The organism is Mycolicibacterium pallens, assembly GCF_019456675.1.
In the GTDB taxonomy this organism is placed as follows: Bacteria; Actinomycetota; Actinomycetes; order Mycobacteriales; family Mycobacteriaceae; genus Mycobacterium; species Mycobacterium crocinum.
This window is the reverse complement of the sequence record NZ_CP080333.1, coordinates 5695972-5753642: the sequence shown is the minus strand read 5'-3', so window position 1 is coordinate 5753642 and position 57671 is coordinate 5695972. Positions and strand designations below refer to the sequence as shown.

General features: G+C 66.6%; 51 protein-coding genes and 3 tRNA genes (2 of these 54 only partly in view). 21 read left to right on the top strand and 33 right to left on the bottom strand.

Annotated features, from left to right (window positions below; genetic code table 11):
- From fadD32 to K0O64_RS28130, 6 genes are all read left to right on the top strand, one after another.
- Nucleotides 1-76: the 3' end of a long-chain-fatty-acid--AMP ligase FadD32 gene (gene fadD32, locus K0O64_RS28155; RefSeq protein WP_096312534.1), read on the top strand. It extends 1817 nt beyond the left edge of the window; 76 of the gene's 1893 nt are visible here — the last part of the coding sequence; its start codon lies beyond the left edge, outside the window; its stop codon occupies nucleotides 74-76.
- A 27-nt stretch (nucleotides 77-103) separates the two neighbouring features.
- Nucleotides 104-5440 carry a polyketide synthase Pks13 gene (pks13, locus tag K0O64_RS28150; RefSeq protein WP_071948620.1) on the top strand — a complete coding sequence of 1779 codons (5337 nt, stop codon included), beginning with the start codon at nucleotides 104-106 and terminating at the stop codon, nucleotides 5438-5440.
- A 29-nt stretch (nucleotides 5441-5469) separates the two neighbouring features.
- Nucleotides 5470-7011, top strand: coding sequence for an acyl-CoA carboxylase subunit beta (locus tag K0O64_RS28145; RefSeq protein ID WP_174714219.1), 1542 nt, complete (start codon nucleotides 5470-5472; stop codon nucleotides 7009-7011).
- A 65-nt stretch (nucleotides 7012-7076) separates the two neighbouring features.
- Entirely contained in the window at nucleotides 7077-9380 is a 2304-nt protein-coding gene (locus K0O64_RS28140; RefSeq protein ID WP_425574782.1) for a molybdopterin-dependent oxidoreductase, read from the top strand.
- On the top strand, nucleotides 9377-10144 hold the full coding sequence (locus tag K0O64_RS28135) for an SCO6745 family protein (RefSeq protein WP_071948622.1): 768 nt from the start codon (nucleotides 9377-9379) through the stop codon (nucleotides 10142-10144). Before K0O64_RS28140 ends, K0O64_RS28135 begins: the two co-directional genes overlap by 4 nt.
- Nucleotides 10145-10204: 60 nt before the next feature.
- Complete coding sequence (locus K0O64_RS28130) at nucleotides 10205-11467, top strand: serine/threonine-protein kinase (protein WP_071948623.1); 1263 nt, start codon at nucleotides 10205-10207, stop codon at nucleotides 11465-11467.
- Between the two features lie 33 nt (nucleotides 11468-11500).
- On the opposite strand, the gene K0O64_RS28125 is transcribed toward K0O64_RS28130, so the two are convergent.
- Complete coding sequence (locus K0O64_RS28125; protein ID WP_071950236.1) at nucleotides 11501-11845, bottom strand: hypothetical protein; 345 nt, start codon at nucleotides 11843-11845, stop codon at nucleotides 11501-11503.
- A gap of 242 nt (nucleotides 11846-12087) precedes the next feature.
- Here K0O64_RS28125 and K0O64_RS28120 point away from each other — a divergent pair, with 242 nt between their 5' ends.
- A complete protein-coding gene (locus tag K0O64_RS28120; protein ID WP_125477514.1) occupies nucleotides 12088-12486 on the top strand; it encodes a hypothetical protein in 399 nt (132 codons plus the stop codon).
- On the opposite strand, the gene K0O64_RS28115 is transcribed toward K0O64_RS28120, so the two are convergent.
- From K0O64_RS28115 to K0O64_RS28075, 9 genes are all read right to left on the bottom strand, one after another.
- A complete protein-coding gene (locus K0O64_RS28115) occupies nucleotides 12483-13982 on the bottom strand; it encodes an APC family permease (protein ID WP_071948625.1) in 1500 nt (499 codons plus the stop codon). The two genes, K0O64_RS28120 and K0O64_RS28115, sit on opposite strands and share 4 nt — an antisense overlap.
- Nucleotides 13983-14036: 54 nt before the next feature.
- The gene (locus K0O64_RS28110) at nucleotides 14037-14723 is read right to left on the bottom strand and encodes a hypothetical protein (protein WP_071948626.1); all 687 of its coding nucleotides are present in this window, start codon (nucleotides 14721-14723) and stop codon (nucleotides 14037-14039) included.
- A 70-nt stretch (nucleotides 14724-14793) separates the two neighbouring features.
- Nucleotides 14794-18006 carry an arabinosyltransferase domain-containing protein gene (locus K0O64_RS28105; protein WP_071948627.1) on the bottom strand — a complete coding sequence of 1071 codons (3213 nt, stop codon included), beginning with the start codon at nucleotides 18004-18006 and terminating at the stop codon, nucleotides 14794-14796.
- Nucleotides 18003-21272: an arabinosyltransferase domain-containing protein gene (locus K0O64_RS28100; RefSeq protein ID WP_071948628.1), complete on the bottom strand. Its 3270-nt coding sequence runs from the start codon at nucleotides 21270-21272 to the stop codon at nucleotides 18003-18005. Before K0O64_RS28100 ends, K0O64_RS28105 begins: the two co-directional genes overlap by 4 nt.
- Nucleotides 21273-21348: 76 nt before the next feature.
- Nucleotides 21349-24588: an arabinosyltransferase domain-containing protein gene (locus K0O64_RS28095; protein WP_071948629.1), complete on the bottom strand. Its 3240-nt coding sequence runs from the start codon at nucleotides 24586-24588 to the stop codon at nucleotides 21349-21351.
- A 2-nt stretch (nucleotides 24589-24590) separates the two neighbouring features.
- Nucleotides 24591-26402 carry a galactan 5-O-arabinofuranosyltransferase gene (locus K0O64_RS28090; protein ID WP_071950237.1) on the bottom strand — a complete coding sequence of 604 codons (1812 nt, stop codon included), beginning with the start codon at nucleotides 26400-26402 and terminating at the stop codon, nucleotides 24591-24593.
- 44 nt (nucleotides 26403-26446) lie between these two features.
- A complete protein-coding gene (gene dprE2 / locus K0O64_RS28085; protein ID WP_071948630.1) occupies nucleotides 26447-27226 on the bottom strand; it encodes a decaprenylphospho-beta-D-erythro-pentofuranosid-2-ulose 2-reductase in 780 nt (259 codons plus the stop codon).
- An 18-nt stretch (nucleotides 27227-27244) separates the two neighbouring features.
- Entirely contained in the window at nucleotides 27245-28645 is a 1401-nt protein-coding gene (gene dprE1 / locus K0O64_RS28080; protein WP_071948631.1) for a decaprenylphosphoryl-beta-D-ribose oxidase, read from the bottom strand.
- A 27-nt stretch (nucleotides 28646-28672) separates the two neighbouring features.
- Nucleotides 28673-29083 carry a GtrA family protein gene (locus K0O64_RS28075; RefSeq protein WP_071948632.1) on the bottom strand — a complete coding sequence of 137 codons (411 nt, stop codon included), beginning with the start codon at nucleotides 29081-29083 and terminating at the stop codon, nucleotides 28673-28675.
- A gap of 61 nt (nucleotides 29084-29144) precedes the next feature.
- Between K0O64_RS28075 and K0O64_RS28070 the strand changes: the two genes are divergently transcribed.
- Nucleotides 29145-29768 (top strand): HD domain-containing protein, encoded by a 624-nt coding sequence (locus K0O64_RS28070; protein ID WP_071948633.1) that lies wholly within the window; start codon nucleotides 29145-29147, stop codon nucleotides 29766-29768.
- A 5-nt stretch (nucleotides 29769-29773) separates the two neighbouring features.
- Here the strand turns inward: K0O64_RS28070 and K0O64_RS28065 are convergent, their stop codons facing one another.
- Nucleotides 29774-30607 (bottom strand): class I SAM-dependent methyltransferase, encoded by an 834-nt coding sequence (locus tag K0O64_RS28065; RefSeq protein WP_220045879.1) that lies wholly within the window; start codon nucleotides 30605-30607, stop codon nucleotides 29774-29776.
- A gap of 87 nt (nucleotides 30608-30694) precedes the next feature.
- Here K0O64_RS28065 and K0O64_RS28060 point away from each other — a divergent pair, with 87 nt between their 5' ends.
- A complete protein-coding gene (locus tag K0O64_RS28060; protein ID WP_071948635.1) occupies nucleotides 30695-31384 on the top strand; it encodes a GAF and ANTAR domain-containing protein in 690 nt (229 codons plus the stop codon).
- 60 nt (nucleotides 31385-31444) lie between these two features.
- Complete coding sequence (locus K0O64_RS28055; RefSeq protein ID WP_071948636.1) at nucleotides 31445-31879, top strand: pyridoxamine 5'-phosphate oxidase family protein; 435 nt, start codon at nucleotides 31445-31447, stop codon at nucleotides 31877-31879.
- 69 nt (nucleotides 31880-31948) lie between these two features.
- Here K0O64_RS28055 and wzm read toward each other — a convergent pair whose 3' ends face one another.
- From wzm to K0O64_RS28030, 5 genes are read right to left on the bottom strand one after another with little or no spacing between them, the layout of a single operon-like run.
- Nucleotides 31949-32779: a galactan export ABC transporter permease subunit Wzm/RfbD gene (wzm, locus tag K0O64_RS28050; protein ID WP_071948637.1), complete on the bottom strand. Its 831-nt coding sequence runs from the start codon at nucleotides 32777-32779 to the stop codon at nucleotides 31949-31951.
- Nucleotides 32776-33690 carry a galactofuranosyltransferase GlfT1 gene (gene glfT1 / locus K0O64_RS28045; RefSeq protein WP_096312530.1) on the bottom strand — a complete coding sequence of 305 codons (915 nt, stop codon included), beginning with the start codon at nucleotides 33688-33690 and terminating at the stop codon, nucleotides 32776-32778. Before glfT1 ends, wzm begins: the two co-directional genes overlap by 4 nt.
- Nucleotides 33687-34511: a galactan export ABC transporter ATP-binding subunit Wzt/RfbE gene (gene wzt, locus K0O64_RS28040; RefSeq protein WP_071948639.1), complete on the bottom strand. Its 825-nt coding sequence runs from the start codon at nucleotides 34509-34511 to the stop codon at nucleotides 33687-33689. The genes glfT1 and wzt overlap by 4 nt, the downstream gene beginning before the upstream one ends.
- Before the next feature lie 8 nt (nucleotides 34512-34519).
- Nucleotides 34520-35023 (bottom strand): bacterial proteasome activator family protein, encoded by a 504-nt coding sequence (locus K0O64_RS28035; RefSeq protein ID WP_096312529.1) that lies wholly within the window; start codon nucleotides 35021-35023, stop codon nucleotides 34520-34522.
- A gap of 28 nt (nucleotides 35024-35051) precedes the next feature.
- Entirely contained in the window at nucleotides 35052-37031 is a 1980-nt protein-coding gene (locus tag K0O64_RS28030; protein ID WP_220045878.1) for a DUF6541 family protein, read from the bottom strand.
- Between the two features lie 109 nt (nucleotides 37032-37140).
- Here K0O64_RS28030 and K0O64_RS28025 point away from each other — a divergent pair, with 109 nt between their 5' ends.
- Nucleotides 37141-38337 (top strand): cysteine desulfurase-like protein, encoded by a 1197-nt coding sequence (locus tag K0O64_RS28025; RefSeq protein WP_071948642.1) that lies wholly within the window; start codon nucleotides 37141-37143, stop codon nucleotides 38335-38337.
- A 12-nt stretch (nucleotides 38338-38349) separates the two neighbouring features.
- Here the strand turns inward: K0O64_RS28025 and K0O64_RS28020 are convergent, their stop codons facing one another.
- The gene (locus K0O64_RS28020; RefSeq protein WP_096312527.1) at nucleotides 38350-39333 is read right to left on the bottom strand and encodes an NAD(P)H-quinone oxidoreductase; all 984 of its coding nucleotides are present in this window, start codon (nucleotides 39331-39333) and stop codon (nucleotides 38350-38352) included.
- A gap of 63 nt (nucleotides 39334-39396) precedes the next feature.
- Here K0O64_RS28020 and K0O64_RS28015 point away from each other — a divergent pair, with 63 nt between their 5' ends.
- The 3 genes from K0O64_RS28015 to K0O64_RS28005 all read left to right on the top strand — a co-directional run bounded on the left by K0O64_RS28015 (nucleotide 39397) and on the right by K0O64_RS28005 (nucleotide 40634).
- Nucleotides 39397-39909 (top strand): MarR family winged helix-turn-helix transcriptional regulator, encoded by a 513-nt coding sequence (locus K0O64_RS28015; protein ID WP_071948644.1) that lies wholly within the window; start codon nucleotides 39397-39399, stop codon nucleotides 39907-39909.
- Between the two features lie 17 nt (nucleotides 39910-39926).
- Nucleotides 39927-40013, top strand: a tRNA-Ser gene (locus K0O64_RS28010).
- A gap of 372 nt (nucleotides 40014-40385) precedes the next feature.
- Nucleotides 40386-40634 (top strand): hypothetical protein, encoded by a 249-nt coding sequence (locus tag K0O64_RS28005; protein WP_096312526.1) that lies wholly within the window; start codon nucleotides 40386-40388, stop codon nucleotides 40632-40634.
- 3 nt (nucleotides 40635-40637) lie between these two features.
- Here K0O64_RS28005 and K0O64_RS28000 read toward each other — a convergent pair whose 3' ends face one another.
- From K0O64_RS28000 to cysK, 4 genes are all read right to left on the bottom strand, one after another.
- A complete protein-coding gene (locus tag K0O64_RS28000) occupies nucleotides 40638-41462 on the bottom strand; it encodes a crotonase/enoyl-CoA hydratase family protein (protein WP_071948646.1) in 825 nt (274 codons plus the stop codon).
- 34 nt (nucleotides 41463-41496) lie between these two features.
- Entirely contained in the window at nucleotides 41497-42951 is a 1455-nt protein-coding gene (locus K0O64_RS27995) for an APC family permease (protein WP_220045877.1), read from the bottom strand.
- Nucleotides 42952-43039: 88 nt separating this feature from the next.
- Nucleotides 43040-43624 (bottom strand): serine O-acetyltransferase EpsC, encoded by a 585-nt coding sequence (gene epsC / locus K0O64_RS27990; protein WP_071948647.1) that lies wholly within the window; start codon nucleotides 43622-43624, stop codon nucleotides 43040-43042.
- Nucleotides 43625-43628: 4 nt separating this feature from the next.
- Nucleotides 43629-44564, bottom strand: coding sequence for a cysteine synthase A (gene cysK, locus K0O64_RS27985; protein ID WP_071948648.1), 936 nt, complete (start codon nucleotides 44562-44564; stop codon nucleotides 43629-43631).
- Nucleotides 44565-44633: 69 nt separating this feature from the next.
- On the opposite strand from cysK, the gene K0O64_RS27980 reads away from it, so the two are divergent.
- Complete coding sequence (locus K0O64_RS27980) at nucleotides 44634-45221, top strand: TIGR03086 family metal-binding protein (RefSeq protein WP_096312524.1); 588 nt, start codon at nucleotides 44634-44636, stop codon at nucleotides 45219-45221.
- Here the strand turns inward: K0O64_RS27980 and hisC are convergent.
- Complete coding sequence (gene hisC, locus K0O64_RS27975) at nucleotides 45211-46269, bottom strand: histidinol-phosphate transaminase (protein ID WP_071948650.1); 1059 nt, start codon at nucleotides 46267-46269, stop codon at nucleotides 45211-45213. The two genes, K0O64_RS27980 and hisC, sit on opposite strands and share 11 nt — an antisense overlap.
- Before the next feature lie 84 nt (nucleotides 46270-46353).
- On the opposite strand from hisC, the gene K0O64_RS27970 reads away from it, so the two are divergent.
- Together K0O64_RS27970 and K0O64_RS27965 are read left to right on the top strand one after the other, a co-directional pair.
- Nucleotides 46354-46442 (top strand) — tRNA-Ser (locus K0O64_RS27970).
- Between the two features lie 41 nt (nucleotides 46443-46483).
- Nucleotides 46484-46556: transfer RNA gene (locus K0O64_RS27965), tRNA-Arg, on the top strand.
- A gap of 87 nt (nucleotides 46557-46643) precedes the next feature.
- Here the strand turns inward: K0O64_RS27965 and K0O64_RS27960 are convergent.
- The 3 genes from K0O64_RS27960 to K0O64_RS27950 all read right to left on the bottom strand — a co-directional run bounded on the left by K0O64_RS27960 (nucleotide 46644) and on the right by K0O64_RS27950 (nucleotide 49108).
- A complete protein-coding gene (locus tag K0O64_RS27960; RefSeq protein ID WP_071948671.1) occupies nucleotides 46644-46889 on the bottom strand; it encodes a hypothetical protein in 246 nt (81 codons plus the stop codon).
- Nucleotides 46890-47219: 330 nt separating this feature from the next.
- Nucleotides 47220-48704: an FAD-dependent oxidoreductase gene (locus K0O64_RS27955; protein WP_096312523.1), complete on the bottom strand. Its 1485-nt coding sequence runs from the start codon at nucleotides 48702-48704 to the stop codon at nucleotides 47220-47222.
- The gene (locus tag K0O64_RS27950; RefSeq protein WP_096313050.1) at nucleotides 48701-49108 is read right to left on the bottom strand and encodes a hypothetical protein; all 408 of its coding nucleotides are present in this window, start codon (nucleotides 49106-49108) and stop codon (nucleotides 48701-48703) included. Before K0O64_RS27950 ends, K0O64_RS27955 begins: the two co-directional genes overlap by 4 nt.
- An 86-nt stretch (nucleotides 49109-49194) precedes the next feature.
- Here K0O64_RS27950 and K0O64_RS27945 point away from each other — a divergent pair, with 86 nt between their 5' ends.
- Together K0O64_RS27945 and K0O64_RS27940 are read left to right on the top strand one after the other, a co-directional pair.
- Nucleotides 49195-49749 (top strand): TetR/AcrR family transcriptional regulator, encoded by a 555-nt coding sequence (locus K0O64_RS27945; RefSeq protein WP_071948672.1) that lies wholly within the window; start codon nucleotides 49195-49197, stop codon nucleotides 49747-49749.
- Nucleotides 49750-49817: 68 nt separating this feature from the next.
- The gene (locus K0O64_RS27940; RefSeq protein WP_071948673.1) at nucleotides 49818-50015 is read left to right on the top strand and encodes a three-helix bundle dimerization domain-containing protein; all 198 of its coding nucleotides are present in this window, start codon (nucleotides 49818-49820) and stop codon (nucleotides 50013-50015) included.
- 10 nt (nucleotides 50016-50025) lie between these two features.
- Here K0O64_RS27940 and K0O64_RS27935 read toward each other — a convergent pair whose 3' ends face one another.
- The 8 genes from K0O64_RS27935 to K0O64_RS27900 all read right to left on the bottom strand — a co-directional run bounded on the left by K0O64_RS27935 (nucleotide 50026) and on the right by K0O64_RS27900 (nucleotide 55932).
- A complete protein-coding gene (locus K0O64_RS27935) occupies nucleotides 50026-50325 on the bottom strand; it encodes a hypothetical protein (RefSeq protein WP_125477511.1) in 300 nt (99 codons plus the stop codon).
- A 77-nt stretch (nucleotides 50326-50402) separates the two neighbouring features.
- Nucleotides 50403-50672 carry a hypothetical protein gene (locus K0O64_RS27930; RefSeq protein WP_071948675.1) on the bottom strand — a complete coding sequence of 90 codons (270 nt, stop codon included), beginning with the start codon at nucleotides 50670-50672 and terminating at the stop codon, nucleotides 50403-50405.
- 90 nt (nucleotides 50673-50762) lie between these two features.
- Nucleotides 50763-51524, bottom strand: a complete 762-nt coding sequence (locus K0O64_RS27925; RefSeq protein WP_071948676.1) for an SDR family NAD(P)-dependent oxidoreductase — start codon at nucleotides 51522-51524, stop codon at nucleotides 50763-50765.
- Nucleotides 51521-52699, bottom strand: a complete 1179-nt coding sequence (locus tag K0O64_RS27920; RefSeq protein ID WP_096312522.1) for an acyl-CoA dehydrogenase family protein — start codon at nucleotides 52697-52699, stop codon at nucleotides 51521-51523. The genes K0O64_RS27925 and K0O64_RS27920 overlap by 4 nt, the downstream gene beginning before the upstream one ends.
- On the bottom strand, nucleotides 52696-53694 hold the full coding sequence (locus K0O64_RS27915; protein ID WP_096313049.1) for a phosphotransferase family protein: 999 nt from the start codon (nucleotides 53692-53694) through the stop codon (nucleotides 52696-52698). The genes K0O64_RS27920 and K0O64_RS27915 overlap by 4 nt, the downstream gene beginning before the upstream one ends.
- Nucleotides 53695-53734: 40 nt before the next feature.
- Entirely contained in the window at nucleotides 53735-55051 is a 1317-nt protein-coding gene (locus K0O64_RS27910) for a threonine/serine exporter family protein (protein ID WP_096312521.1), read from the bottom strand.
- A gap of 7 nt (nucleotides 55052-55058) precedes the next feature.
- The gene (locus K0O64_RS27905) at nucleotides 55059-55451 is read right to left on the bottom strand and encodes a DUF1622 domain-containing protein (protein WP_096312520.1); all 393 of its coding nucleotides are present in this window, start codon (nucleotides 55449-55451) and stop codon (nucleotides 55059-55061) included.
- A gap of 7 nt (nucleotides 55452-55458) precedes the next feature.
- Complete coding sequence (locus K0O64_RS27900; protein ID WP_125477510.1) at nucleotides 55459-55932, bottom strand: hypothetical protein; 474 nt, start codon at nucleotides 55930-55932, stop codon at nucleotides 55459-55461.
- Between the two features lie 160 nt (nucleotides 55933-56092).
- Here K0O64_RS27900 and K0O64_RS27895 point away from each other — a divergent pair, with 160 nt between their 5' ends.
- The gene (locus K0O64_RS27895) at nucleotides 56093-56797 is read left to right on the top strand and encodes a response regulator transcription factor (RefSeq protein ID WP_164520251.1); all 705 of its coding nucleotides are present in this window, start codon (nucleotides 56093-56095) and stop codon (nucleotides 56795-56797) included.
- Nucleotides 56775-57671: the 5' portion of a sensor histidine kinase gene (locus tag K0O64_RS27890; RefSeq protein ID WP_096312518.1), read on the top strand. 606 nt of this gene lie beyond the right edge of the window; the window shows 897 of its 1503 coding nt (coding positions 1-897); the start codon lies at nucleotides 56775-56777; its stop codon lies off the right edge, out of view. Before K0O64_RS27895 ends, K0O64_RS27890 begins: the two co-directional genes overlap by 23 nt.

The window sequence follows — 57671 nt, the reverse complement described above, 5'->3', positions numbered from 1 at the left end:
CTGCCGCTCGGCCTACCTCGACGGCACCCTGCGCAGCGGGAAGGTGGCCAATGCCTTCCCCGACGACGAGGAATGACGACCCTAGGAAGTACTCAGAGGCCTCATGTCTGAATCAGAAACGCCTGAAACGCCCGATAGTCCCGACGAGATCACCCTGGCTCCCGAGAAGGAGTTGACTCCCGCGCGCACCGACATGACCGTGCCGGAAATGCGGGAGTGGCTGCGCAACTGGGTGGCCAACGCCACCGGGCAGGCTCCCGACGCGGTCGACGAGTCCACCCCGATGGTGGAGCTGGGTCTGTCGTCGCGCGACGCGGTCGCCATGGCCAGCGATATCGAGGACCTCACCGGTGTCACGCTGACCGCGACGGTCGCCTTCCGCCACCCGACCATCGAGTCGCTGGCCACCGTGATCATCGAGGGCGAGCCGGAGATCGAGTTCGACGACGACGGCGAGGACTGGTCACGCGCCGCGGATGTCGAGGACATCGCGATCATCGGTGTGGCCACCCGGTTCCCCGGCGATATGAACACTCCCGGTGAGATGTGGCAGGCACTGCTCGAGGGCCGCGACGCGATCACCGACCTGCCTGAAGGTCGCTGGTCGGAGTTCCTCGCCGAGCCGCGCATCGCCGAGCGGGTCGCCAAGGCCGCCACCCGCGGTGGCTATCTCTCTGACATCAAGGGTTTCGACGCCGAGTTCTTCGCACTGTCGAAGATGGAAGCCGACAACATCGATCCGCAGCAGCGGATGGCGCTCGAACTCACCTGGGAAGCATTGGAGAACGCCCGCATTCCGGCGTCGAGCCTGCGCGGTACCAACGTCGGTGTGTACATCGGCGCGTCGAACAATGACTACCAGTTCCTGGCGGTGGCCGATCCGACGACCGCGCACCCGTACGCCATCACCGGCACCACGAGCTCGATCATCGCCAACCGCGTCTCGTACTTCTACGACTTCCGTGGTCCCTCAATGGCTTTGGACACCGCATGTTCCAGCTCGCTGGTCGCCGCCCACCAGGGTGTGCAGGCGCTGCGGTCGGGCGAGGCCGACGTTGCCGTGATCGGTGGCGTCAACGCGATGATCACCCCGTTGGTGACGATCGGCTTCGACGAAGTCGGTGGGGTGCTCGCACCCGACGGCCGGATCAAGTCGTTCTCCTCTGATGCCAATGGCTATTCGCGCTCCGAGGGCGGCGGCATGCTGGTGCTCAAGCGGCTGAGCGATGCGCGGCGCGACGGTGACGACATCCTCGCGGTCATCGCCGGCAGCGCGATCAACCATGACGGCCGCTCCAACGGCATGCTCGCTCCCAACCCCGACGCGCAGGCCGACGTGCTGCGCAAGGCGTACAAGGACGCCGGGATCAATCCGCGCAGCGTCGATTACATCGAGGCGCACGGCACCGGCACCATCCTCGGCGATCCGATGGAAGCCGACGCGCTGGGCCGCGTCGTCGGCCGGGGCCGGTCGGCGGATCAGCCCGCGCTGCTGGGTGCGGTGAAGTCCAACCTCGGTCACCTGGAGTCGGCGGCCGGTGCGGCCAGCCTGGCCAAGGTGGCATTGTCGTTGAGCCACAACAAGGTTCCGCCGTCGATCAACTACGCCGGACCCAACCCTTACATCGATTTCGACGCAGTCCGGCTGCGGGTCGTCGACAAGGTCACCGACTGGCCGCGTTACAGCGGTCACGCCATCGCCGGTGTGTCCGGGTTCGGCTTCGGTGGCGCCAACGCCCACCTGGTGCTGCGCGAGGTGCTGCCGACGGATTTGGCCCCGCCGCAGGCGGAGTCCGCGCCGACCGAGGAGAAGGCGGCGTCGGACGCCAATGCCGTCTACGTCGGCGGGGTCCGGATGGACGAGTACGGCGAATTCGTCGACGAGGACGAGGTGGCCGAGGAGTACGCGTCGGCCGTCGCGTATGACGACGAGCCGGAGCTGCCCGGTCTGACCGACGAGGCGCTGGAGCTGATCGAAGCCGCCCGTGCCGAGTGGGAAGCCTCGGAGAAGGCTGCTCCCGTTGTGCCGCTGGCTGTTTCGGGATTCCTGACCTCGCGCAAGCGTGCGACCGCGGCCGAGCTGGCGGACTGGATCGACAGCCCGGCAGGCCGGGCGGCGTCGCTGGAGGCGATCGGGCGCTCGCTGTCGCGGCGCAATCACGGCCGCTCGCGCGCTGTGGTGATGGCGCACGACCACGACGAGGCGGTCAAGGGCCTGCGGGCGATCGCCGACGGCAAGCAGAGCCCGCTGGTGTACAGCGCCGACGGGCCGGTGACCAACGGGCCGGTGTGGGTGCTCGCCGGATTCGGCGCCCAGCACCGCAAAATGGGCAAGAGCCTGTACATCCGCGAGCCGGTGTTCGCCGAGTGGATCAACAAGGTGGACGCGCTCATTCAGGACGAGCGCGGCTATTCGGTCGTCGAGCTGATCCTCGACGATGCGATCGACTACACCAACGAAACGTGCGAATACCCCATCGAAGTGGTCCAGACGGTGATCTTCGCCATCCAGATCGCGCTCGGTGAATTCCTCAAGCACCACGGCGCCCATCCAGGTGCGGTGGTAGGCCAGTCGCTCGGTGAGGCGGCCGCTGCGTACTTCTCCGGTGGCCTGTCGCTGGCCGACGCCACCCGCACCATCTGCTCGCGCGCACACCTCATGGGTGAGGGCGAGGCAATGCTGTTCGGCGAGTACATCCGGCTGATGGCACTGGTTGAGTACTCGGCCGACGAGATCAAGACCGTCTTTTCCGACTACCCGGGCCTGGAGGTGTGCGTCTACGCCGCCCCCACCCAGACCGTCATCGGCGGTCCGCCGGAGCAGATCGACGCGATCATCGCCCGCGCCGAATCCGAAGGCAAGTTCGCGCGCAAGCTACAGACCAAGGGCGCCAGCCACACTCAGCAGATGGACCCGCTGCTGGGTGAGTTGTCGGCGGAGATCCAGGGCATCGAGCCGCATCCGCTGCACACCGGCTACTTCTCCACCGTGCACGAGGGCAGCTACATCCGCCCGGGTGGCGAGCCGATCCACGATGTGGAGTACTGGAAGAAGGGCCTGCGGCACAGCGTCTACTTCACCCACGGCATCCGCAATGCCGTCGACAACGGGCACACCACCTTCCTCGAGCTGGCGCCGAATCCGGTGGCGCTCATGCAGGTTGGGCTGACCACCGCGGCTGCCGGGTTGCACGACGGGCAGCTGATCGCCACCCTTGCCCGCAAGCAGGACGAGGTCGAGTCGATGGTTGCCGCGATGGCGCAGCTTTACGTCTACGGCCACGATCTGGATTTCCGGACTCTCTTCGAGGCCGGCGAGTACGCCGAGATTCCGCCGACCCGGTTCAAGCGCAAGCCGCACTGGCTGGACGCCCAGTTCACCGGCGACAGCTCGGTGATGATGCCGGGCAACCATGTGGCCACCCCTGACGGCCGCCATGTGTGGGAGTACTCGCCGAAGGGGCAGGCCGACCTGGCCGCTCTGGTGAAATCTGCTGCGGCACAGGTACTTCCGGATGCCAAGCTCACCGCGTCCGAACAGCGCGCAGTGCCGGGCGACGGTGCCCGGCTGGTCACCACCCTGACCCGCCATCCCGGTGGTGCCTCGGTGCAGGTGCACGCCCGGATCGACGAGTCCTTCACGCTGGTCTACGACGCCGTCGTCACCCGCGGCGGCGCGGTCTCGGCATTGCCGTCCGCGGTCGCCACCGGTGTCGCGGTCACCACCCCGGCCGCGGAAGCCCCCGCCGACGAGCCGGACGATGACGCCGAAATCCTGCAGGACAACCTGACTGCGGGCGCCGGCCTGGCCGCCGGTTTCGCCAAATGGTCGCCGGATTCCGGTGAGACGGTGCATGACCGGCTCGCCGCGATCGTCGGCGGCGCCATGGGGTACGAGCCCGAGGACCTGCCGTGGGAGGTCCCGCTGATCGAGCTCGGCTTGGATTCCCTGATGGCGGTGCGGATCAAGAACCGCGTCGAGTACGACTTCGACCTGCCGCCGATCCAGCTGACCGCGGTGCGCGACGCCAACCTCTATGCCGTCGAGAAGCTGATCGAATACGCGATCGAGCACCGCGACGAGGTCGAAGATCTCGCCGAAGCGCAGAAGGGCAAGACGGCCGAGGAGATCGCCGCCGAGCAGGCCGAATTGATGGGCGGCGCCAGCACGGTCGCCGAACTCGAGGCCAAGCTCGCCGAGGCGGGTCACCCGATCGCGACCGAGGCCGAGGCCGAGCCGAAGCCGGAGCCGAATATGCCTCCGCCGCCGACTGATCCGGCCGGGCCGGGTAAGTCGACCGCTGCCGCAGCGGCGGCCAAGGTGCTGACTCAGGAGGCCGTCACCGAGGCGCTCGGTGCCGACGTCCCACCCCGTGACGCCGCAGAACGCGTGACGTTCGCGACGTGGGCGATTGTCACCGGCAAGTCGCCCGGTGGCATCTTCAACGAGCTGCCCGCCATCAGCGACGAGATCGCGACCAAGCTGTCCGAGCGGCTCACCGAGCGTGCCGAAGGCCCGATCAGCGTCGATGAGGTGAAGTCCGCCAAGACAATCGAGGCGCTGTCCACCATCGTCCGAGCCCAGCTCGAGGAAGGTGTGGTCGACGGGTTCGTCCGCACCCTGCGCGCGCCCGTGGAGGGGACCAAGCACACTCCGGTGTTCGTCTTCCACCCGGCAGGCGGGTCGACGGTGGTCTACGAGCCGCTGATGAAGCGGCTGCCGCCGCAGACCCCGATCTACGGTCTGGAGCGGGTCGAGGGCTCCATCGAGGAGCGCGCGGCCGAGTACGTGCCGAAGCTGATGGAGATCGGCGGCAAGGGGCCCTACATCCTCACCGGCTGGTCGCTGGGCGGGGCGTTGGCCTACGCCTGCGCGGTCGGGCTCAAGCGCAACGGTTGTGACGTCCGGTTCGTCGGCCTGATCGATACCGTCCGCGCCGGTGAAGAGGTGCCGCAGACCAAGGAGGAGATCCGCGCCCGCTGGGACCGCTACAAGGTCTTCGCCGAGCGGACCTTCAACGTCGAGATCCCCGAGATCCCTTACGAGCAGCTCGAACAACTCGACGACGAAGGTCAGGTCCGGTTCGTCCTCGACGCCGTCAAGGAAAGCGGGGTCGACATCCCGGGCGGCATCATCGAGCACCAGCGGACGTCGTATCTGGACAACCGCGCCCTGGACACCGCGAATATCGAGCCTTACGACGGGCACGTCGCGCTGTACATGGCCGATCGCTATCACGACGATGCGATCATGTTCGAACCGCGCTACGCCGTCCGTCAGCCTGACGGTGGCTGGGGCGAATTCGTCGCAGATCTGGAAATCGTGCCCATCGGGGGCGAGCACATCCAGGCGATCGATGAGCCGTACATTGCGAAGGTCGGGGCCCACATGAGCGAAGCGATCAACCGTATCGACGCCGAGGAGAACGAGGCCAAGTGACTGCTGAGAGCGCTCCCGCCCACCACCCGGTGACCACCGCCGAAAAGCTCGCCGAACTCCGCGAAAAGCTGGAGCTTGCCAAGGAACCGGGCGGTGAGGCGGTCGCGGCGAAGCGCGACAAACGCGGAATCCCCAGTCCTCGCGCGCGGATTCAGGCGTTGCTGGACCCGGGCAGCTTCTTGGAGATCGGCGCCCTGGCCCGCACACCGGGTGATCCCAATGCGTTGTACGGCGACGGTGTGGTCACCGGGCACGGCACCATCAACGGCCGTCCCGTCGGTGTGTTCAGCCACGACTACACCGTGTTCGGCGGTTCGGTCGGAGAGATGTTCGGCCGCAAGGTCTCTCGCTTGATGGAGTGGGTGGCGATGGTCGGCTGCCCGATCATCGGCATCAACGACTCCGGTGGCGCCCGCATCCAGGACCTCGCGACCTCGCTGGCGTGGTACGCCGAGCTTGGCCGCCGCCACGAGCTGCTGTCCGGTCTGGTGCCGCAGATCTCGATCATCCTGGGCAAGTGCGCCGGTGGCGCCGTCTACTCGCCGATCCAGACCGACCTCATCGTGGCCGTGCGCGACCAGGGGTACATGTTCGTCACGGGGCCCGACGTCATCAAGGACGTCACCGGTGAGGACGTCACGCTCGACGAGCTCGGCGGTGCGGACGCCCAGGCGAAGTACGGCAACATCCACCAGGTCGTCGATTCGGAGAAGGAGGCCTTCTCCTACGTTCGTGATTATCTGGACTTCTTGCCCTCCAATACCTTTGACGACGCTCCCGTCATCAACCCGGGTCTGGAGCCGGAGATCACCCCGCACGACCTGGAACTCGACAGCCTGGTTCCGGATGCCGACAACACCGCCTACGACATGCACGAGATCCTGTTGCGGATCTTCGACGACGGCGATTTCCTCGAGGTTGCCTCGCAGGCCGGCCAGGCCATTATCACCGGCTTCGCCCGGGTCGACGGTCGCCCGGTCGGGGTGATCGCCAACCAGCCGATGCACATGTCGGGCGCGATCGACAACGAGGCCTCGGACAAGGCCGCTCGGTTCGTGCGGTTCTGTGACTCCTTCAACACCCCGTTGGTGTTCGTCGTGGACACGCCGGGCTTCTTGCCCGGCGTCGAGCAGGAGAAGAACGGCATCATCAAGCGCGGTGGCCGCTTCCTCTACTCCGTCGTCGAGGCCGACGTGCCGAAGGTGACGATCACCATTCGCAAGTCCTACGGCGGCGCCTACGCGGTGATGGGGTCCAAGCAGCTGACCGCAGACTTCAACTTCCTGTGGCCGACCGCCCGGATCGCGGTCATCGGAGCCGAGGGCGCGGCACAGCTGATCGTCAAGCGGTTCCCCGACCCCAAGGCGCCCGAGGTCCAGGAGATCAGGCGTCAGTTCATCGAGGGCTACAACCGCGATATGGCCACGCCCTATGTGGCGGCCGAGCGCGGTTACGTCGACGCGGTGATCGAGCCGCACAAGACCCGACTGCAGCTGCGCGGTGCGATGCGAATCCTGCAGGACAAGCAGATTCTGCGGGTGCAGCGCAAGCATGGGCTGATCCCGATCTAGACCGCAGGCGGTTATCCCCAGGAGTTACTCACACCTGTGTAATTCGCGTCCGCGGCGCGGCCCGGATGTCAAAGTTGACGAAACTCCGGTGGCCGAGCGCTCGGCGGATTTACCGTGGGTCGGTGACCCCCATCGAGCTGGCCGGCATCGGCCAAGACGGCCGCCACCTCTACACCTGCCCGCTGTGTGAGGCCATGTGCGGCTTGGAGATTCAGGTCTCCGACGGCCGCGTCGAGAGCATCCGCGGTAACCAGGACGACGTCTGGAGCCGAGGGCACCTGTGCCCGAAGGGCGCGTCGCTGGGCGCCATTCACGAAGACCCCGACCGGATCCGCACGCCGATGATCAAGGTCGACGGGCAGTGGCAGGAGGTCAGCTGGGACGCCGCGTTCCGGCGTTGCACCGAACTGCTGGCTCCGGTGATCGCCCAGCACGGCATCGGCGCCGTCACCTGCTACACCGGCAACCCGCTGGCGCACTCCTTCTCCCTCGGCCGCTATACCGGTGTGCTGCTGGGCATGTCCGGCATCCCGGTCAGTTACTCGCCCGGGACCATCGACCAGTGGCCCAAGAATCTGTCGTCGCATCTGATGTACGGAAACTGGTGGGGTTTCCCGGTACCGGACATCGAACGCACCGATCTGCTGGTGGTGATGGGCGCGAACCCGGCGGCGTCGCAGGGGTCGCTGCTGGCCGCGCCCGACGTGATGGGCATCCTCGCCGACATCGACACCGTCATCGTGATCGACCCGGTGCGTACCGCGACCGCGGCGAAGGCCGACGAATGGCTGCCGATCACCCCGGGCACCGATGCCGCGCTGCTGCTCGCCATTGTCCACACGTTGTTCGACGAGAACCTCGTCAACCTGGGTGGCCTCGCCGACCACATCGACGGTGTCGAAACCCTGCGCGCGGCCGCGGTGGACTGGACTCCGGAGCGGGTCGCCCCGGTGACGGGCATCGACGCGGAGCGCATCAAACAACTCGCCCGGCAGTTGGCCGGCACGCAGCGAGCGGTGGTATATGGCCGAATCGGGTTGTGCAATCAGGAGTTCGGCAGCCTGGCCAGCTGGTTGGTCGACGTGGTCAACATCCTCACCGGCCACTTCGACACCCCAGGCGGTGCGATGTTCCCCCGTCCGGCGGTGTGGACCGTGACCGCCCAACCGCAACCCGGCCTGGAGGGTGGGCTGCCGGAGTTCGGTCGCTGGCAGACCCGGGTGCGCGGCGCCAAAGAGGTGCTCGGCCAGGTGCCGGTGTCCTGCCTCGCCGAGGAGATCGAAACCCCGGGCGACGGTCAGATCCGGGCACTGATCACGGTGGCGGGCAACCCGGTGCTGTCCACTCCGCAGGGCGACCGACTCGATGAGCTGCTGCCGGGGTTGGACGCGATGATCTCGGTTGACTTGTGGCTCAACGAAACCACCCGGCATGCCGACGTCATCCTGCCCGGCCTCTCACCATTGGAGCAGCCGCATCATGACGATCTGATCCTGGCGTTCGCGATCAACAGCATCGCCAACTACTCGGCGCCGGTGTTCGCACCCGACGATCCCGACCGGCCCGAGGAGTGGGAGATCCTGGTCCGGCTCACCGGTCTGTGCGCGGGCGTGCCGGCCGAGGACGTCGACGTCGCCGCGATCGACGACGGCTTCTTCGACTACCTGTGTTTCACCCAGGGGCTCGACGGTGCGGAGGTGCGCAGCCACTACACGCACGGCGGACCGGAACGCATCCTGGATCTGACCTTGCGTACCGGGCCGTTCGGGGACCGCTACGGCGAGAACCCCGATGGGCTGAGTCTGGCGAAACTCAAGGAGCAGCCCAACGGGATCAACTTCGGGCCGATGGTCTCGCAGGTGCCCGAGGTCCTCAACACACCAGATAAGAAGATCCGGCTCGCCCCGCAGTATCTCCTCGACGACATCCCGCGCCTGGCCCGTCGTCTGGAGCGCGAACCCGACGAGCTGGTGCTGGTGAGCCGGCGCCATCTGCGGTCGAACAACTCATGGCTGCACAATGTTTCAGCGCTGATGAAGGGCCGCGACCGGTGCACGCTGCTCATGCATCCCGAGGACGCCGCCAGCCGCGGTGTGTCGGGGGGCGACCACGTGACGGTGGCGTCGTCGGCCGGGCGGATCGAGGTACCGGTGGAGCTGACCGATGCGATCAAACCGGGTGTGGTGTCGATGCCGCACGGCTGGGGGCACGGCAAGCCGGGCACCCGGATGGCGGTGGCCAACGGCTCACCGGGCGTCAACACCAACATCCTGTCGCCGCCGACGTTCCTGGACGAACCGTCGGGCAACGGTGCGCTGAACGGGATCCCCGTGACCGTGGCCCCCGCGGGGCTAAACTCCGGCGAATGAGCGAAATCGACATCGAAGCGATCCGGACTGCGGGAGCAGCCATAGGCGAGGCCATCAGCGTGTTCATGCTCAACCCGGACACCTTCGAGAAGAGCCTGGCCGCGGGTTATCCCGATCCGTTCGCCGCGTATTTCGCCGGCCGCGGCGGAGTGCTCGGTGATGCCACCGGCACCACCGTCACCGCAGTGTTCGCCGTCTTCGAACCGAACCTCGCGCGGTCGTGTTGGGAGAACGGCGTCGGCGTGCATCCCGCGTCGGAGAGCTGTCGGCTGTATTGGGACCAGATCGCGGGCTTCGGGCGGACGTACCTGACCGGTGCCGAGGGGCTGGACCGTCTCGCCGAGCTCGGCGAGAAGGTCATCGCGGCCGCGCCCGAACCGGGCCTGCCGCTGTATGCCGGCTGGCGGGCCATGCCGCTGGCCGAGGACGCCCCGGCCCGGGCGCTGCAGGTGATGATGGTGCTGCGTGAACTGCGGGCCGCCGTCCACTTCAACGCCCTCACCATCTCGGGTCTGAGCCCCGTCGAAGCGCACATCCTCAACCACGGGACGGATTACGCCGCGTTCAGGGGGTGGCAGCCGCCGTTCGACGACGCAGCAGGCAAGGAACACGTCTACAACGAGGTCGAAGACCTCACCGACCGGCGGATGGCGCAGATCTACCAGTCCGCGCTGACCGCCGACGAGGCCGACGAACTGGCCCGCCTCAGCGTCGCGGCCCTGGCGGCGTTGAAGGCCAACGCGCCCGCGCCGATCGGCGCCTGACCGCCACCTGTTTGCTGCTTTGGTTCGATACTCGGCCCGGTCACACCTTAAGATGCCCCAATGCCGTTAGCTGACGGCCAGGTCGTCGGGGACTACACCATCCTGCGGACACTGGGGGCCGGAGGTATGGGCGAGGTGTACCTCGTCCAGCACCCCAGGCTGCCCCGGCAGGACGCGCTCAAGGTGCTCGGTTCGGCGGTCAGCTCCGACGACGAGTACCGCAAGCGGTTCAACCTCGAGGCCGACATGGTGGCCACGCTGTCGAACCCGCACATCGTGACGATCTACGACCGCGGCGAGTTCGACGACAAGCTGTGGATCGCGATGGAATTCATCGACGGCACCGATGCGTCTCGTCTGCTCGCTGAGCGCTATCCCTACGGAATGCCACCCGATGAGGTCGTCCGGATCATCACCGGCGTCGCCGAGGCGCTGGACTATGCGCACAGCCGCGGCCTGCTGCACCGTGACGTCAAACCCGCCAACATCCTGCTGGGTGTGCCAGGCTCCGGCGACGAGCGAGTCATGCTCGCAGACTTCGGAATTGCGCGCTGGATGGGCCAGTCGAGCGACCTGACCGGAACGAACATGACCGTCGGGACCGTCGCCTACGCGGCGCCCGAACAGCTCAAGGGCGAACAGATCGACGGCCATGCTGACCAGTACGCGCTGGCCGCGACCGCCTACCACCTGCTGACCGGCACACCGCCGTTCCAGCACACCAACCCCGCGATCGTGATCAGTCAGCACCTGAGCTCCGAACCGCCGCCCATCGGGGTCAAGAGACCCGAATTGGCATGTCTGAGTCCGGTTTTCGCCAAAGCGCTGGCCAAGGACGCCAGCAAGCGCTACACCCGCTGCATCGACTTCGCGCGGGCGTTGCGGCAGGGAATCGGCACCGCGGAAGAGCAGACCGGCGCGACCGACGTGACGAGCGCCGCGCTGGCGTCCGCTGCGGCCGCGAAAGCAGGTGCGGGTCGGCACGCCAAGCCGGAGTCGGGTTCGTCGTCGCGCCGACGGCTGCTGATCCCGGCGATCCTCGGCGCGGTAGTCATCATTGCCGGTGCGACGGCGGGTCTTTCGTTGTTGGGCCACCGGAACATGGCCACCGCGCAGTCGGCGCGCACGACCTCCCCGCCGCCCGCCGTGTCGAGCCGGATGGACTTGCCGGTCGTGGTGATCGGCGCGAACTGTGCCGTGCTGGGCGCGGCCGCGGTCAGCGAGAAGGGCGCGCCGGCCTATTGTGCGCACGCAACTCCCGGTGCGGGTGCGATCGTGTGGTCGTTGCAGCCGGAGAAGCTGGTGACCGGCGGGTCGGGCTAGCAACCCTTCCCGCCGGCGCCACTGTGCTGGGGTTTACAGCGGGATCCACTGCCCCAGGAACCAGAAGCCCCAGCCCACTCCATTGCCTGCCGGCATTGGCTGAACCCACTGGCCGTTCCAGTTGAACGGTTGGTGATCCTGGCGGCCCTGGTTGATGTCGCGGTGCTGCCAGTCGGCCGGCCCGTCGTTGCGGTTGTTGTCCGGTCCGTTGTTCCAGTTGTTGTCGTGCCCGTTGTTGGGACCCTGGCAGTTCTGCGGACCCGGTCCACCGCATTGACCGGGATCGGCACTGGCCGTTCCGATGCCGAGCCCGAACAGTCCGGCCGCGCCGATGCCGACCGCCGCGGTCGAGGCGTACACCAATCGTTTGAGGTTCATCGTCATCTCCGTTTCGTTGCTCGGGTTGCTCTTGCGATGACGACGTTATGGAACTCGGATTTGTGCGAGCTGTGACGACAGTGGGTGTGGCCTTGGTGAGCAATAACGTATCGAAAACGGTTCGATATCAGGCACTTTGCTCGACATCCAGGGCTTCGCGAGGGTATTGACAGCGGACTGTACGGACCGCAAGTGTTGTCGCGCATAGCTTTTCCGCACGCCAATGGTTAGACATGTCACCTGTGAACACACGTAAGCGTTCGGTGTGCCTGTTGGCGTCGGTCTCCGCGGTGGTGGTCCTGGGTGCGGTGGCATGCGGATCCAAAGGCGCGACGGGTCCCACGACCGTCACTGTCACATCGACACCGACAACGACGACGACGCCAGCCGCCGCCGCGACGCACCACCAGTACAACTCCGGTTCGGGCGGCGGAGCGCAGCCGCCGCAGACGGTCGTCGAGACTCAGGATCCGCAGACCGTCGTCCAGACTCAGGACCCGCAGACCGTCACCAATACCGAAACGGCCACGCAGACTGAGACATCCGTGGCGACCTCGATCCAGACGTCGACACAGACGGTGACGGTGGCACCGACCCGTCAGTTCGGCCCCAACGGCTTCGGTAATCGCAACGGCGGCTAGGTGCGTTCCCTCGGCAGGGTCGTACCGCGGAAGAAGGCCGGGGCCTTGACGTTCCACAGGATCATCAGCACCACACCGAAAGCCAAACTCAGCACGCCGACGACGAATGCGGTGCCGACGCCGAGAAGGGATCCGCCCGAACCAGTGCTCGGATCCGCCATCAGATACGCCTCGACGATGCCCACCGGAATGAGGATCAGCGCGCCGATGCCAGGCAGGATCACCTGTCCCATCGCGGTGCGCCACGACCGAAAAGCGGTGCGCCAGAAGTACACCACCGAGGAGATCGCCACGACCGAGTAGTACGTCATGATGGCGATTCCCACGCTGTAGACCGAATCGGATACGACGCTGTCGCTGATCAGGTCCAGCACGCAATAGATCACCAGACTGGTCAGGCCGATCACCCAGGTCGCGAACTTGGGTGTCGAACTCACCTCACTCACCGAGGCGAACCGGTCCGGCAACGCTTTGTAGGTCGCCATCGACAACAGCCCACGCGCCGTCGGCATGACGGTGGACATTGTCGCCGAGAACGCGGACACCCCGACCACCAGCGCCGCCAACATCGCACCGCGTTCCCCGATCGACTGGGTGGCCAGCGTGGTGAACACGTTGTCGACGTTGCCTTCGTGCGTCAGGCTCGTCTCGCTGTTCGGATCGATACCTGCGAACGCGAGCGCAGCCACGCTGAAGATCACGTAGGTGGCGACCGTGATCAGGATCGCGGTGACGCCACTGCGGCCCGCGTCCGCCGATGTCCCGGAGGTTTCCTCGGACATGGCCAGTGAGGCGTCGAAGCCCCAGAAGATGAAGATGGCCACCAGAAACCCACCGAACAGGCTGCTGAAGTCGTGAATTGCGAACGGGTTAAACCACTCCCACGAGAACGATGCGGCATCGGGGCTCTGGTGGCCACGCACGACGGCGACCCCCATAACCACTGCGAACAGGATCAGCCCGCCGTATTGGACGATCGTCAGGATCAGCGTGGTGCGCGAGGATTCCTCCGCGCCGCGGGCCACCAACCACGTGGTGAGCAGGATGAAGATAGTGGCCACGATGAGGTCGAACCACACCGGAGACTCGTCCATGCCGAGCACCACAGCCACCGCATTGGTCAGGATTCCGGCGGCGCCGACGCCGGCCAGGATCGACGACAGCACGAGTGCGAAGCCGCCCATCCAGCCGACGTGCGGTGCGATGGCCTTGGATCCCCAGGTGAACACGGTGCCGGCATCCGGGGCGGCATCGGTGAGGTGCTTGTACGCCAAGGCCACGAAGTACATCGGGATCACCGCGAGGATGAAGACGATCGGCAGCTGGTAGCCCGCCTCCTCCGCGCCGTGTCCGAGCGCGCCCGTCAGCGAATATGCCGGGGCGGTGGCCGCCAGTCCGATGGCCACCGCTCCGACGAGCGAGACCGACCCCTTCTTCAGGCCCTTGGAGCGCAGGCCGTGCATCAACGGGTCGACGGTTGCTGCGTCTTGCTCCATGTGCGGATTCTGTCACCGCAACCGTCAATTGGCCGCGCTACGGCAAAACCGAAGTCAGTGCCGTGCGGTTCGATTCGACACGGCAGCATGTCCGCGACCGGTGCCGGCTCGTGGCTTGCTGGAACCCTGTTGCGGCGCTGAAGTTTTTGCCGATACCGCGGCCTTGACAGTCTGCCGGTCGGATCGTGTGCCGGACTTGCTCGACCGCTGCGGCGTGGTGATCTTTGCGCTGACTGTCGAAACGCTCGACGCCGGGGGCGCCGGCGGTCGCAGACGCGACACCCAGCCCGCGACGGCCGAGGCGGCAACGAAAGCAACACCGAGAGCGGCACCGACCGGGGCACCCACGACTACTGCGCCGACAGCGGCGATGGCCGAGACGAGTGGTGCGAGCTTCGGATCCGCGCCCGGGATTCGATAGAGCACGCCGGCGGCCATTTGCCCGATGACGATGAATCCGCCGAAGATCCCGAGCACGGCGCCCCCGACAAACGGTGCCAGCACGGTCTGAACTACTCCGCCGAGATTGATTTGGTTGGCCGACGCCGCCGCGACGGTACGCGGGGTCGGCGTCAGAGCCTGGGGCAGTGCAGCCAGCGCGACGACCTGGGTGGTGATCCGCGGGCCTGCGACCTCTGTCATCGGCCGGGGCGGCGCAACGGTGGTGGCCAGCACGACGGTGCTCGCTGCGATCGCCGCCACCGTGGCGACCACAGGTCGACTCTTCAGGATGTGGTCCATAAATTAACGCTGATGCCACTGAACCGGCGTGGTGTCAGTACTGGACTACTGCACTTACAGCGTGATGCGACTAGGGCTTGATCCTGATCCGACCCGGCTTCCACAGGCCGCTGCGGGTGGCCGTGCCCAGGTCGATCTGGGCGGGCTCGGCCGGCACGATCGTCTCGAACTGACGCAGCGAGCCCCAGTCACGACCCCAGTCGTGCGACAGATAGGTCGACATGACGTGGGCGCGCAGTAGGAGGTCGGTGATGCCCAGCAGGCCGCCGTTTCGGCCGTCCTCCCAGGTGTCGGTGTCCTGCTTCTTGGCGGTGTAGTCCGGGGTGATCCGGAACTTCGGCACCTCGGTGACCCCGTTGGCGTGCAGCATCGGCTGCTGGCACGGGAACGCGAGGCCGACGGCCCAGTCCATCAACACCGGTTGCGTGGAGCCGACGAACTCCTGCACCGACCGCAGTTCGGGCACCCGCGGCGGAGTGACCGCCAGCCAGTCGCCCTGGGACAACGAGCGGTCCTGCGCCACGATCCGCACGGCGGTGGCATCGCCGGGGATCTGCGAGCGGGCGAAGCGCAGGTTGCGCCACGACGGGGCGGGGCCCAGATCGTAGGGGCTGACCCGCCCGGCCGGTACCGGCGCGCCGTCGGGCCCGGGCTTGCCGTATTCGAGTTCCACGGTCTGGCCGTCGGTGAAGCCGTTGAGCACACTGATGCCGGCGATGGTGCCTGCGGCGGTGACGACCACCAGCGGGTGACCGTCGTCGTTGGGTGGCAACTGATACCACGCCGAGTTCAGGGTGGCGTCCTGTTGCGGTCCGACGAAGTAGCTGCCGGCCATCGGGACCCGCGCCGGGTCGAGGCCGTACGGCAGCGGCACGGTCGAGCCGTTGATGCCCGGCTTGTCCAGCTTGGTCGGCTGATCCCAGTCGTAGTCTGTGCCCGGTTGCGGGTTCGTCATCCGAATCGCTTCGGCGACAATGTGTTCCGGCACGCCGCTGGGAGTGAAGCCAACCGGGTTGGTGCCGCCGAGTGGCCCGAGCGGACCGTAGTCACCGGGCAGCGGGGTGAGGAATCCGGCATTGGCGTCCGGCTCCACCAGAACGTCGTCGGCCAGCCCGCAGCCGCCGGAGAACGACCGCAGGTTGGTCCAGGCGTTGGAGTAGGTCGGGTACTGGCGCACCACACCGGCGGCCATCGAGGCGATGAACACCAGCACCATGAAGCCGGCGGCCACCGGAATCGGTGCGGTGGTCACCGCTCGCGCGATGCGGCCTTCGCCGTGGTCGCGGGTGTTGAAGTGCAGCCAGATCGTGTAGAGCGCCGAGATGGCGAACAACGCGAAAAAGATTGTGCTAATCGTGATCCCGCCGATTTTCGGCATCGCGTTGTTGAACGGCGCACCGTAGCTCGACACATACCACCAGCCGTTGGTGGTGGCGAAGCAGAGCGCGAGCAGGAAGAACACGGCGGTGACGACGGTCATCCGGTTGCGAGACCAGCGCAGCGCCGCCGGTGAGGCCAGCACGGTGGCCAGCGCCGCCATGGCCGCACCCACCGCGGCGAACAAGCCGAAGTGGTGCACCCACTTGGTGGGGGTGAACATGAGGAAGAACATCGTCGCGAAGATGACGCCCATCAGCCGCCACACCGGTCCGCGGGCCACCCCGGGAACGCGCTTGCGGCGCAACATGATGAACATCGACACGAACAGCGACAGCGCCGTCATCAGGAAGCCGAACCGCCGCGACAGCGAGCCGTCCACGGTCGGCAGGATCAGGTAGTAGTAGCGCAGGTTCTCGGTGTACCAGGCCTGGCTCGGCCCGATGTCGGTGCGAATCCTGGTCGCCTCCAACACCGTTGCCAATGTCTGGTCGGCGAAGACCACCGTCAGGATGATGGTGCCCGCGGCGAGCAGTGGCAGCACCAGCGGCCAGGTGCCGACGATTGCGCGGCGGCGCACCAGGATGCGCAGGATCGGACGGCCACCGGCGATCAGGGCGGCCACCGCGATCAGGCCGGTGGGCTGGATACCGAGGGTGAACGCGGCGCTGACGATGGCCAGTGCGGCCGGGGTCAGCCGCCCGGAGATGACCGCACGTTCGATGAGCACGTAGGTGATCAGCGCGCCGGTGGCGATCTGGCCTTCGGGACGCAGGCCGTTGTTGAACGGCATCCAGGCCGCCATCAACACCAGCCCCGCGGCCCACAGGGCGGGCCTGCTCGCGATCACCGCGGGGCCGAGTCGGGGGAGCACCTCGCGGGACAGCAACAGCCAGCAGACCAGCGCACAGATCAAGTCCGGCAACCGCATCCAGATGCTGGCGTCGCTGACGTGGGTCATCAGCGCCAGCACGTTGTAGAACCAGCCGAACGGGTCTTCGGGGCTGCCGAACCAGCGGAAGTAGTTCGACATGTAGCCGGCGTGATCGGCCACGCGGGCCATCTGCAGGATGTAGCCGTCGTCGGAGGAGTTGGCGCCGATCACATGCCAGATCAGGAAGCCGGCCACCACGGTCACGTCGACCGCGGTGAAGGTGCGCCAGCGCTGCGGAATCCACTTGTGCATATGGCGCCCGTCGAGGCGGTCCAGCCGCCACAGGGCCAGCAGCGCGATCACGGTGGCGGCCATCGCCAGCAGCATCGCGGCCAGTTTGAGAACCGTTGGGGTGGTGGAGAACCGGGTGTCGATCGTCGCCGACACACTCAACCCCGGCGGTGCCGGCCCGACCAGGTCGGTGAAGACCCCGACGATGGCGGGTCGCAGGTTGGGGTCGGCGAATCCGCTGCGCAGGTCTTTGCCGGTGGTCGGATCGTTCAGCCCGACGAAGGTGGCGAATGTGCCGTCGGTGGTGGAGGTGATCTCGATGCGCTGGCATTCCGCGGATGTCGCCCTGGCGCGCGGCACGCTGGCGACCACCACGTTGCGGTCGGTAATGTCGACACGCTGGGCGTTGACATTGACGAACAGCGAATTGAGCGCTGCCTCTTTGCCTTTCTGCGGGGCCAGCCCCAGCACCAGTCCGCCTGCCGGCGGCATGGACCGGATCACGTCACACGGCACGGTCGCCGTCAGCGACACCGGCGCCTGGGAGATCAGCGGTGCGGTGACGTTGTTCAGCTGGCCGGCCTGCGGCCAGTTCAGTGTTGCGGTGGTCTGCTCCACCGGCAGCAGCGGTGTCAGCACCGAGAGCACGAAGCCGACCAGTCCGGCGATCGTGGCTACCCAACGGGTGATCCGCACGTCGCCGGCGGCGTCGCGCGCGTTGGCGGCGAGGGTCTGTGTCATGGCAGTGCCCTGATCGGTCCGCTACGGCTCCACCCGAATACGGTCTTGCTGCCCTGGTCGATGACGGCGTTGGGCGCCTGCGACGACGGCACCAGCCGGATGTAGCGCTCGATGGCACCCCAGTCGCGATACCAGTCGTCGCGCAGATACGTCGGGACAGTCGCGGTGGTCAGCAGCCCCTGGATGAACAGGAACGGGCCACCGGCGCGGGCGGATTGCCACATATTGCTCGACACCACCACCTGCTTGAGGTTGGGCAGGATTCGGTACTCCGGCACTTCGGCGACACCCAGATGTTCGGAGAACGGGCGCTGGCATGGGAAATTCGCGGCGGTGGCGATGTCCATCATGACCGGCGTCTGCGAGCCCAGGAACTGCTGGGCCGTCTGCAGCACCGGCACCCGCGGCGGGGTGAAACCGAACCACTGGTCGGTGCTCAGGTTCGGATCGTCGGCGACGATCCGCGCGACGTTGGCCTCCGGCGGTGCCCACGACAGTGGGAAACGCAGGTTGCGCCAAGCCTTTTGGGCGATCACGTCGATGGGCTGCACCGAGTTCAGCGCCTGGAAGCTGCCGTCCTGGCGTTGAACGCCCCACTGCAACTTGAGTGACTGCCCGTAGTTGAACTGGCCTTCTTCGTCGTAGAACCAGATGGCACCCGCCGCCGCGACGGTGACGAGCGGACGGTCCGGGGTGCGCGGGGGCAGCTGGTACCACGCCGAAGTCGCTTTGGCGGCAACGGTGTTCTCGTTGTAGCTGCCCATCACCGGAGTGGTCTTGGGGTCCAGCCCGAAGGGAAGGAACACGCGCGAGCCGTTGACCCCGACCGGTCCGTACCCGCCGCCGGTGCCTGCCGCGAAGGCGATACCGGCGTTGGGCTTGTTGGGCGAACCGTCGGAGTTGACGGTGCCGGGGTTGGCCACGAACGGCTCGGCGGGCTCGAGGGTGTCGCTGATGCCGTTGGGGGTGAAGCCGACCGGGTTGTCGCCGCCAAGGGGGCCGTACTGACCCCACTTCTGGCCCGGAACCGGTTGCAGCATCCCGGCATTGGGGTCCGCCTCGACCAGAACGTCATCGGCCATCGCGCAGCTGGTGTCGGACAGGCCCGACTTCAACGCCGACAGGTTGGCCGCCGCGGTGGTGTAGGCGGGATAACGCTGCGCGAAGGCCTTGGTCATCGAACCGATTTCGAGCAGCACCATGATGATCGCCACCACCAGCAGCGGGGTGGACGCCAACGCGCGGTTACGGCCGGTGTTCTTGACCTCCGTGTGCCCGGCGTAGTCCATCCGGAAGTGCAGCCAGCCGGCGAGCAGGCCGGAGAGGATCGCCAGCCCGAGGAACATCGTCGTGACGGGCTGGTGGGCGATCACCGGCTGGCGGTCGAACCACGGCACCCCGTAGCTGCCGACGTAGAACCAGCCGTTGGTGCCCGAGGTCGCCCACGCCAGTACGAACAGCAGGGCGGTGACGTAAAGGGCGAGGTTGCGTCGGTTGTGCAGGCCGACCCGCGCGAACGCGAACGCGGTGACCGCGCCGAGCGCCCCCGCCAGTCCGGCGAACGCACCGAACTGCACAGCCCACTTGGTCGGGGTGAACGTCAGCAGCAGCAGGCCGATCGCGGTGCTGCCGAGCAGCCGCCAGACCGGACCGTTGGCGACCCCGGGGACGTGCCCGCGGCGCAGCAGGACCGCCAGCATGCCGAACAGGCACAGCATCATCACCAGTACGGCGAAGCGGCGGGTCAGCGAGCTTTCGACGTTGTCCTCGACGGTCAGGAAGTAGTAGCGCAGGAAATCCTGGTACCAGGCGATCGTCGGCCCGACGACGTACTTTATGCGAGCGGATTCGGCGACGGCGGCCAGCGTCTGATCGCGGAAGACGACGACGAAGATGACCGACGCCGACGCGGCCAGCGCCGCCAGCGGTGCCAGCAGACCGTCGGTGCCGCGGCGGGCCTTGATCACCCGCGCGACCGCGCGCGAGCCGACCAGCAGCGGCGCGACCGCGATCAAGCCCTGCGGAGCGAGCGTCACGCTGAACACCGCGACGATGACCGCGAAGGCCGCTGGAACGAGGCGCCGGGTGGCGATGGCGTTCTCCACCAGAATCCAGGCGGCCAGCGCGCCGAACGCGATCAGCGGTTCGGGTCGCAGCCCGTTGTTGAACGGCAGCCACGCGGCCAGGAACACCGCGCCGGCGGTCCACACCGTGACCCGGTTGAGCGACAGCCGGCGTCCCAGCCGGGGCAGGACGCAGCGGCTCAGGATGAGCCAGGTGCCGATGCCGGCGATCGTCGCGGGTAGCCGCATCCACACGCCGGCGGTGCTGATTGCGGCGAGGTGGGCGAGCACCGACTGGTACCAGTCGAAGGGCGCCTCGGTGGCGCCGAAGAAACGGAAGTAGTTGGCGGTGTAGCCGGCCGCGCCGGACACCCGCGCGATCGTGAGGTTGTAGCCGTCGTCGGAGGAGATGGCGCCGACGACATGCCACAGCAGCAGGCCGCCGATGACACCGATATCGGCCAGCCAGGTGGCGAATCCGACGCGGAGGAACCGCCGCCAGGCTCCCGGGACGCGACGTCCAGAACGTCTGTCCAGTACCGCCAGCGCGATCACGGACGCCACCACGCAGACGATGCCGAGCACCATCACCGCGATCTTCAGCGTGCCGGGGCCGGTGATGAACCGGGTGTCGATGTCGATGCGCGCACTCAAGCCGGGCTGCGACGCGACCTTGAGGTCGGTGAAGATGCCGTCGACTGCCGGCTTCTTCTCCGGGGCCAGCGTGCCGGTGGCGCCCGGGATGCCGACGAAGTCGGCGCCGACCCCGCCGGGTCCGGCCCAGATGCGCAGATCGCTACAGCCGCCCGCCGCGATCGCCGGGCGGGGCGCCACGGCGGCGACGGTGTCACGGAACGCGACGACGACGGTGGCGGCATTGGCCCGGACGAACAGCCCGTTGCGGCTGGCGTCGATACCCGCGGGCGGGATCGTCGAGAAGACCAGTCCGCCCTCGGCCGGCAACGTCGCGATGACCTGGCAGGGGATCGACACCTCGAGCGACTGCGGCGCACCGGAGACCAGCGGTGCAGTGATGTCGCTGACCATGCCGTCCGGGCCGGGGGCCTGCGGCCACTGGATCGTGGCGGTGGTCTGGGTGACCGGCAGCAACGGCACGACACCGCACAGCAGCACACCCAGGATGCCGGCTACGACGGCGACGAGCCGGGCGATCCGGGTGGAGTCGGCTCTGTCGCTTGGCACGAGGGTCGATGGTAGGCGACGAAGTTATGCCGCTTGGGAAGGCCTGCGGGCGCTTCGGCGAATCGAGAGGCGAATGTTAGGTAGGTCGCAGCGGAGCCGGGCTCCACAGTCCGCTTCGGGTGGCGGTGCCGAGATCGAGACGGGCGGGCTGCGCGTCGGGATAGAAGGGGTTGAGCCGCTGCAGCGCACCCCAGTCGCGGAACCAGTCGTTACGCAGGTAGCTCGGTACGGTGACCGCGCGGTAGAGCAGCTCACTGATGCCGAGCGGTCCGCCGCCGATGTTGTCCATCACCGGGGAGTTGGCTTCCGCGCCGAACCGGTCCGGCAGGATCCGCCACTTCGGCGGTTCGATGACGCCGTATTGGTGCGCAAACGGTCGCTGGCACGGGAAGGCAAGTCCGACAAGCCAATCCAGCAGCACCGGATCTTTCGATCCGACCACGTCCTGCAGGGTGCGTAGCTTCGGGATGCGCGGCGGGGTCAGCGCGATCCAGTGCTGGGGCGACAGGTCGTCGTCGGTGGCGACGAGGCGGATGTGGGTGGCTTCACGCGGGATCGCGGCCAGTGGCGCGCGCAGGTTGCGCCACGCGGGTGCGGCGCCGACGTCGCCGAACAGCACCGTGCCGCCCGATTTGCCCTCGGCGGCCTGCTGGTCGGTCGCCCATTGGACCTGGACCTCGTCCTGGTCGAAGCGGCCGGCGGCCGCGACGACGAGCAAGGGGGAGGCGGCCCAGTCGGCGGGCAACTGGTACCACGCCGAACGCAGCACCGCGGGTTGCTGCACGCCGGGTCGCCAGCTGCCCATCACCGGGGTGCGGGTCGGGTCGAGACCGTAGGGCAACCGGGCACGGGACCCGTTGACGCCGGCGCCCAGGGTGGTGCCGCCCTCGGTCCCGGCTTCGCTGCTGGTGACCAGACCGTCGCTGTCGACGAAGCTGCCGCCGCCGGGTGGCTCCATCACCGGGTCGGCGGAGACGTCGGCGGGAATCCCGTTGGGGGTGAAGCCCTCGGCCGTCGTCGCGGCCAACGCGTCGCCCACCGACACGCCGACGATCGGGGTCAGTGTCCCCGCGTTCGGGTCCTCCTCGACCAGGACGTCGTCGGCCAGGCCGCACGTCTTACCGGTCACCGCTTGAAGATTCGAGCGTCCGACCGACCACGCCGGCCATTGTTCGGTCATGCCCAGCGTCAGCGACAGCACCTCGAAGACGACCAGCAACCAGGCCATCGTGGCCAGCGGCGAGCCCACGAAATGCGACCACCACCGGCTACGCCCGGAGTCACCGTTGTCGCGGCCGGAGAAGTGGAACCACGCGGCCAGCAGCAGGGCCAGGATGGTCAGACCGAGCAGCATCGTGGTGAAGCCGAAGTGCCATTCCGGGAACTGGTTCGACCACGGCACACCGAAGTTGGAGACGTACCACCAGCCGTTGACGCTGGCGAACGACAGCGCGGTGACGAACAGCACGACGGCGGCGAAGATCGCGCGGTTTCGCCGGGAACGCAGCACGTGGGCGGTGACCGCGACGGCGGCCAGCGCACCGAGCGAACCGGCAAGCCCGGCGAACACCCCGAAGTGGTGCGTCCACTTCGTCGGCGTGAACATCATCGCCAGGAACGAGATGATCGTGATCCCGATGATGCGACGGCTGGGGCCGGCCGCGGTTCCGGGGATGTGCCCGCGACGCAGGATCATCGCCACCGACACCGCCAGCGCGACCAGCAGAGCCAGCACCGCGAAGCGTCGCGAGACCGAGCCGTCGGGGCTGGCCATGAACAGCCGCTCGTAGCGGATGTGTTCGTCGAACCAGCTCAGGCTGGGGCCGACGGCGGACTTGAGCATGTTGGCGTCGAGTTCGCCGACCAGGGTCTGGTCGCGGAAGATCAGGATGATCGTCACCGTCGCCGCGGCGAGTATCGGGGCGAGCAGGGGCAGCAGGCCGAACTGCCGGGACCGCCGGTGCAGGATCGTGCGCAGGGGGCCGATCGCCACCAGCAGCGCGCCGATCGACGCGATACCGGTCGGGCCGGAGAACAGCGTCAGCGCGCCGATGATGCAGGCGAACGCCACCGGCAGCAGCCGGCTGGTGGCCACCCCGCGCTCGACCGAGCACCACGTCAGCAGGATGCCCAGTGCGATGATCGGCTCCGGGCGCAGACCGTTGTTCAGCGGCAGCCAGAACGCCAGGAACATGCCTGCCGCGGTCCACACGGCAGCCCGGCTGGTCTTGACCGCATGGCCGAGTCGCGGGATCACTTCGCGGCTGATCAGCCACCAGCACACCAGGGCCATGCCCAGGGTCGGCAGCCGCATCCAGTCGCTCGATGTCGAGACGTGCGCCCAGAGCGCAAGCAGGTCGTAATACCAACCGAACGGCGACTCCGGGGTGCCGAACCAGCGGTAGTAGTTGGCCATGTAGCCGGCGTGCTCGGAGACCCGGGCCATGGTCAGGATGTAGCCGTCGTCGGAGGTGTTGGCGCCGACGAAGTGCCACCACACCAGGACGGCGAGCACCAGCCCGTCCAGCGGGCTGACCGACCACCAGCGGGCAGGCAGGAAGCGTCGCTGCCGCACGCCGTCGGCCCGATCCATGCCGTGCAGCGCGATCAGAGCCACGAGCGTCAGCACGACGCCGAGCACCATCGCCGCCATCTTCAGCACGGTCGGTGCGCTGCTGTAGCGGGTGTCGATCGTGGCCCGCAGACTCAGTCCGTCGGGTGCAGGTCCGGACAGGTCGGTGAAGACGCCGACGATCTGGGGCCGGAAGTCATAGCCGCTGCGTTCGCCCGTGAGCGGTTTACCGGGGGCGTTGCTGTCGGCGCCCTGGGTGAGGCCGACGAATTCGGCGGTCACGCGGTCGGCGTGGGCGGTGAACGTCAGCTTCTGGCATGCCGGGCTCAGTACCTGACGCATCGGGGCGACGACGACGGGCGTGTTGCGGACCACGACGACGAGGTCGTCGTTGGCGCGTTGGATGAGCAGTCCGCGATCGACGGCCTTGGGTGCCTGCTTGGGGACCGTGGACAGCAGCACGGTCTTGTCGGGACTGTTGAGCCCGGCGGCGGCACGGCATGGCACGTCGATGGTCAAGTCGGTAGCCACGTAGCTGATCAGTGGCGCGGTGACGCTGTTGAGCACACCGTTCTGCGGCCAGTTCAGCTCCGCGGTGGTTTGCTTCACGGGCAGCAGCGGGGTCAGTATCGCCAGCGCGGCGCCCAGCAGGCCTGCGATGACGGCGACAAGACGGGCGTTCCGGTAATTCGCCCGCGTCTGTTCCACGGAGCTAGATGTTAATTGGCGGGCTGGGGCGGCCATCGCTATGGATTCCGGATCGCCAGTACGAACGGTCCGATCGTCTTGACGGTGAAGTGCGATCCGCTGAACAGGTTGACGTCGAAGTCGACGTTGTAGCGGCGCACATTGGGCTGGTTGGGGTAGACGTCCTGGGCCAGACGCAGGGTGTAGGTGTCATTGGCGCCGCGGCGCATGAGGAACACCGTCGGCGGCTGCCACGGCAGGCTGTCGAGCGCGTGGACCAGCTGGTCGGCGGTCTTCAGATCAGCCCACGATTCGATGGCCGCGGCCCGCTTGTCGAACTCGGCGAGGGGGTTGGCGTAGTGCGACGTCAGCCCCTGGAACCCGTAGTAGGGGTAGTAGGACAGGAAGCTGTAGTCGGCGGTCAGCACGACGGTGTCCTGGTGCGGGCGGCCGGTGATCTTCTGGATGGCGGCGTCGACTTCGGCGTAGTACTTCTCGGCTCCGGGTGGTCGGCGGTCGCCGCGCTGGCCGTAGCCGTCGGTGTCGGTGTAGGCCACGGTCAGGTCGGGGCGTAGTACATCCGGGATGTCCTGGCTGAAACCGATGGCGCCGATCAGCCCGATGGCCGCGCCGACTCCGATGACCGTGCGGTTGGTACGTGCGGCGGCCGCGAGTGTGACGTCGATGAATCCGAACACGCCGGCCGCGGACAGCAGAACGGTGAGCGTGGGCTGCAATCGGAACGACAGCAGCGTGGTGCCCACCAAGGTGGTCAGCATCGACAGCATCGACCACGCGTAGACGGTCAGCACCCCGATGCCGAGCGCGGCCGCGCGCGTGGAGGTGCGGGCCCGCCACACCAGCCAGAGCGTGCCCAGCATGCAGAGCGCGCCGAGTAGTGAGAACTGCAGCATCGGGAAGGTCAGCACCGCGCCGTCGGCGGGCAGGTAGTGCTGGGCGCTGCCGGTGTCGCTCATCGGGTGCCGGGCAGCTTGCAGTACGAACGGCAGCCAGGTGATCGCCGCGATGGCCAGCGCGATGACGCCGGCGAGCACGAGTCGCAGCAGCGGTTCGACGCTGCGCCGCGCGATCGCGGCGACGACAGCCATCACCACCACCGTGAAGGCGGTGTAGCCGACGAGCAGGGTGTAGAAGGTGGCGGAGACACCGAGGAACAGCCCGACGCCGATAACGGCGGCCCAGCCACCCTGCCTTGTCTTGCCGCGCAGTCCCGACCAGGCCAGCACCAGGACCGGTGGGATCAGGACGGTGATGATCGCGGCGTAGGGCTCGGGCGAGCTGTAGGCCAGCGTCACCGCTGTGGTGGCGACGGTGACGATCAGTGCGTATTCGAAGCGAATCAGGGCCGACCACAACACCATTGCCAATACGACGGCGATCGCGATCGAGACGATCGCCCACGGTTTCAACATCTCCCACGCCGGTGTCCCGGTCAGCGCGGCGATGCGGCCGCCGAGCCAGAACCAGCCCGCCGGATAGAACGGTGGCAGACCGATGTAGGTCATGTCGTGCAGTGCCGGGCTCTGGGCCAGCCGGGTCAGGTACTCGGTGCGGAACTGCTGATCGACGGAAATGCCGAACAGATAGAGCCGTGTCGCACCGAGTGGCATCCCGAGGGTGACCACCGTGAACGCCGACAGGAACACCGCCGCGGCGATACGCGCAATCCACTGACGCCCCCGGCGCCAGACGAATCCGGTGCCCAGCAGGAGCACCAGACACCCGACCTGACCAACGGTGGTCAGTGCGTGGAGCTGGTTCGACGAGGGGAAGGCCGGCCATTGGACCCGCGAGATCGCGATCAGCGCGATGGTCGAAACCAGAACGGCTGCAACGACTGCCGCAACCATCTGGCCCGCGGTGGCCAGTGCGCCCTTGGTCACCGGGCGGCCCGCTAGATCGGCAGCTTGCGGAAGATGGGCCGCGGGATGTGCCGGATCACCGACATCAGCACACGGACCTGACCGGGCGCCCACACGAGGCTCTTGCCCTTGGCTGCCGATGTCACGGCCAGTTCGGCGACATCTTCGGCGTTCACCGTGAACGGAGCCTCCTTGGCGCCGGTGGCCTTCCAGTGCTCCAGCGTGGTGGTGGTGCGCACCTGCCCGGGCCGGATGACGAGCACGTGAACGCCATACTCCTGCAATGCCTCTCCGAGGCCGAGGTAGAACCCGTCCAGGCCGGCCTTGGTGGAGCCGTAGACGAAGTTGTTGCGCCGCACCCGTTCACCGGCCACCGACGACATGGCGATGATTTGGCCGAAGCCCTGGGCCCGCATCTTCTCGCCGATCAGCACACCCACCGAGACGGCGGCGGTGTAGTTGATCTGTGCGCTCAGGACGGCTTTGGCTTGGTTCTGCCAGAGCTCCTCGGCGTCGCCGAGGATACCGAAGGCGACGATTGCCACATCGACATCGCCTCCTGCCCAAGCCTTTTCGATGACATCGGGGTGGCTCTTGGTGTCCAGGGCGTCGAAGTCCAGGTACTCCACCGATTTCGCGCCGGCAGCCTGGAGTTGGGCGATCGCGGCGTCCCGCTTGGGTGCGTTCGGCAGATCAGCCAGGATGACCCGGGCCTTGGCGTTGCGCAGGTAGCGCTCGACGATGGCCAGGCCGATCTCGGAGGTTCCGCCCAGCAGCAGGATGGTCTGTGGATTGCCAGTGGCGTCGATCATGGTGCGAGGGATGCCTTTCTACAGCAGTTCGAGTCGACGGGCCATATCGGAGGCGAAGACGCCGTTGGGATCCGCCTTGCGCCGCGTCGCAATCCACTCGTCGACTCGCGGGTACATCCGATGGAACTTCTCGGCGCTCACCCGAGAGTCCTTGGCGGTGTAGACCCGGCCACCGAATTTCATGACCCGGTCGTCGAGCTCGTTGAGAAACGCGTTGACCCCGACGTTGTTAGGGAAGTCCATGGCGACGTTCCAACCGGCCATCGGGAAGCTCAGTGGCGCCGGGTTTCCCGGTCCGAACAGCTTGAACACGTTCAGCGCCGAGTAGTGGCCCTGAGTCTGGATCCACCGAATGATGTCCTTGAACTCATCCAGCGCGTTGGGCGGCACGAGGAACTGGTGCTGCGCGAAACCGTGTGGGCCGTAGGCATATTGCCATCCGGTGGTGATGTCGAGCATGTGGTAGAACTGCGTCAGATTGACGATCTTGTTCTGGTAGTTGCCGCTGACCCGGTAGAACGCCTCGCCGACCAGGCTCAGTGAGAACTTGTTCATCACGCTGACCGGGAAAAGGTTCGGCACCGCAGGCAGTTTCGGCGCCGAGAACTGCAGCGGGTTTTTCGCCAGTTTCGGTGGCAGCTGGTCCAGCCGTGCCAGGCTGCCCCGGCTGACCGCCGCGCGCCCGAGCTTCGGCGGCGGGTTGATCAGGTCGAACCAGGCGCTGGAATAGGTGTAGTTGTCTTCACTGCCGTCCTGGTGGACGGCGACCGTCTCGTCCAGGTCGGCGGTGGCGATCCCGTCGGCGATGAAATAGGCGGTCTCAGTCCGGGTCATCGCGATACGTGCCCGAATCACGATGCCTGTCAAGCCATTTCCGCCCACAGTCGCCCAGAACAGCTCGGTGTCGGGGTCGTCCGGAGTCAGTGTGTGCACTTCACCGTCGGCCATCAGCAGATCCAGCGACAGCACGTGGTTACCGAAACTGCCTGCGCTGTGGTGATTCTTGCCGTGGATGTCCGAGCCGATCGCGCCACCGACGGTCACCTGCCGGGTGCCCGGCAGCACGGGAACCCACAGCCCGAACGGCAGTGCCGCCTTCATCAGCTGATCCAGGCTCACGCCGGCGTCCACGTCGGCCACCGCCGTTTCGGCGGACAGCGAGTGGATGCGGTTCAGCCGCGTCATGTCGACGACGATGCCTCCGCCATTGCAGGCGTGGTCGCCGTAGGAGCGGCCGAGGCCGCGGGCCACGATGCCGCGGCGGAGGTACGACGGACTGGCCGAATCTGCGTCGGCGACCTGCCGGACGGCGTCGGCGATCACCTCCACATCGGGTGTGGAGAGCACCTGTGCCACGCTCGGTGCGGTCCGGCCGAATCCGGTCAGGGAACGCGGCGTGAGGGGAAGTGCGGTAGCCATATCAGTGCCAAAGGTTACCCGGCGCGATTACTTCAACCGGAATATCACTGCTCGCTGGACCACGAAGTTGATGACGGTGGCGGTGCCCTGGGCGATCACGAAGGCCACCGGAACCTGCCACGAATGGCCGGCGAACTTCAGGTAGAAGAGGTAGTTGATGCCGACCTGGACCGCATAGGTGAGCGCGTAGAGCACGACGACGGCGACGAAGCGGGCGGTGCTCGGCGGCGTCTGGAACGTCCATCGGCGGTTGATCAGGTACGCCGTGGTGGTGCCTGCGATGAAACTCAGCGTCTTGGCCACGTTCACCTGCACGCCGAGCTTGAGGAACAGCACGTATAGCCCGAAATCGACGATCGCCGACAACCCGCCGGTGACGATGAATCGCACCACTTGGGTCTTGAGACTCAGCGGTGTCGACGGGGCTAATTCGGCCACGCCGGAAGCTTACTGGTGATCTCGTTTCACTCCCGGCGTCGCCCGAGTGCACCATGGTGGTGTGCAGGATCTGGTTGAGGCCTGGGCGACACTGCTGTCCCGGCATACCGATGACCAAGCCGTGGCCGACGTGGGCCGCGCGTTGGTGGCGTCCTGGTCCGAACCGCACCGCCGCTATCACTCCGTCGAGCACCTGCGCGACATCCTGCGCCACGTCGAAGAGCTCGCCGAGTTCGCCGACGACGCGGACGCCGTGCGGCTGGCTGCCTGGTATCACGATGCGGTCTACGCCGGGTTGCCCGACGATGAGGAACGCAGCGCCCAGCGCGCTGAGCAGGACCTCTCCCGTCTCGGCGTGCGGCCCCAACTGGTCGACGAGGTGGCCCGCCTCATCCGGCTGACGATCACGCACGATCCCGCGCCGGGCGACCACAACGGCGAGGTTCTCTCCGATGCCGACCTGGCTTCCCTGGCCGTGCCGAGGGATCGCTACGAGCGCAATACCGCGGCGATCCGCGCCGAATACGACCACGTCCCCACCGAGGCGTTCCGCCGGGGACGGGTGCAGGTGCTGGTGACGCTGCTCGGCGGCCCGGGTGTGTTCCGCACCGACTACGCCCGCCGTGAATGGGAAGCGCTGGCTCAGGGCAACCTGCGCGCCGAGCTCGCGACGCTGACCCGCTGATCCGGTTACGCGACCAGATACTGCTGGCCCGGCATGAAGTCGCCGAGCGGAACCGCTCGCGCGCCGCGGCCCAATGCTCTCTCGGTAAGGGGATCACCGGCGTGCATCGCCAGCAGCAGTGAGTGCGCGCCGAACCAATCCCGGGCGATCACGTCGTGCTGGGCTGCCGAAGTGCTCTCGTTGAGCGCCCAATTCGAGATGAACAGATCGGCCGCCACGGTCGTATCCATCGCCAACCCGATCGGGACCAGGTTGATCCGGCCCGCAACAGGTTCCACCGGCGCGCTGGAATGGAGAACGACGCCGCCCTCGCCAAGGACGGCCGACAGATACAGCCACTGGACCGCCGAGAAGATCGGCGTATCGAAGATCACACACGTCGGCTGGCCGCCGTGGCGCCGAACAAGAAGTCGCATCAGGCTGCCGAAGCCGCCGCCCCATTCGACGACGGTTCCGATGTCGCCCAGCTGCCGTCCGGTCGTCTCTTCATAACGCAGCAGGTGAAACAGCTGATGCACGGTGTTCGACGAGGTCCTGACGCCGCTGTCCGGCAGCGTCGTGGTGGGCGGGTCGCCGATCGGGTCTTCGGCGAGCAGGTGATCGTCGGGTAGGCGTCGGCGGATGAACGGGAGCTCGTGTGCCACGACTCGCTCGTCGACGAACATCTGGTAGCGGATCGCCGGGTGGCGCAGGAAATCGACGGGTGGAACGGGCAGGAGGTGGCGTTCCAGTTCCAGGTTGCGGGCGACCCAGTCCGGTCGCACATATCGCGGATCGACGCAGTTCTGGACGCGTCGGAAGTGCTCGGCGAAGAGTTTGGCCAGGTCATTGAACTGCACGGATGGCATGGGGCTGAGGTACCCCGCTCATCGCGGGCGAAGCTCCCAGGCCGGGTTGAGATACCTGTGGATGGGAAATCACGCCGCATGTCCCCATCCGCAAACCGCGATTTGGCCGGGCGCATGGCAGAGCTGGCACGGGCTGCGGCCGGCCCGAAATCGGTCCAGGACGTGCTGTCGGAGGTCACAAGTGCCGCGGTCGAGCTGATTCCCGGTATCGACACCGCCGGAATATTGCTCGTCAGCCGAGGTGGCCGGTTCGAGTCCCTCGCCGGTACCAGCGAACTGCCGCACGACCTCGACGAACTGCAGCGCATTCTTGATGAGGGCCCGTGCTTGGCAGCGGCCACCGGCGAGCTGATCGTGCAGGTCGACGATTTTCGCACCGACGCGAGGTGGCCTGCCTACGCTGCCGGAGCAATGAAGATCGGCGTGCTCAGCGGCCTGTCGTACCGGCTGTACACCAGCGACCAGACTGCCGGCGCGCTGAACCTCTTCGGGTTTGAACCCAGGGCATGGGACGAGGAGAGCGTGATGACCGGCTCGGTGCTCGCGGCCCACGCGGCCGCGGCATTGCTGGCCAGTCGGCATGCCGAACAGATGCACTCGGCGGTCGTCAGCCGCGATCGCATCGGTCAGGCCAAAGGCATCATCATGGAGCGCTTCAAGGTCGACGAAACCGCTGCGTTCGAACTGATGCGGCGGCTGTCACAGGAGAGAAACACCAAACTCGCCGATATCGCGGACCGGATCATCGACACACGTAGTGACGGCTGACCTTAGGGGAGGGCCGTTCGGCCCTATGACCACGCATGTTTGCGGCGGGAAAATCTGTCCATGACAGTCCAACAGGATCCGATCGCGGTTCTCAGCGACCACGAGAGTTGGGATCTACTGAAGAGCGCCGCGCTGGGCCGGCTGGTGACGCACGTCGGCGATCAATTGGAGATTTTCCCGGTCAACTTCGTGACTCAAAACCACACGGTGTTGTTCCGAACGGCCGAGGGCACCAAGCTGTTCAGCACAGTGATGAACGACAAGGTGCTGTTCGAGGTCGACGATCACAATGTCGTTGGCGGCTGGAGCGTCATCATCCGCGGGACCGCACGCGTGCTGAGTTCGTCTGACGAGATCCACGAAGCTGAACGCGCCCAACTACTTCCCTGGGTCGCGACCGAGAAGCTGCGCTTCGTGCGCATCACTCCACACGAGCTGTCGGGCAGGCGATTCGTCTTCGGACCGGAGCCCGACCACGGGTCCTACCCCGGCTGACCCTCGAGTGTGCGTCCAGATACGAAAACTGGGCTAGACACGTATCCGCACGCACGCTCGGCGAATCAACTACACCCAGTAGGGAACCCGTGCCCGGTACTGCCGCAGCGCGAACGCGGCGACCAGCCAGCCGAGGATCGTCAGTCCGATGACGACAGCCCAGTGCCGCAGGTGTTGGTCGGCACCCAGCAGGGGAGCGCGCAGGATGTCGAGGTAGTGCAGCAGCGGGTTGAGTTCGATGATCTTGGCCCACTTGCCGGCACCCTGCTGCTGCAGCGTGTTGTCGTTCCAGATGATCGGCGTCATGAAGAACAGGAGCTGCACGATCGAGAACAGCAGCGGCCCGATATCGCGGTAGCGGGTGGCCAGGATGCCGAAACAGAACGACACCCACACGCAGTTCAGCATGATCAGCAGCAGCGCCGGAATCGCCGACAGGTCCGCCCACGACCATGGTTTCGGGAAGATCATCGCGATCACCACGTAGATGACGATGTTGTGCCCGAACAGAATCATCTGTCGCCACACGAGCCGATAGACGTGGACGCTCAGCGGCGTCGGAAGTTGTTTGATCAAGCCCTCATTGGCGATGAACACGTCCGCGCCCTCGAGGATGGCGGCGTTGATCATGTTCCAGATGATCAGCCCGAGCGTCACATACGGCAGGTGCTCGGAGAGCTGGAGGTGGAACAGCTGCGAGTACAGCCCGCCCATCGCGACGGCCGTGGTTCCGGTCGCGATCGTGATCCAGAACGGGCCGAGCACCGAGCGGCGGTACTTCTGCTTGATGTCCTGCCACCCCAGGTGCAGCCACAGCTCGCGCTTGCGATACCCGTCGAGCAGATCTCCCCACGCCCGGGTGAAGGTCTTCGACTGCGCGGCGGCGTCTACGAATGTCATCTTGTTCCTTTCCCGTCGCTTCGCTCGCCCCGGAAGAACCTTTCCCGCCGACCCAAGCGCCGCAAACGAATCCACTCGGCGAAGCCTTTCGGATCGCGGCGCTGTACCAAGAAGAACCATCCGAATCGCACCCACTCCTGGAACACCAGCTTGCGCAGCCCGCGCTGCGCCTGAAGGTAGCCGCGGTTGCGATAGGTGAAGAATCGCTTGGTCGGGTCGTCCGGATATTGCGTGTGCATGCGTCCGCCGAGGATGGGTTTGAACTCGTCACTGCCCTGGGGATGCAGATACGTCGCCTTCAGGCAGGTTCCAAACGGCAGACCCGAGAGCACCAGCCTGCGGTGCATGTCCACCTCGTCGCCGCGGATAAAGAGCCGAATGTCCGGTACACCAACGGTTTCCAATGCCGAAGCGCGGAACAGCGCTCCGTTGAACAGCGACGCGATCCCCGGCAGCAGATCGTCGTCGCCGAGTTCGGAGACGTGCCGCCGCCACACCAGGCCGCGGCGCAGCGGGAAGGCCAGCCGGTCGGGGTTGTCGAGGTCGCAGACCATCGGTGACACCTCGGCGAGCTGATGTCGCGCGGCGCAGTCCAGCAGGGTGGCCAGAACGGTGGCGTCCTTGGGCCGCCCGTCGTCGTCGGCCAGCCATACCCAGTCGGGGCCGAGTGTCAATGCATGCAGCATGCCCAACGCGAAACCGCCTGCGCCACCGAGGTTTCGGTGCGATCCCAGATACGTCGACGGCACGGGCTGTCCGGCGACCAGATCACGGACCCGTTCATCGTTGTCGTTGTCGACGACGATCAGGTGGTCGACCATCCGGGTCTGGGTGGTCAGCACACCCAATGATTTGGCGAGTTCGTCGAGGCGGCGATGCGTGACGACGACGGCGCACACGTTGTCGGTCACGGGGTGGCGAGCCCGTCGGACCAATCGGACTTGTGCTCGTCCAACACTTCTCGCACATGCCGGGCCGCGTCTTCACCCTCGTACGCCCGCACGACGTCTTCGATGCCGCCGGACATCTTGACGGTGCCGTGGTCGATCCACATCGCGGTCTTGCACAACCGCGCCAGGAATTCGTTGGAATGGCTGGCGAAGACCAGGATTCCGGAGCGTTCGACCAGACGCTGCAGCCGTGACTGTGCCTTCTTGAGGAAGTCCGCGTCGACCGCGCCGATGCCCTCGTCGAGCAGCAGGATCTCCGGGTCGATGCTGGTGACCACGCCCATGGCCAGCCGCACGCGCATACCGGTCGAGTAGGTCCGCAACGGCATCGACAGGTATTCACCGAGTTCGGTGAACTCGGCGATCTCGTCGACCTTCGCCATCATCTGCTTGCGGGTCTGCCCGAGGAACAGCCCGCGGATGATGATGTTCTCGAATCCGGAGATCTCCGGATCCATCCCGACGCCGAGGTCGAACACCGGCGCGACCCGTCCGCGGACGGTAGCCGACCCGCGGGTCGGTTCGTAGATCCCCGACAGCAGCCGCAGCAGGGTGGACTTGCCCGCGCCGTTGTGGCCGACCAGGCCCACCCGATCGCCCATCTTCAGCGACAACGTGATGTCCCGCAGCGCCTCGATGACGACGACGTTCTCGGTGTTGCGCCCGATCGCGCCACCGGCGGCGCCCAGGAACGTCTTCTTCAGCGACCGCGTCTTCGCGTCGAAGATCGGAAACTCAACCCAGGCGTCGCGGGTTTCGATGTACGGATCGGCGGAGGACACCGTGGTGGCTACAGGTACTGCCCGGTGCCGTGACCGGGGACTCCGGGCGGGCCGGGCTGCGCTATGCCCGGGGGCAGCGCACCCTGGCGCATGTGCTCCAGCTGCGCGCGGGCCGCCATCTGCTGGGCGAACAACGCGGTCTGGATTCCGTGGAACAGACCCTCCAGCCAGCCGACCAGCTGAGCCTGCGCGATTCGCAGCTCGGCGTCGGACGGAATGCTGTCCTCGGTGAACGGAAGCGCGAGGCGCTCGAGTTCATCGCGCAGCTCGGGGGCGAGGCCGTCCTCGAGCTCGCGGATGGACGTCGCGTGGATCTCGCGCAGCCGGGTGCGGCTGGCGTCGTCCAGCGGTGCGGCCCGCACCTCCTCGAGCAGCTGCTTGATCATGGTGCCGATCCGCATCACCTTGGCCGGCTGCTCCACCAGGTCGGTCACGGAGCGCCCCTCGTCGTCGCCGCCCTCGTCGCCGCCGGTGATGATCTCGATGTTGTCGTCGTCTGTGTTGGCTGTCATGCGTTGAGCATTCCCTCGTGTCCCATGGTTATTGGGTGTCCTTCGGCGCAGATCCGCGCCATTCGTAGATGCGGGCCTCGCCGTTGTCGTAGATCTTCGCCCACGACTTGGACTTGTCTAGTGACACTAGTCCGTCGGGCATGACGAACCCGCGAACCACCGGTGCGCTGGTCAGCACATAGCGGATGTTCAGCGCCTTCACCGCCTCGGCGATCCGGGGGTCGTGGTCGGCGTCGTCGGCGTATGCCCAGAACACGAACCGGTTGTAGCCGGGGCCCTGCTGCACCGGGTAGTCGTAGTGCGTCCACAGCGGGTGCAGACCTGCGACCGCGTACATCCAGGCGGTGCCGTCGACGTTGGCGTTGCCGATCAGGGTGTCCCGCGCCCCGGGCAGGGTGGCCAGGTACGCCATCGCCTCGAGGTCCTTATCGTCGATGATCACCCGGTCGTACTTCTCGCCCATCAGGTAGCGGTGCCGCGGGAAGTAGTGCCAGGCCAGCCCGAAGCAGACGGCGACCAGCAGCACCGCGGTCGCGCCGATCCAGAAGCGGCGGTCGGGTTCCCGCGTCGCGGCCCATCGCCTGGTCAGTCGGCGAGCGCCGGCCACCACCACCAACGCCAGCGAGTACAGCGCATAGCCGGCCATCGGCGTCAGCAGCAGCGTCACCACCGCCGACAGCCGACGCGGGTCGCTGTAGAACAGGTCGCTGTACTTGCCCACGATCGCTCCGACCGGGCCGCCGAACGGCGCTCCGGAATGCACGATCGACACGATCAGCACCAGCCACACCGCGGCCGGCCACCAGATCCGCTTGGTCAGCAGCAGGACGAACCCAGCCCCGGCCAGCGCAATGATCACGTTCTGGATCGGATAGTCGTTCAGGTGCCGGGTGTGTTGGACGATCGCGTTGAACAGCGTTCGTTTGCGGCCCTGATGGGTGACGAAGGCGTGGCCCGCGATGACCTCGGCTTGCTGGAGGACGCCGAGGAATTGCGGCAACAGCACCGCCAACGTCGGCACGGCGATGATCACCAGGGTGACGAAGTCGCGCACGCGGCCGAGCACCGGTCGCAACAGCGCGTCCAGCAGCCACCACGCGATCACGAACGTGACCACCACGACGCCACCGGTGATGTGGACCGAGAACACCCCGATCAGAGCGATCACTGCCAGCGGGATGCGGTCCCGGTTCCGCAGCGACGAGGTGATCAGAACGATCGCCGGTATGGCGAGGCCGTAAGCCGCCATGTTCGGCATCGAGGCGGTGTCGAATTCGACGTAGGGCACCGCGGTGAACGACGCCGAGAGCGCGGCCGCGGTCGCGGCGGCCCCGGCCGTGTGCCACTGCGACCAGCGCTGCCGCAGCAGCTGCCAGGCCAGCAGTCCCGCGCTGAGTGGGAACAGCCACACCGCCGCCGCCAGCGAGCTGAGCGTGTACGCGGTGGTCGGTGCGGCGCCGGTCAGTTGGGCCAGCACGGCGCCGAGCGCGTGGAACACCGAGGGGTAGTAGAGCGACGCGTGGGTTTCGACGTTGCGCAGCTCACCCATGTGCGTCGAGGACGCCTGGCCGGTGTCGAGGATCCAGCGGATGGTGTTGGCGTGCCAGACGGAGTCCCAGTTGCTGGGGATGGATTGCCAGTACGGCATGCCCCGCCAGGCAGCGAAGCCGATCAGCAGTGCGCCGAAGATCACCCCGGCCGTCACCACCAATGCCGGCCACAGCGAAACCTCGTCAACGGTGGGGTCGGCGGCACGGTAGCGAGTGAGCAGAATCCGCAAACCAAACACGACAGCTGTGACGATGGCCAGCGCCAGCAGCGCCGTCCAGACATTCCATCGGACGCCGATCGCACCAAACGGGATGATGGCCAGGCCGACAACGCCGTACGTCAACACCGGCCCCACGCCGAGCGCTACGTACCAGCGCAGCCGCCCCGCCAGCGCCACCACCGCACCCGGCAGGATCAGCAACAAGACCGCGATCAGGACTCCGAACCCGAAGCTCACTGGACTAGTATGGCTGCCCAGGTGAACCTGCCCTTATCGCCCATCGGCGAAGACCGCAGGCGCCCTCGCTGTCTTAATAGCGCAATCACTGACGCTCTAAGGTGGGCTCATGGCATACGACGTCGCCCGGGTGCGTGGTCTGCACCCAGCATTGGGCGACGGGTGGATGCGTTTCGACGCCCAGGCGGGGATGTTGATCCCCGAGTCGGTCGCCACCACGGTCTCCACGGCGTTCCGCGGCTCGGTGCCGAACACGGCCAGTCCGCATCCCTCGGCCCGGCGCAGTGTGGCGGTGCTCGACGCCGCCCGCCAGGCGGTCGCCGACTTGGTCAACGGTGATCCGAGCGGGGTGGTGCTCGGCGCCGATCGCTCGATCCTGCTGACCTCACTGGCCGACGCCTCGTCCTCCCGGGCCGGAATCGGTTACGAGGTCGTGGTCAGCCGGCTCGACGATGAAGCGAACATCGCCCCGTGGCTCCGGGCGGCCAACCGGTACGGAGCCAAGGTCAAGTGGGCCGAGGTCGACATCGAGACCGGCGAGCTGCCGTCGTGGCAGTGGGAGAGTCTGATCACGCCGCCCACCCGATTGGTGGCCATGGCGTCGGCGTCCTCGACGCTGGGCACGATCACCGACGTGAGTGCCGTGACCAAACTGGTGCACGACGTCAGCGGGCTCGTCGTCGTCGACCACTCGGCGGCCGCGCCGTATCAGCTGATGGACCTCGACGAGACCGAAGCCGACGTCGTCGCACTCAACGCACCGGCGTGGGGCGGCCCTCCGATCGGTGCGCTCGTGTTCCGCAATCCCTCGCTCATCGACAGCTTCGGATCGGTGTCGATGAACCCCTATGCCAGCGGCCCGGAACGGCTCGAACTGGGCGGGCATCAGTACGGTCTGCTGGCCGGTGTGGTCGCCAGTATCGAGTACCTGGCCGGCCTGGATGAGTCGGCGCGCGGAAGCCGACGCGAAAGGCTCGCTGTCTCAATGCAATCCGCGGGTTCCTACCTCAGCGGCTTGTTCGAGTACCTGATGGCCTCGCTGCGATCGCTGCCCTTGGTGATGGTGATCGGGCGGCCGGAGTCGCACATTCCCGTGGTGAGCTTCGCGGTGACCGGGGTGCCGGCCGAGCGGGTGGTGCAGCGGCTGGCCGACAACGGAATCCTGGCCGTGTGCAATGCCAACTCGCGGGTGCTCGACCTGATCGGCGTCAACGACATCGGCGGTGCCGTCACCGTCGGGTTGGCGCATTACTCGACGATGGGCGAAGTGGATCAGCTGGTGCGAGCGCTGGCTTCGTTGGGCTGATTCATCCCGGCCTCACTCGCTGACAGTCAGCAACACCTTCCCGAACGTCTCCCCGGCGGCCAGCGCGCGATGTGCTTCGGCGGCATCGGAAATCGGGAACCGCGCGCCGATGATGGGACGGACGCGGCCGTCGGCGATCATCGGCCAGACCGAAGCCACCACCGCGTCGACGATGGCCTTCTTTCCGTTGGGTCCGTCGACGGGCCGACCGCGCAACGAGGTTCCGATCACGTGCAGCCGCTTGGCAACCGCCTTGGCGATGTTGAATTCGGCTTTGATCCCGCCCTGCATGCCGATGATCGTCATCCGTCCGTCGGGCGCGAGTGCGTCGAGATTCCGATCGAGGTACGCCGCGCCCATGATGTCGAGGATGACGGCCGCGCCGCGGCCGTCGGTCTCCTTATTGACGCGCGCGACGAAATCCTCATCGCGGTAAGAGATTAGGACGTCGGCGCCCAATTCGCCGCACAGGTCGAGCTTCGATCGTGAGCCCGCGGTCACCGCCACCCGATTGCCCAGCGCGGTGGCCACCTGGATGGCGTGGGTGCCGATTCCGCTGGCGCCGCCGTGGATCAGCAACAGCTCACCGTCGGCCAGGTGTGCGGTCATGACGATGTTCGACCACACCGTGCAGGCGACCTCCGGCAGTGCGGCGGCGTCGGCCAGCGAGACGCCGAGCGGAACAGGCATGACTTGCCCCGCGGGCACCGCGACGTATTCGGCGTAACCGCCTCCGGCCAATAAGGCGCAAACGTCTTGTCCGACAGTCCATCCCGCGACGCCTTCGCCCACGTTCGCAATCACACCGGAAACTTCGAGGCCCAGGATGTTGCTAGCTCCCGGGGGCGGCGGATAGTTCCCGGCTGCTTGCAGGAGGTCGGCACGGTTGATGCCCGCGGTGCTGACTTTGATCAGGACTTCGCCATGTCCGGGCGCGACGTCAGGCACTTCGCTCCAGGTCAGGCGGTCGGGCGATTCAGCGACGATGGCCAACATGCGGTTAGGTTACTCCCGAGTCATTTCGGCCTCGTACGGCGCTGTGTCGCTTACGATTGCGCAATGGGAGGGATGATTGCGGGGCGGACCGCTAGTGAGATGCCGGGGTTGGATATAGCCGAGCAGAGGTCTTGGCAGAACTTCCTCGACGCCGCACTGCGGCTGTACGGAACATTGAATCGGGGGCTCGTCGACAAGCACAAATTGAGCTTGGTCGACGTTCGTCTGTTGGAAATATTGGACAACTCAGAAACCGGCGCGGCCCGTATGGGAGATCTGGCCGATCAGCTCATGTCGCTGCCGAGTCGGGTGACGCGTCAGATCCGTCGGTTGGAGACCGCGGGCCTGGTGCGTCGGGAGGCCAGCCCCGACGACGGCCGCGGTGTCTTGGCGAGCATCACCGACCTTGGGCGTGAGGTCGTCGAAGACGCGATGCTGACCTACGCCAAGGGTGTTCGGGACAACTTCCTGACCCCGCTGTCCCGTCCCCAAATGGCCGCGATGGGGGAGAACTGCCGCCGGATCAGTGCCGCGTTGAAGAACGGCGGCAACTCGGCGAAGGTCGGCCGCGTCTAACCGCTACTCTTGTCGGCGGTGGCGTGGCAGAGCGGCCTAATGCACTCGCCTTGAAAGCGAGAGACGGCTAACACCGTCCGGGGGTTCAAATCCCTCCGCCACCGCTGTACCGAACGTGAGCCTATGGCGCCGAATGTGCGCCTAGGGCGATGAAATCGGCGATCTGTCGCCCTGGGCGCACGGTGGATCACTGACTCCGCGATATGTATTCGGCGCCACCGCAATTCATTATCTGGTGGGCCGCAGCCGTCTGATCGTCAGCTGTGCGGCGGGATCAGGACTTCTGTGGATCAGCTTGGGACACGTGCATTCGAGCGGTGGACGGGCATACAAAGGATGTAGGCGTCCGCAAGGTTGCCGGGCCATTGGTGTCGACTGGCCCGGCAGGGCGGCGTCGTCCGAAAATTTCCCGAAAGGTGCTGTTCAACATGTCCTCCCATCAAAAGCTTCGGAAAAGCTTGGCTCTGGATAAGAGGTTGCTGGGTACCGTTGTCGGTGGCGGCGCGATCGCCGTTCTCGGCCTCTTCGGGCTCACCCACCCGGCTCCGGCCTCAGTGACCGGTAATCTCACCGCGGATTCCGGTTCCGAAACGAAGTTCCCCGCCTACTCGTCACCGGCCGTCGCTGCGATGAACATGGGCGCGACCACCACGACGCAGCCGACTGACGAGCCGACCGCGCTGGCAACCACCAAGGCGGTCCCGGCCATCAAAGCCGGCAAGTAGCGGCTATTCGCCGGTGAACTCCGGCTTGCGCTTGGCGAACATTGCCGAGATGCCCTCGTTGAGGTCCTTGGACGGCAGGAACGCCGAGTTCCACGCTGCGACGTATCGAAGGCTTGCCGCCACATCGGCGGTGCGCTGCTCGTCGAGGACGTCCTTGATGCCGTGCACCACCAGCGGCGAGTTCGCGGCGATCTCCGCTGCCGTCTCGTGTGCGGCGGCCAGCGTGGCCTCGGGGTCCGGATAGACGTCGTTGACCAAACCGATCTTCTCGGCGCGTGCGGCGTCAATGTCCTTGCCCGTCAACGCGAGTTCGCGCAGATGTCCGTCGGACAGGATGTAGGGCAACCGGGCCAGGCTGCCCACGTCGGCCACGATCGACAGCTTGACCTCACGCACCGAGAACTTCGCGTCGGCACTGGCGTAGCGAATGTCGACCGCGCTGATGAGGTCCACGCCGCCACCGATGCACCAGCCGTGGACGGCGGCGATCGTCGGGGTGCGGCAGTCGGCCACCGCGGTGATCGACTGTTGCATGCGCTTGAGCTTGCCGTGGAACTCCACCCGCGGCCGGGCCGAGACCTCGCCGGACATCGCACCGCCGATGGTGTCGCCCATGGCGACCAGGTCCAGACCGTAGCTGAAGTTGCGGCCGGATCCGGTCAGCACGATGGCCCGGACGTCGGGATCCGCGTCGAGCTCGGCGAACGCCACCGGCATCTCCGCCCAGAAGGCGGGACCCATGGCGTTGCCTTTGCCCGGGCCGATCAGCGTGACCTGGGCAACGTGATCCTTGACCTCGACACTGAGGGACTCATACTGCTGGCTCATGCCCAGAAGGCTACGACGCCCGACGCCGCCTGCGTTACTCCAGGGTCACGTGCGGCCGACGCGCGGCGATTCCCGCGCCGAGGGCGAAGAACGCGACCAGGAGCGCGACGACGCCGATCGCGATCGGCGTGGAGTCACCGACCAGCCCCGGCAGATTCTGCAGAATCAGCGCGAAGGAGATCACCAGGCCCAGTAGGCCCAGGCCCGGTGCGACGAACGCGCGCCAGGTCGAGACCTCCAGCTGACCGGCTCGCTTGCGACGAATGAAGAAGGCGAGCACCGCGACGGTGGTGGCGATCAGCAGGATCGTGATGCCGACCGTGGAGATGCCGGCCAGCCAGGTGTAGAACTGCGTCACCGGGTCGAGCTGGAAGAGGACCGCGACGACGATCGCCACGGCGACGACGATCGCGTCGACCCCGGAGGCGATGTGCGGCGAGCCGTGGGCGGCGTGCGCCTGCCCGAGCCGGTTCGGGAACACCCGGCGGTTGGACAGCGTGAACACGTAGCGCGCGACGATGTTGTGGAACGACAGGATGCAGGCGAACAGGCTGGTGACGAACAGGACCTGGACGATGTGCAGACCGGCTGCGCCGAGGTATTGCTCAGTTGCGTTGGGTAGCAAGGCGGACGGATCGGCCTGGGCCTGTTCGACTGCTTTGGTGTCACCCACTGCGCTGATGAGCGCCCACGTCGAGACGGTGTAGAACACCCCGATCAGGATCACGGCCAGGTAGGTGGCCTTCGGGATGGTGCGCAGCGGCTCGCGCGCCTCGTCGCGGAACACCGCGGTGGCCTCGAATCCGATGAAGCTCAGGATCGCGAACAGCAGCGCGATACCCGGTGCGCCCGAGAGGATTTCGGACGGCGTCACGATTCCGGTGGACAGCCCTTCGTGGCCACCACTGAATACCACAGCGGCGTCGAGTGCCAGCACGATCGCCACTTCGCCGATCAGCAGCACGCCGAGAACGTTGCGAGACAGGTCGATGTTGAAGTGGCCCAATGCCGTCACGATCGCGAATGCGACGAAAGCCCATATCCCCCAATGGATAGTGGGAAGTCCATAGGAGGTGAACAACGCCTGGGCGCCCTGTCCGATCAGACCGTAGACGGCGATCTCCAGCGTCAGGTACGAGATCAGCGCGACAAACGCGAAGCCGAAGCCAGTCACCCGGCCGAGGCCCTTGCCGATGTAGGAGTAGAACGCACCCGCATCGGGGACGTACGGCGTCAGAGCCGTGAATCCGACTGCGAACAGCAGGATGATCAGTGTGCTGACGACGAAGATTGCGGGGAAGCCGATCCCGTTGCCGTTGGCGATTCCGAGCGGAACCGGCCCGCCCATGACGCCCAGCGGGGAGGCGGCGGCCACGACAACGAAGACGATGCCCCACACGCCGAGTGACCCGCGAAGCTTGCGGTGCGCGCGGCCATCAGCGGTATCTACAGCAGCCGGGGCGACGCCCGGTTCGACTTGGTTCGACATGATGCCCTTTCGCTGGATTCGCGCCTGCAGACGCTAATCCCGTGCGGGGCAGGATCAGACACTTCGGATCAGCGGGATTCGATGCCGCTTAGATGTACATGGCGGGGTCGACGTAGGTCGTCGGATCCACCAGTTGCTCACGTTGCTTCTCGGTACGCCCACGCACGACGGCGGGGATGCCGGTGGCAATCGAATCCGCCGGCACGTCGTGAGTGACCACGGCGTTCGCGCCGATAGCGCTGTCGTCGCCAATCACCAACGGGCCCAATATCTTTGCTCCAGCACCGACGACCACCCGGTTCCCGAGCGTCGGGTGGCGCTTGCCGTGTTCCAGCGAGCGTCCGCCGAGTGTGACGCCGTGATAGAGCATCACGTCGTCACCGATCTCCGCGGTCTCGCCGATCACCACGCCCATTCCGTGGTCAATGAAGAATCGGCGGCCGATGGTGGCGCCGGGATGGATTTCGATCCCAGTGGCGAACCGGGTGAACTGCGACAGCACACGTGCCGCGCCACGAAGCGCCGGCTTGGCCCACAGGCGGTGCGCCAGCCGATGCGACCAGATCGCATGCAGGCCCGAGTAGACCAAGGCGTTCTCGACGTCACCCCGCGCAGCCGGGTCATGGCTGCGCGCGTTGCTCAGGTCTTCACGCAGTGTCGACAACAGGCCCATGGAGTCAGTCCCTGATGTGCTCGAAAAGCGGTGTGGAGATGTAGCGCTCGCCGTAGTCACACACCACCGCCACGATCAGCTTGCCGGCGTTCTCTGGACGCTTGGCGATCTCCAGTGCGGCCCACACGATCGCGCCGGACGAGATGCCGCCCAGGATGCCTTCGGCGGTTCCCAGATCTCGCGCCACCCGGATGGCGTCGTCGAGCTCGACGTCGACGATCTCGTCGTAGGCGTCGCGGTCGAGTACCTCGGGAACGAAGTTGGCTCCCATGCCCTGAATCTTGTGCGGGCCGGCCTTGCCCTCCGTGAGCAGCGGAGAATCCTTGGGCTCGACCCCGACGATCTGGACGCCGGGCTTGCGCTTCTTGAGGACGTGTCCCACGCCGGTGACGGTGCCGCCGGTGCCGATGCCTGCGACGAAGATGTCGATCTTGCCGTCGGTGTCCTCCCAGACCTCTTCGGCGGTGGTCTTCTCATGGATCGCCGGATTGGCCGGGTTGCCGAACTGGTTCGCCGAGACGGCGTTGTCGGTCTCGGCGATGATCTGGCGCGACTTCTCCACCGCGCCGGCCATCCCCTCGGAGCCGGGGGTCAGCACGATCTCGGCGCCGTAGGCGCGCAGCATCACGCGACGTTCGGTGGACATCGTCTCCGGCATCGTCAGGATCACCTTGTAGCCACGAGCCGCGCCGACCATCGCCAGGGCGATGCCGGTGTTGCCGCTGGTGGCCTCGACGATGGTGCCGCCGGGCTTCAGTTCGCCGGACGCCTCGGCCGCGTCGATGATCGCGACACCGATCCGATCCTTGACGCTGTTGGCCGGGTTGTAGAACTCGAGTTTGACCGCGACCTCGGCGTCGAGGCCCTCGGTCAACCGGTTGAGGCGGACCAGCGGGGTCCGACCGACCAGCTCGGTGACGTTGTCATAGATCTTGCCCATGCTGCGCGTCCCTTCTCGTGGCACTCTACCGAACACTATTCTGTCGGCGGCCAGACGTACTGTTGGGGCATGGCCGACGAACTCACCGCAGGACCGGAAGCTCCGCCGGTTGATGAACTGGACAGCGCCGAAGCATCGCTCCAGGTTCTACAACAGGTTGTCCACGGTATTGCTTCCGATGATTTGAAAAAGCAGACGCCGTGCCGTGAGTTCGACGTCGCAGGGCTCACCGACCACCTGCTGAATTCGATCACGCTGCTGGGTGGTGCCGCCGGCGCACAGGTTCCCGAGCGCAATCCCGACGAATCCGTCGAACGCCAGATCATCGCCGCTGCGCGGCCCGCGGTGGACGCGTGGCGGCGCCGCGGGCTCGACGGCACCGTTCCGTTCGGCGAGAACGAGGCGCCCGCACGCTACATGGCCGGCATTCTGTCGCTCGAATTCCTGGTTCATGCTTGGGATTACGCGTCGGCGATCGACCGCCCGATCAATGCACCGGATTCGTTGACCGACTACGTGACGGGCCTGGCGCAGCGCATCATCACCCCGGAGGGCCGGGTCAGAGCGGGTTTCGACGACCCGGTGGACGTGGCCGCGCACGCCTCGAAGCTGGACCGGCTGGTGGCCTTCACCGGGCGACAGCACGTCAGCGGCTAGCGATCCACGCCTTCGCGAACGTCAGGAACGCGTCGTTCTCCTCGGGGGCGCCGATGGTCACGCGGACGCCGTCGGTGCCGTATGGGCGGACCAAGATGCGTGAGTCGGCGGCCTGCTCGACGAAATCGGGAGTCTCCTCCGGCGACAGCGGCAGCCAGACGAAGTTGGCCTGCGTCGGGGGGAAGGTATAGCCGAATCCGGTGAGTGCGGCGCAGACCCTGCGCCGCTCGGCGACCACCGCGTCGGTGCGGGCCAGCAGTTCGTCGGCGGCGTTCAGCGACGCGATCGCGGCGGCCTGGGAGACGGTGGTCGCGCTGAAGGGCACGTAGACCTTGCCCAGCGCGGTGATCACGTCGGGATCGCCGACGGCGTAGCCGACGCGCAGTCCGGCCAGCCCATACGCCTTCGAAAAAGTGCGCAACACAACGACATTAGGATAACTGCGAACGAGCCCGAGACTGTCGGGCAGCATGCCGTCGCGGATGTACTCGACGTAGGCCTCATCGATGGCGATAAGGACGTCCGACGGCACAGCGGCGACGAAGCGGGCCAGCTCGTCGGGGTCGACGACGGTGGAGGTCGGGTTGTTCGGATTGCAGACGAAGACGAGGCGGGTCCGGTCGGTGATCGCGGCCAGCATCGCGTCGAGGTCGTAGGTGTAGTCCCGCAGCGGCACCTGGATCGGGGTGGCGCCGGCCACGCGCACCTGCAGGGGATAGATCTCGAAGCTGCGCCAGCCGAAGACCACTTCGTCGCCGACCGACGACGTGATCTGGATGAGCTGCTGGCACAGGCTCACCGAGCCGCAGCCGACGGCGATGTTCTCCGGCGCGAAGTTCAGATGCTTGGCCAGGTGCTCTTTGAGCTCCACGTAGCCGTTGTCGGGATAGCGGTTGATGGTCTCGGCCGAGGCGGCGATGGCCGCACGCACACCGGGCAGCGGTCCGTGCACGGTCTCGTTGCTGGCCAGCTTGATCGCGCCCAACACCGTTTTGCCCGGGGTGTAGGCCGGTAGATCGGCCAGTTCGGGGCGCAGGCGGGCGGTCATTTGTCCAAGTCTAAGTGGGCTGTGTACTCTCATCCATCGGCGGTTCGGGGCATCAGTCAGGCTCCGGTACGCTCAGGTAGTTCAGGAGGCGTGCCAGAGCGGCCGAATGGGACTCACTGCTAATGAGTTGTCCCCCTTACAGGGGACCGGAGGTTCAAATCCTCTCGCCTCCGCCGCGGCTGATTCGTCAGCCACGACAACTGAAGACAGAACGGCGCCCGTAGCTCAACGGATAGAGCATCTGACTACGGATCAGAAGGTTAGGGGTTCGAATCCCTTCGGGCGCACTTTCGAGCCAGGCGGCGACACCGGACATCAGCACGTTGACTCCCGTAGCGCAGGCCGGATTCATTCACCGGAACATCTCACGACCGTCATGGCGGCGGCGCTGGCGGGTATATCCGCTGGCAGTTGGTGCCGCCGAAGCCGAGAACCGTGACGCTGACGCAGTGGTCGTAACTGCCGTCCGGGTAAGGATCGCCGTCGCAATAGCTGCCGCCGCCCCAGGGCGTCCAGCCACCGTTACCGCCTCCGCCGCAATCGGCCCCTGAGGGAGCGGCTAATGCGATTCCAGCGGCCGAAAGTACGGCCGCGACCACGGCTATGACGATTTTCTTCATTTTTCGCTCCTCTCAGCTCGATGAGTTCAGTCCATCGCTCGTCCCCTCAATGCGAGATCGAGTGGAGGCCGAAGATGTGGGGGTGCATGAGCAGCCGAGCGAGAGCTACGGCTGGGATGCCCGGCCGTTGAGAAGAAGGCTGACGAGTTGACCATGCTTCTGCCGTACGCCTCATCAAGATGAACCGCTGGTTCAGATGTTAAGACTGAGATGACACCGGTTACAGAGCATTTGGTCCCTGGCCTGCCGGGCACTATGTCGACGGCAGTCTCTTGCGAGCGAGCTTCACCGCCCTGGTGCAACGGTGATCAGCGGGTGAAAGCTGGGAGTTCATCTTCCGTTGTGCGACAACGCATCAGCGCATCGTGATGGGCATCCGGCTGCAGCCGGAAACCACGTCTTCAGAACCTCACGCCAGCCGCCATCGGCTGATGCGCCCGTCCACGCGATGTAGCCGTCGGGCCGCACCAACACCGCGGGGCCGTCGTCCGTGCGTTCGGCCTGCAGCGCGCCGGATACCTCGACAGGCGCGGCCCCGCGTTCGCGGATCAACGCGAACCGCGGCGTGCGCTGCAATTCGGTCAGCCGGCCCTCGGCCAGCGGGATCGGCGTCGCCCGGGTGCCCACCGGCCCGCGCCGGCCGTAGCGAAGACCCGTCCCCGCGAAGCTGCCTGCCATCGCATCGCGCACCACCGGAAGGCCAAGCAGCCTGGGCGCCAGCAGATTCCGCATCAACCGCGCGACCCGGGGATACAGCGTCAACGCGCGCGTCATCACACCGGACTGCCACACCACCCGTCGGCCGATCGGATGACGCTCGTCCTGATAGGTGTCCAGCAGGCTGTCGTCGGCGCCGCCGAGCACCGCTGCCAGTTTCCACGCCAGGTTGGCCGCATCCTGAATGCCGGTGTTCATGCCTTGGCCGCCGACGGGGGAGTGCACATGTGCGGCGTCACCGGCCAGGAACACTCGGCCGTGCCGATACTGCGCGACTTGCCTTTCATCGCAATGGAATCGGGACTTCCAGCTGATCTCGAGCACACCCATGTCGGCGTTGAAGGCTCGGTCCATCACGTCGACCACCTCCTCCGACTCCACCGGTTCGGTGTCGGGCACTTGATGACCGCGGTCCCACACCATCGCGCGATACCACGCACCCTCGGCGTCGCCGCGACCGTACGGCGCCAGGAACCCGAAGACCTGCCGGGTGTTGCCGAGTTTCAGCCCGTCGTCGGGCCCGTGCGCCAGCTTCACATCCGCCAGTACCACCGAGGACAGCACTGTCTTGCCGGGGAACTGCGCCCCGACCAGGCGGCGCACCGTGCGGTGCGCGCCGTCGGCGCCGATCACGTATTTCGCCCGCCACGTCATCGCCGGACCGGTGCCATCATGCGGCTGCGCAGTCACCGTCACCCCGGTCGCGTCCTGCACCAGGTCGACCACCTCGATACCGCGGCGGATATCGGCTCCCTGCGCGTCGGCGTAATCGGCCAGCGCGGCATCGACATTGGTCTGCGGGGTGATCAACACGAAACGGTAGGCCGAATCCAGGTGGGTCAGATCAAGTCGCGCGCCACCGAAGATCCTGATCTGCGGCGCGTGCTGCCCCTTCGTCAGCAGGTCCTCGGCCAGGCCGCGCGCGTCGAGGAGTTCGAGCGTGCGGGCCATCACCGCGAACGCACGGCTCGACGGATTGATCGTGGCCCAGCGCTCCAGGACGGTCACCGAACGCCCGGCGCGCGCCAGGTCACCGGCGGCGGTCAGGCCGGCCGGGCCGGCTCCCACGACGAGGACGTCGACGTCGTGATCGGTCATCGCAGCGCTCCTTCCGGATCGGGGTACCAACGACGGATGTCGTCGGGGGTCGCCTTGGCCGCCTGGTTGAACACGAATCGGCAGCTGGGCTGGGCCACGTGGGCCGCGTTGACGATGGATTCGAACAGCAGCGTGTTGCTGGCGACCAGCCGCACGCCTGCGCCGATGAGCACGGCGTCGTAGTGCCTGGCGTCCAGACAACGGCGGGCCTTCTCGACACCGGCTGCACCGACGTCGATCAGACAGTTGTCGACCTGGTAGCCGGCGGCCCGCAGCGCCGCCACGTTCTCGTCGTTGGCGGCGCGCAGCCGGTCCTTGGACAGTCCGCGGAATTGTGCGAAGTCCGGCGACGAATAGTCGATCAGCTCGGGGTCGAGACCGATCTGGATGGCAGTGACGGTCATGTCGGACACCTCCTCAACACTTGTTGAACTCGACGCTAGGCCCCCCGGGCTTGGTGATGTCAACAGTTGTTGAATAGACTGCCGGCATGACGAAGGCGCGCGACGGCGAGGCGACTCGTTCGCGGATCCTCGCCGAAGCGCGATCCCAGTTCGGCGAGCGAGGCTTCGAGCGCACAACCATCCGCTCGATCGCCACGGCCGCGGGCGTGGATCCCGCGCTGGTCATGCACTACTTCGGCAATAAGGCCGAGCTGTTCGCCGCCGCGTCCCGGCTTGCGATCACGTTTCCCGACCTGGCCGGAGTCGCACCCGATCGCGTCATCGACCTGGTGCTGCCGTTGTTCGTCGACGTGTGGGGACCGCACGGGCCATTCCTGCCGCTATTGCGCTCTGCGGCCACCAACCGGGTCGCCGCCGATGCGCTGCTCGGCGTCTTCGTCGACCAGGTGAGTCCGGCGCTCGCGGCGGTCGTGCCGGACCGGCCCGCCGAGCGGGCCGCACTCGTGGGCTCACAAATGCTGGGGTTGGCGGTCGGACGCTATGTGCTGGGCATACCACCGCTGGTGGCCATGGACAACGCGACGCTCGCCGACTGGCTGCGGCCGGTTGTGGCGCACTACCTCAGCGATCCCGCGCCGTGACGAACGTCAAATTGACCCGGTTGACCAGATGCCTCAGAGTTAACAGAGTGGGAAACGTAAGCGAAGTTATGTTGATCGAACAGGTCATCGACCGCCTTGCTGCCGCCTACTCAGAAGTACCGCGCGATGACGTGGCGCAGACCGTCACCAACGTCCACCATCGCTTCGAAGACAGCAGGATTCGCGAATTCGTGCCGCTCCTGGTCGAGCGCCGCGCCCGGGCAGAGCTGTCCCGCAGCGACGCGCAACTCGTCTGGTCGTCGTAATCGCCAGGGGCTAGACAGCCCCGGCGTTCTCACCTTCATCGGTGTACTCGGGTCCGCTCGGCTGGGGCGCATTGCCCGTGCCCCCCGCGTCCTGACCCTCTTTCCAATACAGATCATCGGTCGGCAGCGGGGCGGGCCCGGTACTGCCGGGATTCTCGTTGGCGTCCCAATAGGACGGCTCATTCGGATCGGGCCACAACAGGCCACTGTCCGAATCGTCGGCAGAGGCCGTGGCGGCGGCCGAAAGCATGATGCCGGTAACGGTGAGAGCTGCCAGGCCCACCGAAACCAGCTTCTCGCGCATCATCACGGGCGATCTCCTCTTCGCTAGGCGTCAATAGTCGCCGATTTCGTTCAGCGATGTCGGATTACCAGCGCGGGCGGCGGTCAGGAACGTACGCCGGCGTCCGGCAGCGCCACCAACGAAGCGAGGCCAACCGCTTCGACGGGGGCCGGGCGGAGGCGGCGGGCGATGTAGCGGACCGCGATGATCTGAATGGCACCCACCACGATGAGGGGCCACAGTGCGCCGGCGACCGCCGACCAGAACCCGCGGGCGATGTCGCTCGGCGGGTCATAGGACTGAAAGCGTGGGCTGACCAGCCAGGCGACGACGGCAGCGATGACCGCCGACACCAGGTACACGTCGAAGCCCATGCAACGAGAGTCCCAGACCCGTCTTAAAACCGGGTGTCACGATGATGTGAGAGTCCTAAGAGGGGCCCAAACGACGCGTGATCGTTATCACTAGGTGATGGTCAGGCCGCCGTCGACGATAATTGTCTGGCCCGTCACATAACCGCCGGCTGCAGACGCGAGCCAGATTGCGGTAGCGGCTAATTCGGCGGGATCTCCCATTCGGCCCACCATGACACGTGGTAGCTGGGTTTCAAGGTAGCCGGGCTGATATTCGTCGGTCATCTCGCTCTGGAAGAAGCCGGGAGCGAGGGCATTGACGCGAATTCCCTTGCGCGGTCCCCACTGTTGGGCCAGGTCCCTGGTCAGCCCGATCACGCCGGCCTTCGACGCGCTGTAGGCGGCCTGCGGCAGACCGCCCGTGGTGATGCCAAGGATGCTGGAAATATTGATGATTGAGCTTCCGGCCTGCATGACTCGGCCGCAGGCCTGTGCCATCCAGTACGAGCCGTTGAGGTTGACGTCGACGACCTTGCGGAACTGTTCGGGCGTCTCGCGGGTGGCAGGCACCGCGGTGCCCACGCCGGCATTGTTGACCAACACGTCCACCCGGCCGAACTCTCTGATCGCTGAATCCACCAGTTGTTGGCACTGCTCGGGGTCGACGACATCGGTCTTGCGGGTGTACACCTTTCGTCCGGCCTCTTCGACAAGCGCTGCGGTGCCCGCCATCTGCTCGACCCGACGGGCGCCGAGCACCAAGTGGGCGCCCGCCTCGGCGAAGGCCTTCGCGAACGACACGCCCAATCCGGACGAGGCGCCGGTGACGATGACGACCTTGTCGTCGAGGCGGAAACTATCCAAGATGCTCATGACGGGTTCCTCAATACCTGGCGGGCGATCGCGTACTTGTGCACTTCGGTCGGGCCGTCGTAGATGCGGAAGGCCCGCATGTCGGAGAAGATCATGCCGACCGGAGTTTCGTCGGAAATGCCCATGCCGCCGAGGATTTGAACGCAGCGGTCGGCGACCTTGAACAGTTCCTCGGAGACGTACGCTTTGACCATAGAGCTCTCGTGGCGGCCCTTGGCTCCGCCGTCCAGCGTCCAGCAGGCCCACCAGATCGCCAGCCGGCACTGTTGCAGGGCGATCTCGTTGTCGGCCAGCATGAAGCTGACACCCTGATGCTCACCGAGGGGCTTGCCGAATGCGGTTCGGGTGCGGGCATGTTCGATCGCGATCGACTGTGCCCGCGACGCGGCGCCAAGCCACCGCATGCAGTGTGTCAAACGCGCTGGAGCAAGCCGTAATTGGGCATAGCGAAGGGCCTGGCCGACTTCGCCGAGGACGGCGGAGGTCGGCAGTCGCAGGTCGTTGAATCGGACGACGCCGTGGCCCTCGACGTAGTTGCGGTCCATGGTGTCCATGACCCGCTCGAGCTCGATACCCGGTGTCTGCCCGTCGCACAGGAACAGGGTCGGGCCGTCGGCGCCGTGCGAATTCGGTGCCACCCGCGCCATGATGATCCAGGTTCGCGCCTTGTTGGCCCCGGTGATCAGCCACTTGAGGCCGTTGATCACATAGTCGCTGCCGTCGAAAACCGCTTCGGTGGCAAGCTGATTCGGGTCGGAGCCTGCGCCGTCGGGCTCGGTCATCGCGAAGACCGAGCGCTGCCGGCCGTCGATCACCGGGACCAGGAACGTCTCGGCCTGCTCGTCGCTGGCGATCTTGGACAGCAGATACATGTTGCCCTCGTCAGGCGCCGCGCAGTTCAGCGCGACGGGCCCCAGCGTGGACCAGCCGGCGGCCTCGAACAGCACCGCCTGCTCGCGGTGCGAGGGTTCGCGGCCGCCGAAGCGGTTCGGCGCCTGAAACGTCAGCAGGCCGGCATCCCGGGCGAGGCCCACGAGCTCGGTGCGCATCTCTTCGTTGGGCCCGTGGCGGGTGAGGCGCGGATCTCGCTCGTAGGGAACGATCTTCTCGACGACGAAGGCGCGGACCTCGTCGCGCAACGCCGCCAGGTCATCGGGAATCTCGAAATCGATCATCGTTGTCCCTCCATCAGCGCCAGGGCGCGCTCGAACAGGCGAACCGTCGCGATGTGCAGGTGGTCGCCAACTTCCTTGGGCGCCAACCCCGCAACCGCGCGGGCATTCGATCCTTCGAGGATGATGCCGAGTTTGAAGCACGCCAGCACGGTGTACCAGTCGATATTGGACAGGTCGCGGGTGGTGTTCTGCGCGTACCGCTCGATCAACTCGTCGGGGGTGGCCAAATCGCCGGCGCCCATCAGGGCGTTGCCCAGCACCGACTCTTGGCCGGGCGCATACCAGGTGGCCAGCATCCAGGCGAGGTCCAGAAGGGGGTCGCCGATGGTGCACATCTCCCAGTCGACGATCGCCACCACCTCTGGCCCGGTCGGCGAGAACATCACGTTCGCCGCGTGATAGTCGCCGTGCATGATGCCGGGTTGCCAGTGGGTGGGCTGGTTCTTCTGCAGCCAGGTGGCGACAGCGTCGACATCACCGATGTCGGGACCCGGGTAATTGTCGAACCCGCTGTAGGACTCGAGCTCGGAAAGCCAGCGCGGCACTTGACGTTCCAGGAATCCGTCCGGCTTGCCGAAATCGGCCAGACCGACCGCGACGTGGTCGACGGCGCCGAGCTTGGCCGCCGCCTCCGCCATGGACAGGCCCATCGCGTGCCGGATGCCGGCGTCGCCGGCGTGCAGGGGCGGCAGCATCGAGCCGGCGTTGAAGCCGTCGACCGGTTCCATCAGATAGAACACCGCATCGCCCAGCACCGAGGTGTCGTCGCACACCGCGATCAGCCGCGGGTGCGGGACGTCGGTGCCGGCCAGTGCGTGCAGCACCTGCTTCTCCCGCAGGATCACTTTGTTGCTGACCGGCCGCAGGTGGCGGGGCCCTCGGCGGAACACATATTCGCGGCCCGACCTGGTGAAACGGAGCATGACGTTCTGCGTGCCGCCGGTGATCTCGGAGACGTTTTCGAGCGGGCCGTCACCCAGGCCCTGTTCCGACATCCATGCGCTGACCGCGCTCAGCTCGTCCACCCGGGTGAACCTACCGTACGGTTGGTTGATCCAATCCCTTCGGCCAGTGCAATCGGCTGTCGATGGTGTGGAACACGCTCCAGCCGATCACGGTGCCCAGCGCGATCGACAGGATCGCCGCACTGGTGACCCCCAGGCTGGCCGTGCCGACGCGGGTGCCGGTCGCGGCCACGCTCACCGATTCGAAGCTCAGCGCTCCGGGCACCAACGCCCAGAACGCCGCCAGCATCATCACGATTGCCGGGGGTGAGGTTCTGATCCGCGCGGCCAGCATCGCGAACGGAACCGTCAGGAAAGCGCCGATGAAACCGGAATAGGCTGCGGCGACGAACTTTCCGGCGATCGCCTGACCCACCAGCGCCACACCGATGGAGGCCGCCAGCCAGATCAGCGATCCGCGCGGGGCAGAGAGATACACATAGAGCCCGATCGCCACCACGATGATCGCCACGTACAACGACCATGAACCCATCTGCGTCGACGGCGCCTGCGGCTTGACCTCGCCGGCGATGTGCACGCCCAGAGCGACCCCGAACACCAACAGCGCCAGCTGGGCGACGCCGTAGACCAGCCGGCTGGTGCCGCTGATCAGCTGGTTGCTGGCCAGCTCCATCGCCCCGATGGTCAACGACATTCCGGGCAGCATCGCGACCAACGCCGGGGCGATCACCCGCAGCAACCCGTCGTTGGCGGTGTCCGCGACGAACCACGTCGCCAGCATCGTCACGATCATCGCCGCCGCGGTCGGCAGCACCGGGTTCAGCGAAGGGAAGGGCCGGCCGAGTTGAGCGATCGCCCCGACGATCAGGCCGAGGAACAGATATCCGGGCAGCGACGCCCAGGTCGGGTTGATGATCATACCGAAACCGATTGTGGTGAGGGCATATCCGAGCGTCGTCGCGACCGGCCCGAAGCGCGGGCGCAAATTGCGCGCCCGGGTGATCGCCGCAATCGCGTCGGCGGGGGTGATCGCGCCGACGGCAGCCAGGCTGGCGATGTCGTCGATACGGCCGGCCATGTCGAGCTGCAATGAGTACGTGGTCGAGGTGTCGACCTCATAGCCGACCGTGCCCACCTGAATCATCAGCACCGTGGGCAGCACGACCAGGCGCACCGGCGCAGTGGTGTACTGCGCGGCGATCTCGGTCAGCCGCGAAAACACAAGCTGCGTGGGCTGTTCGACCTCGATCAGCGCGATGCCGATCTCCCGCAGCATCGCCGCCACCTCGACCTGGTCGTGGGAGTCGGGCGGGCCCAGTGGTTCCGGGGGAGTCTTGCGGATGGCGTCGATGATCCGTGCGCGTCGGGCCCGCCGCTTGTCGTCCATACCCGCATCATTGCGGACGCGTGGCCGTCCCGGGCGTCGGCGCGGCGGGGTCGGTCGAGGCTTGCGGCTGCCGGTTCTTCTGCCACGGCCAGTAGCCGGTGATCTCCAGCTCCAGCGAGAAGCTCAAGAACGTGCGGATCAGCACGATGCCGGCCAGCACCGCCACGCTGCGGGCATCCGGCGTCACGGCGACGGTGCGGATGATGTCCGCGGCGACCAGAAGTTCGAGCCCCAACAGGATCGAACGGCCGAGCTGTTGACGGAAGGCCCGGTAGGCGTCGCCGGTTCGCAGACGCCGGAGCACACCCGCGGCCGAGAGCAACGCGCCGATCGCGATCACGGCGACACCCGTCGCGTCGATCGCTTTGCCTACCGTCTCGATGACCTCAAAGAAGTTCACCGAAAAATTATCTGGCGGGCATCACCATCGTCGCTGTAGCCGCGCCGCCCTGTTCGGTCGCGCGTATCGAGACCTGCGTGCCGGTCTGCAGCGGCTGAGGCGGCTTGCGGGTGTCGGTGTTGAGCACGTAGGTGTGGCTGTAGCCGTCTTGGCTGCGGACCGTGACGGAGGTGTCGGTAACGGCGGTGACGTCGCCGGTCTGGGTCAGTTCGGTGCTGAATCCGCCCTTTCCGTCGGAGACGACGCTCTCGCCGTGCAGCGACCGCTGCGACCCGCCGGGGCCACCGGGTCCGCCGCCACCCCAACCGGGCGGGCCGCCCGCATGCCCGTCACCGCTGCCGCCGGTGGCGGCGTAGACCACCACGCCACCGACCGCGGCCAGCGCCGCCGCGATCCCGACCGCTGCCACGGTTGTGCGGGTTGACCAGGTCTTGGAGTGCTCCGCCGGGGTGCCCCATACGGGTTGCTGTTCGACAGTCATGAATCCACGGTGAGCAGCCGAGCTGTGCGTCCGCTGTGCCGAGCGTCAGCGCGCACTGTGCGTAGGGTTTCACAGCCGGGACATAGGAATGCCATAGGAACCGCTCATCGCCGCTCCCATACTGGAGAACATGACCTCTTCAGCGGCGGAACGTGTCGTCATGCGCCGAGCCGACGGCAACCCGATCACCGTTCTGGTTGTCGACGACGAAACCGTGCTGGCCGAGATGGTGTCGATGGCCCTGCGCTACGAGGGCTGGACCATCGCCACCGCCGCCGACGGCGCGTCGGCGATCACCGCGGCGCGCAGCGCGCGCCCGGACGCGGTGGTGCTCGACATCATGTTGCCCGATATGAGCGGCCTGGACGTGCTGCGGAAATTGCGCGAGCAGAACCCCCAACTGCCGGTGCTGCTGCTGACCGCCAAGGATGCCCTCGAAGACCGCATCGCGGGGTTGACGGCGGGCGGCGATGATTACGTCACCAAGCCGTTCTCCATCGAGGAAGTCGTGCTGCGGCTGCGGGCGCTGCTGCGCCGCACCGGCGTGACCACCGAGGACAGCGGCGCTCAGATCGTCGTCGGCGATCTGGTGCTCGACGAGGACAGCCACGAGGTGACCCGGGGCGGCGAACCGATCTCGCTGACGTCCACCGAATTCGAGCTGCTGCGTTTCCTGATGCGCAATCCCAAGCGGGTGTTGTCGAAAGCCCAGATCCTGGACCGGGTTTGGAGCTATGACTTCGGTGGCCGGTCCAACATCGTCGAGCTGTACATCTCATACCTGCGCAAGAAGATCGACAGCGGGCGCGATCCGATGATCCACACGTTGCGCGGCGCGGGCTATGTTCTCAAACCTGCGAGCTAGCACCAGGTCGCTGTCTGCGCGGCTGCTCATCGGTCAGCTCTGCCTGCTGCTCGTCGTCTGCCTCGGCATCGGCGCGGTGACAATCCTTGCGCTGCACCAATATTTGATCGGTGAGGTCGACAATCAGCTACGCGAGACCGCGCACCGGTCGGCCGTCATCTACGGCGAACCGCCACCGCCTCCACTGCCGCCGGCGTTCCGGGACAATCGGCCGCCGTGGCCCCGCCCGGGCCCCGGCCCGCAGTTCCTCGATGCTCCTGGCCAGCCGATCGGGATGATCGCGGCGGTCATCACCAACGGCAGCGCCAGCGACGCCGGCCTGCTCGGTCCTGGCGGCGTACGCACGCAGGTACCGCCCGGTGCAGTCGACCAACTCGCGCAGAACGCAGGGCAACGCCGACCGGTGACCCGCGACCTCAAAGGTCTCGGCGACTACCGGGTGATGTCGGTCCGAAGCAGGCTCACCGGCGAGACGCTGGTGATCGGGATGAGCCTGGGCAACCTCAATGCGACGCTGTTGCGGGTCGCGCTGACGTTCGCGGTGGTCACGGCGGCCGCGCTCGCGGTGGCCACCACCGCAGGCATCCTGATCAACCGTCGCGCGCTGACGCCGCTCACCCGGGTGGCCGCGACCGCGGGAGAGGTGGCGAACCTGCCGCTGGATCGCGGTGAGGTTGAGCTGCCGGTGCGGGTACCCGAGATCGACGCGAACCCCTACACCGAGGTGGGCCGGTTGGGGTTGGCACTGAATCGGATGCTCGACCATATCTCGACCGCGCTCTCGACGCGGCAGGCCAGCGAGAGCCGGGTGCGCCAGTTCGTCGCCGACGCCAGCCATGAGTTGCGCACCCCGCTGGCCGCGATCCGCGGTTAT

Coding starts and splice junctions, on each gene's coding strand:
- K0O64_RS28035 (WP_096312529.1), bottom strand. CDS start 35,023: ATGACAGCCAACACAGACGACGACAACATCGAGATCATCACCGGCGGC.
- K0O64_RS28060 (WP_071948635.1), top strand. CDS start 30,695: ATGTCCCCATCCGCAAACCGCGATTTGGCCGGGCGCATGGCAGAGCTG.
- K0O64_RS27895 (WP_164520251.1), top strand. CDS start 56,093: ATGCGCCGAGCCGACGGCAACCCGATCACCGTTCTGGTTGTCGACGAC.
- K0O64_RS28105 (WP_071948627.1), bottom strand. CDS start 18,006: ATGACACAGACCCTCGCCGCCAACGCGCGCGACGCCGCCGGCGACGTG.
- K0O64_RS27930 (WP_071948675.1), bottom strand. CDS start 50,672: ATGGGCTTCGACGTGTACCTGGTGTCGGCGGTCATCGCTGCCGTCGTC.
- K0O64_RS28130 (WP_071948623.1), top strand. CDS start 10,205: ATGCCGTTAGCTGACGGCCAGGTCGTCGGGGACTACACCATCCTGCGG.
- K0O64_RS27920 (WP_096312522.1), bottom strand. CDS start 52,699: ATGATCGATTTCGAGATTCCCGATGACCTGGCGGCGTTGCGCGACGAG.
- hisC (WP_071948650.1), bottom strand. CDS start 46,269: ATGACCGCCCGCCTGCGCCCCGAACTGGCCGATCTACCGGCCTACACC.
- K0O64_RS28000 (WP_071948646.1), bottom strand. CDS start 41,462: ATGAGCCAGCAGTATGAGTCCCTCAGTGTCGAGGTCAAGGATCACGTT.
- K0O64_RS27915 (WP_096313049.1), bottom strand. CDS start 53,694: ATGTCGGAACAGGGCCTGGGTGACGGCCCGCTCGAAAACGTCTCCGAG.
- K0O64_RS28110 (WP_071948626.1), bottom strand. CDS start 14,723: ATGGACCACATCCTGAAGAGTCGACCTGTGGTCGCCACGGTGGCGGCG.
- wzm (WP_071948637.1), bottom strand. CDS start 32,779: ATGACATTCGTAGACGCCGCCGCGCAGTCGAAGACCTTCACCCGGGCG.
- epsC (WP_071948647.1), bottom strand. CDS start 43,624: ATGGGCCTGTTGTCGACACTGCGTGAAGACCTGAGCAACGCGCGCAGC.
- K0O64_RS28025 (WP_071948642.1), top strand. CDS start 37,141: ATGGCATACGACGTCGCCCGGGTGCGTGGTCTGCACCCAGCATTGGGC.
- K0O64_RS28055 (WP_071948636.1), top strand. CDS start 31,445: ATGACAGTCCAACAGGATCCGATCGCGGTTCTCAGCGACCACGAGAGT.
- cysK (WP_071948648.1), bottom strand. CDS start 44,564: ATGGGCAAGATCTATGACAACGTCACCGAGCTGGTCGGTCGGACCCCG.
- K0O64_RS27960 (WP_071948671.1), bottom strand. CDS start 46,889: ATGAAGAAAATCGTCATAGCCGTGGTCGCGGCCGTACTTTCGGCCGCT.
- K0O64_RS27955 (WP_096312523.1), bottom strand. CDS start 48,704: ATGACCGATCACGACGTCGACGTCCTCGTCGTGGGAGCCGGCCCGGCC.
- K0O64_RS27910 (WP_096312521.1), bottom strand. CDS start 55,051: ATGGACGACAAGCGGCGGGCCCGACGCGCACGGATCATCGACGCCATC.
- K0O64_RS27925 (WP_071948676.1), bottom strand. CDS start 51,524: ATGAGCATCTTGGATAGTTTCCGCCTCGACGACAAGGTCGTCATCGTC.
- K0O64_RS27945 (WP_071948672.1), top strand. CDS start 49,195: ATGACGAAGGCGCGCGACGGCGAGGCGACTCGTTCGCGGATCCTCGCC.
- K0O64_RS27940 (WP_071948673.1), top strand. CDS start 49,818: ATGTTGATCGAACAGGTCATCGACCGCCTTGCTGCCGCCTACTCAGAA.
- K0O64_RS27980 (WP_096312524.1), top strand. CDS start 44,634: ATGGCCGACGAACTCACCGCAGGACCGGAAGCTCCGCCGGTTGATGAA.
- K0O64_RS28090 (WP_071950237.1), bottom strand. CDS start 26,402: ATGGTTGCGGCAGTCGTTGCAGCCGTTCTGGTTTCGACCATCGCGCTG.
- dprE2 (WP_071948630.1), bottom strand. CDS start 27,226: ATGATCGACGCCACTGGCAATCCACAGACCATCCTGCTGCTGGGCGGA.
- K0O64_RS28140 (WP_425574782.1), top strand. CDS start 7,077: ATGTCAAAGTTGACGAAACTCCGGTGGCCGAGCGCTCGGCGGATTTAC.
- K0O64_RS28015 (WP_071948644.1), top strand. CDS start 39,397: ATGGGAGGGATGATTGCGGGGCGGACCGCTAGTGAGATGCCGGGGTTG.
- K0O64_RS28020 (WP_096312527.1), bottom strand. CDS start 39,333: ATGTTGGCCATCGTCGCTGAATCGCCCGACCGCCTGACCTGGAGCGAA.
- K0O64_RS27995 (WP_220045877.1), bottom strand. CDS start 42,951: ATGTCGAACCAAGTCGAACCGGGCGTCGCCCCGGCTGCTGTAGATACC.
- K0O64_RS28095 (WP_071948629.1), bottom strand. CDS start 24,588: ATGGCCGCCCCAGCCCGCCAATTAACATCTAGCTCCGTGGAACAGACG.
- pks13 (WP_071948620.1), top strand. CDS start 104: ATGTCTGAATCAGAAACGCCTGAAACGCCCGATAGTCCCGACGAGATC.
- K0O64_RS28135 (WP_071948622.1), top strand. CDS start 9,377: ATGAGCGAAATCGACATCGAAGCGATCCGGACTGCGGGAGCAGCCATA.
- K0O64_RS28115 (WP_071948625.1), bottom strand. CDS start 13,982: ATGGAGCAAGACGCAGCAACCGTCGACCCGTTGATGCACGGCCTGCGC.
- K0O64_RS27950 (WP_096313050.1), bottom strand. CDS start 49,108: ATGACCGTCACTGCCATCCAGATCGGTCTCGACCCCGAGCTGATCGAC.
- K0O64_RS27900 (WP_125477510.1), bottom strand. CDS start 55,932: ATGACTGTCGAACAGCAACCCGTATGGGGCACCCCGGCGGAGCACTCC.
- K0O64_RS28125 (WP_071950236.1), bottom strand. CDS start 11,845: ATGAACCTCAAACGATTGGTGTACGCCTCGACCGCGGCGGTCGGCATC.
- dprE1 (WP_071948631.1), bottom strand. CDS start 28,645: ATGGCTACCGCACTTCCCCTCACGCCGCGTTCCCTGACCGGATTCGGC.